The following is a 55488-nucleotide window of genomic DNA, read 5'->3' on the forward strand; positions in this document are numbered from 1 at the left end:
ATGGTTTGCGTCCTGCGCACTGAGCCCCGGCAGATAGGCGATCACGGCATTGCCTTCGCCGAGCTCGCCGAGGTGGTTCCAGCCGTGACACAGATGGTCAGCGGCGCGCAGGTTCTCTGCCCGCACGTCGCGATGGTTGTCGCTCAGGTTATGAACCTGGTTCTGCGACGAGTAGAAGCCGCAAAACATGCAACGGTGCCCGTCAGCGACGAGCGCTTTGCGGCGCAAATCCTGCCGCTCGAATTCGGGCTCCGTCGGCTCCATCGCGTGCGGGTGCTTGTCGCCCCACACGCGGCTCTTCGTCGAAAATACAAGCGCCGGATACGCGGCCTTCTCGAAGTTGCTGCCCAAGCTGGGCTTGGGCAGCACCTTGTCGAGCTCGACGGCGGCCGGGTCGTGAATGTCGGTTCGGTCTGTCGTCATCGCTATTGGGGCGGTCAGTTGACCGCCCTCCCCCGTGTGAGAGCGGTCACTGCGGAATCTGGCCTTGCGAGGAGCTTTGGATGCCCACGGTTTCGCCGGCCTTGATCATCACGAAGCCCGTCGCGCCGAGGGCAGCGCCGGCAAGGATCGGAACGAAGATCTGCCCGCCCTTGATCTGGCTATGCTCACCCTCCTTGCCCTTGCGCCACCAGTTGTAGCCGCCGTAACCAGCACCGCCGAAGCCGACGACCGCGAACAGCTTCCCGAGATTGGTCTTGATCGAGTCACCCTGCTGGGCCGCCGTATCGACCATTCCCGCGATACCTTGACCGTCGGCGTGGGCGGCCGTTGCAACGCACAGGCCGGTGAATGTCATCGCCGCGCTGGCCAGCATGATTCGCCGCTCGCGCGGCGTGCGCGATTCCACATAGTCCGCGCACTTCGCCGCCGCGGCGATGTGCGCTTTGCGCCCCAGGTCCCCGAGCCACTCGACGGGCTTGAGCATTGCCTTTTTCATTCACTTTCTCCTATCAAGATGGAACTACCAGTAGAGGCCGAAAGATTGCCGGAACGCCTCGATTACATCCGGGATCTGAACCAGCATCGCCCCACCCACCATGTGCGTGAGGGCGCGCCAGACAGAATCATCGGCACCATGCGACGACTGCCCATCCATCGATGCCTTCTTCAGAATGACGACGCCCCGGAAGAAGAAGACGCCGCCTGCCACGCTCGCGATCGTTAGCACTGCATTGATCGCGTCCGCGAAGCGTCCGAAATCGGACGCCCCACTGTACGAGATCGGCCCGTAGCTCACCGTGCCGGTACCAAACGAGTTCCACGTCGCGTTGATGAACTGCGACAGGTTCAACAGCAGCCCACCGATCAAAATGATCGGCAGGATGTCGCCGATCGTCACCGGAGACTGGCCCGGCAACCGCGACGCGCGCTGCATGCGCAACAGCGAGTTACCGACATACAGGATGCCGACGACTGCGCCGAGCACCCAAAGGAATCGCCACATCGCCACCGAAAACGTGCTGGCGAAATGGACGACCATCTGAGCCAGATCCATAGTGCGACGCTCCTATCGAATGGTGCCGAGCGACGTCACCACTTGGCGCGTCGAAGCATCGACGCGGATGATGCGCATGCCGTCGATCACGTCGCCGGCCTGGACGACATATGTGCGTTCGGCGTTCTGAATCCACGCCTGATCCCGATAGACCGTGTTGAGCGTGAAGTCGCCCAGCTTCGTGGCTCCAGTGCCGACGTGCGACGTCGTTGCGCTAGTCGCATAACGACGCGGCGAGGTCGAGGTGTGCCTCACGCGGTGCTTCGGCTTGCTGACGCTCGCGGTTGCCGCGGCGGCCGGTGCGGGACACTTCGCCGCCTGAGCTTCCGCTGCGGCCAACTTGCCCTGTAGGTCATCGACTTTCGCTTGCAGCTCTGCTTCCTTCGTCGACTGCGCCTGCGCTGCTGTCTCGCTCGCCGGCAACGGCGACGATGCGGCCGTAACAGCCGTCGCCGCTGAGGCCGCGCTGGCCGACGGCGCGTCGGTCGTGGCCACGCTCGACGCCGAAGTCGTCGGAGCTGACGCTGCCGGCTGGTTGGCGCTCGCCTGGTACTGCTGTTGTGTTCGGCTTGCGTCGCTCATTGCCTGATCGGGGTTGAGCATGCGAGTTGTCGTCGATGTATCCCGCGACGATCCACCGAACATGTGCGGCCACGCGATCCATGCCGCCGCGATAATCACCGCAGCAACCGCGAAATGCACGGGCCCCAGCTTCGACGCAAAGCCCTGCAATGCTGGGGCTTTCGACTTGGCAGTCTGAGCCGCACCGTCGTGCGTCTTACCGGCCTGATTCGAACTCTTCGTGTCCGGCTTCATGTTGAAAATGTCCACGCCGGAATCCGGCTGTTTGTCCTTGTCTGTCGGGTCGCTCATATCGGGCACCTTTTCGTATTGTAGCCATTATACGGAGTTAATACCGAGGATAGTAGCCGTACCCCGACGGCTGGTAATAGCCCGGAGGCGTATAGCCCGGCATGTTGTACGGCGTGCTGCCGTAACCGCCGTTCGGAGCCGCCGGCGGAAAGTTTTGGCGAGGCGGCTGCGATGCCGGTTGGCCAACCGCGCCCAGCGGGTCGGTACCGGGTTGCATCGGCTGCACCGGCTGGGTCGGACCTGCCGCGCCGGCGGCCACGTCGTCGCTTGCCAGCACCGGACCGATAAACTGAATCCAGATCGGCGTGTCCTTCGGAATGAGAACTTGCTTCACCGGCATGTTCGCCGCATCGTTGGCCAGCACCTGGCCCGCTTGGTTGCCCATGCCTCCCGCGATCGTCCCGCCCACCGCGCTCCATTTCGGCGTCGACGGATACGTCTGGATCACACCGCCTTGCGGCGTGATGATGTTCTGCGCCGCCGACTGTTCGAAGAGCTGACCGGTACGTCCGATACCCATCGCGATCGCCGGAATGATGATGCGCGAGAAGTAACGGTTGTTGACCTCGCCCGACAGCGCCGTGCGCATCGTGTCCTGATCCATCGCTTTCGCCGTGACCTTGTACGAACGCCCTTGCCACTTCATGTAGCTGAAGGTCATGTCCACCGTGTTGGTGATGCGCTTGTAGCCCATCGCGAACAACACCGCACCCGCATACTGGCCGTTCGGGATATACGCCCGCACCACGGAGTTCTCGTCCGTATCGATAGCCGTCTGCAGCACTGCCGGAATCAGCGCGAAGTCATCGACCACCTTGACCTTCGCGGCCGCCGCTGCCGCCTGCTGAGTAGCTTCGCTGGCCGATACGCGCGTCAGTGACTTCGCGTAATCAACACTGTCCGTTGAGACGCGCGCAGTACCGTGCGCCACCGGCGCCCAGTTCGCCATCAAGCCCTGCATCTGGTCAGCGACTTCCTTCTGTCGCTGCTGATCTTGCTGCGGATTCTGCTGCTGGGCCGGCTGCTGGTAATAGACGACCTGCGGTTGGGCTTGCGGCTGGGCCGGCGGCGCACTTGCAGGCTGCTCGGGGACGTTGCTCGTGCGGCTCGAAAGCACCGACAGATACGACTGTCCGCTTTGCTCTGCGTCGGTCGCTTTCGCACGGTTGTACTTGTCCAGAACCTGCGAGTATTGCTCGCTTTCTTTGGTCGGTGTCCCGCGCCCTTGCGTCTGCAAGTTGCTGATCTGCGATTGCTTGCGCGAACTATCTGCGAAGTACGTCGCAGCGATATAGCCGATAGCCGCAACCGCCACGATGACCCCGATCGCGATGACTTTGCTTTGGCGGCCGACGTCCGATTGTGTACTCATGCTCTGGCCTCTCAGTTGATGTCGAGTTGGAGCGTCACGGACCGGCCCATCTCGGACAACGTGACGTAAGGGGTCGGCGGAAGCCGATACACGCGCGTACCATCAGCGGCGGACATGCTCTGATCGAATGCCGTCTGAATGTCGTAGTTCGTGCGAACGAACATCGCGTCGCCGTACTGCCACACCTGCGTGCGCGCCGGCACATCGCCATGTGCCGTCACGCGCTTTGCGTCGCGAGGCGGGATGCCGTCAAGAAATGCCTGCATCGTGTCGTCGTACAGCGCGACGCGCCCCGCTCCGAGAAACGGCGCTTGCGCATTCGGGCCTCGGCCCGGCACGCGCAGATCGAGGCGATAGTCGACGACGCGGCTCTTTTCTTTCGAGTCCGGCTCACCCGTTGCCAGCTTCACGACCACGGGCGTCGCCATGCCCTGCAGGAAGACCGTGACGTTGCCGTCTTCATAGGCCGACAACGCCGAGATCACGACGGACGGCGTGCCTTGCAGCCACTCGACATCGAAGTAGCGCGGATCGGAGACGCGCGGCGCGACTGCGAGCGGCCACGGCGCGCCGGTCGAATCCACGAACACAAGCGTCGTCTGCTCGCCAGGCAACACACGTGCAATCGGAAGCGCGGCACCCGGCGAAAGGTCGACCGAAATACTGCTGATCCGCGGCACGGTTCGAACGGGGTGATACGCCTTTGCCTTGCGAGAGTCATCGAGCTGCTGACGCAGCCTGACGATCTCGTCGTTGCTAAACGGCGAGACGACTTGCTCCGCGCGCTCGAAATTGCTCGGAGGCGCAAGCGGCGGCATCGGCGCGACGCCGTTTTGAGGTGCGGCTCCCGCCGGATACTGCTGCGGATAGCCCTGCGGGGGTTGTCCGGCCACAGCATAATTCGCCGCTCCATAGTTGGTTTGCGGGAACGCAGCTTGGATTTGCTGCTGCGAACTCATCGGCGCTTGACCAGGCGGCGGCGGAAAGCCGCCGTTCGGCGCGGCTGCATTCACCCACTGCGGCGCCTGCTGCGCCTGCGGTGCCGGTGCTGCTGGCGCCGGCGAAGCGACACCTTGCGCGGCCGGTGCGGCGCTTTGCTGCGCCGGTTGAGACTGAGGCTGCTGCGCGTTCTGAGCCATCGCCGGTGCGAGCGAGCTGGCCGCCAACGGTGCAACGAGCAAAAGGGCGAGTCGTTTCATCGTTCGAGTCCTCAAAGCGGCTTCGTCACCAGTTGGCCGACGCCGATGCCTTCAATGGAGTCGAGCGTCGAAACCCGCTCGATCCGAACCGTTGCGAGGAAGCGCTGCGCGGGAAGCTCACTTGTCTGCCCGGAGAGCTTGACCTCGATCGGCATCTCGACGTACCACACGTAGACGCCGTTCTCGACGCCCTCCTTCGTGAGAACGCCAGTGCCGGCAGTGACCGACATGTTCATTCGGCGATCGCGAACGGTCGCGAGCACGCCAGAGGCTTGCAGAGACGCGATAAACGACTTGAAGCCGTCGCGCGTGTAGTTGCCGCGCACGTCCTCGAGCTGTTGACGCCAGTTCAGGAAGTCCATCGTGAAGGAGCGATTCATCGTGTCCTTCGCGTACTGGATTACATCGGCCGCTTTGCGGTACGGCTGCGACATCGGGATCAACGGGAAGATGCGGCCGTTGTCGGAGGCGAAATACTGACGATCCGGGTTGAACGCACGCCAGCCGAGCACACCATTCGCGACGACGCTGACGAGCAAGGCCGTTGCGAGAATGAAGTTCAGCTTGACCGCCGAGCCTGCGATGAACTGCAGGTGCTTGCGATCCTTTTCCATCCGTACCGCTGGCTCGATAGCATCGGCCGTTTGATGGAGTTCGGCGGCAAGCTCTGCGAGCTGCTCGTTCGCCGCATCCGGGGATGCTGCATTGGACTCGGTCTGGTCCCTCGGAGGAAGCGGGCCGGCAGCTACGGCCCGTTCCTGGTTTGCTTCGTTCAGTGCGGTCATCGAACCACCTCCTTTTTTCCGTATTATAACCATGATGCAAAAAACAACAAGAGCGCTCAAGCACGAGAATAGGCGCCTTTCATTTCATCAGGAGAGATAGCCGCAGCTTCCCATGCAGGATTGAATACGGAATGAAGGGAACGCTTCCAGAGGCCGGTCGGCCACTCGTATATCGCCGACGTTTTGACGCCGGTTTCGTATATCGCCGACATATCGGGAGGCTCCTCGATGCCCGCGAGACCGCATAAATCAAGGGAAATGCGCGAATCGCGCTACCTACGGCCCTAGTGGAGCATGTGGCCATCTGGCTCGTACATCGCCGACGCGGTTCGTACATCGCCGACAATGTGGATAAGCCTCTGGATAGGCTGTTGAGGCCCTCGTATATCGCCGATGGATAGCCTCGTAGATCGGCGACAAAATGGTCGTATATCGGCGACGGTCATTTCGTACATCGGCGACATACGCAATTCGCAAAGCCTTGCTGCGCAAGGCGTTTCAGAGTTTGCTCGGGACGCTAACACGCGCGCGGCTGTTAACCCCCCTTTTTTAACAAAAACTAGTAGTAACGCAATCTCAAGCCCCCGCCTCTTGGGGGGCGCAAGCGCCCCCCGCCGGCTCGCTCCGCGCTCCGCGCTCCGCCCCGGCCGCGCAAGCGCGGCCTCCCCACCCGGCATCCCCCAAAAAGTGGCGCGGCTCTGCCGCGCAGGCATACCAAGGCCGCGGCGAACCAGCCCACCGCGCGGCAGGCAAGCCTGCCGTGATGCCCTTCCGCGCCGCGGCCAAAAACATTCGATGAAAAGGGAAGGCGACCTTGCCTTAACGGGCTCACTTCGTCGAACCGTTCCCGCATAACAACGGCCGCACTTCGCACAGCAAAAAATCATCATCCAGGCGCTTCGCGCCCCGACCATCCACCAACTCCACAGGCCAACTACGGGGATATTTGCGGTATCCCCTTCGTGACCCGATGGATTTGTGGATGGCGAACGAGTGCGGGACACTTGACGACCAGGCCGCCGGTGGCGGCCACCCACCCATCCCCCCGCCCTTCCCGCCCTGCGGGAAGGGAGCGAGTCGCCCTCTGTCGTCAAGGGTGCGGGGGAGATGAAACCACCCCCACACCCTCGACTGGAGCGTCTACACCGGCACGTCAGCCCCTCAAGGGCCGCTGCGCTGCCGTCCTCACCCGTTCGGTGCTCGACCTGGCCTGCGGCCAGCTCTGCGCTCCGCGTGCGGCCTCCGGGCGGCCCCTTGACCGTCTGCCATGCCGAACACCTTCCCCCATCTTTTTACGCAATTACGTATTTACGTATGTACGTAAGCAAGCTATAATAGCTCCATGCAGTGAGGTTCCACCCTCGCCGCATCCCCGGCCGGAAACCACTGGCGGCTACCAGTCTCCCGGCCTTTCTTCCATACCGTCTAGGAGCTAAGCGATGAGTGAGCAATTCGGCTTCGACTTTGGCGACGCTGCAAAAGCGTTCGCGCTGCACGAGCCCGGAACGTGGCTTGATCCCGAGTACACGGTCGAGCAGTATCGCGCCATGTTTGCAAGCGGCGCTACGGCAGTGACGCGCATCGCTGGTCCAGCGCGCCCGCTGTTCGTGCGTGGGCTCGCTCTCGCCGGCGACGAGCTCGAGAAGATGGTGGAACGCTGCGGCGACGACAACGAGCCGCGCCATCTCTGGCGCGTGACGTGCAATCCGACGGACGACGAGTTCGACGGTTTCGTCGCGCACTGCCGCGCGATGGTCGGCGCTGCCTTCGACGGGATCGAGTACAAGGTTCGGGACGACGATGGATGCGTGACGACGGCTGCGATGTACGTGCGCGATGTCGGCACGCTGATCGCATGGCGATGGTCCGAGACGAATCGTGCCATCGATTTTCAGCCGTGGCGCGACACGTTTTTCTTGGAGAGCTACCGCGACGGGATTCAGGCGATCGAGGCTCCCTATGCAACGTGGGGGCGCGCCTACTGCGCCGACAAACTCGCGAACTCCAACGACGGCATCGCCAGCGTGCCTACCTTCGTAGTGAACGGACGCGAATATATCAACGACGGCGGTTTCAGCCGTGGCCCTTATCGAGAATGCGAAGGCTGGTCATTCACCGCATTCGCTGATTGGAAAGGTCCGACGTTCAGCTATCGCAGCCAGTGCCGGGCGTGGGATAACGGCAGTCTGGAGCGAGGCGACCGGCGCGGGCTGGTCGTGCGCGTGCGCGGACAGCTATGTGTGCTCGACGGTGCAGTGAAGGTCTACGATACGCAGGCTTCCGATGCCGCTTGGCAGGCTGATGAATCCGACGATGTGGGCGCCGAAGAAGACGTTGACCACGACGACGAAAACGAGCTGGAAGAAGAGGAAGTTGCCGTCTGAGCGCGGTAATTAGGATAATCCGCGAAAATATGGCAAATTAATTAAAGCGAAATGAGCGAAGCCCGGCTGGCGGCTACCAAACCGGGCTTCTACCAGAGCCAAGGCCCGTCTAGGAGCGAAGTCTGGATAGTCACATGATAGCTGTTCCGCCCATTGACCTCAAGCAAGGCCACGTGGCCCGCTGGGAGTCGACGACCCGGTTCTATGAACTGCGGCTGTTCCGCGATCTCTTTGGCTCTCCTGTCGCTCTTCGCTCGTGGGGCCAGAAAGACGGCACGCGCATTCGAACGCTTCAGACCATTCTGGAGGCCGATCATGAGTGCGCACCGCTCTTTCGCCTAGTGATTAAGCGCATGCGTGGACGACCGTACACGCTTTGTAAGATTTGTTGAGACAGAAGGACCGGAGGCCGGATCAATGGCAGCAACACCCGTACCCAAGGGGCAATACAAACCGTACACGCAGACGGAGCTGTTCGCGGCGAACATGCTTGAATGGCCGGTCAAGGACGACCTGGCCAGCATGGAGTTCCCGCTGTTTTCTCTCTCGAAGCGACCTGACACGAAGGTTCGGGAGTACGTCAGCCCGTCGACTCACAAGCGGGTGAAGGTCATTCCATCCGTGTTAGGTGCAGCCACTGTCTTCGACAAGGATCTTCTGCTCTACGTCGGATCGCAGATCATCGAAGCGCGGCAGGCGGGATTGCCTATTTCCCGAACCGTGAAGATCGATACCTACGCGTTTCTGACGGGCACCGAGCGAGATCCGGGCGGCAAGGCTTACGACAACATGCTCGACATGCTACGCCGGCTGAAAGGCACGACGATCGAGACGAACATTGCCACGGGTGGAGAGGAAGAAACGAGGGGCTTCGGGTGGATTGAAGACTACACCGTCACGCGGCGAACCAAGAACGGAAAAGGCGTCCTCGAGGTTGTCGTCATCGTCGCGGAATGGCTGTACAAGGCTTTCCTGCACTACGAGGTGTTGACGATCGATCGGCGCTATTTCTTGCTGACGCAATCGCTCGAGCGCCGCTTGTACGAGCTCGCCCGTAAGCACGCCGGCGACAAAGCGATCTGGAAATGTGACATCGAGATCATGCGCCAGAAGAGCGGCTCGATTCAAACGCTGCGGCACTTCCGATCGGACGTGCGGGACATTATCAGACGGGACGCATTGCCAGACTACCGCGTGGCGCTGGATAGCAGCAAAAAGCCCCATAAGATCGTGTTTTATACCCGCGACAGCAAGGCGTTGACCAAGGAATTGCAGCGCATCGACGGCTTCACCTGGTTCGAGCAGCTCGAACGACAGGGTACGCTGCAGCTCGACGACTAGCGCACTCGTACTTCGCCGACGCATGCCGCTGATGCGCGCCGGGATTGTTGCACCGACGCGCTGTAATCCTCCCTGAGCGGCCCGTTCGTGGCCGTTGATTGGTCGCCTCTCTCAACAATTCGGCGGCTTTTCCGGGCTTTATCGCAGCTCCCTGCCCCCTTTTCGTGTGTCGTATATCGCCGACGTTTCGGCCCAACTACTTACATACGTAAGTACATACGGTTTGTGTGCGTCAAGTTGTGCAAAAGGGTTGATCAGGTATTCGGTTGATTCCGGGTTGCCGTGGTCGGCGCGCGGGGCGTAGCCCGGAGCGCCGACCACGGCGGCAGCCATCAGGCGGCCAGTCTCAACTGCTCCTTCTTTTGCTCGGCCAGCAGGGCCATGTTCAGGTAACGGTTGTCTTCGAGCCACGTCTCGTGGGTTTCGACGCACAGCGCCCGAATCAGTCGCAGGCACGACTCAGTGTTCGGAAAGATCCTTACCACGCGCGTGCGCCGCTTGATCTCCTCGTTGAGGCGCTCGAGCATGTTGGTGCTCTTCAAGTGCTTGTGGTGCGCTCGGGGCAGCCGGTAGAAGCTCAAGGTCTCGCCGATGTTGCTCTCGACCCAGTCGACGAGTTTCGGGTACTTGCCCTGCCACTTGGTGATCCATGCCGCCAGGTCACGACTGGCTTCCTGCAAGTCGCGCCGGTCGTAGATCCAGCGCAACTCCTGTAGGCAATCGTCGTCGGCCTTCCTGGGCAGGTAGTCGAGCGCGTTGCGCAGGAAATGCACATAGCAGCGCTGCCAGGCCGCTTCGCACAACACCTCGCTGATCGCCTTCTTCAGGCCCGCGTGGTCGTCTGAAACCACGAACTCCACGCCAGTGAGCCCACGCGCCTTGAGCCGCAGCAGGAAGTCCTTCCAGCTGCTTTGACTCTCCCGGTTGGCCGTCTCGACCGCCAGCACTTGACGCTGACCCTCCCAGTTGATGCCGATGGCGATCTGCACCGCCATTGAGCGGATCACCCCATCCTCACGCACCTTCTCGTAGCGCGCATCGAGAATGACGTACGGATACGCCTCTTCCAGTTGCCGGCTGGCAAAGCGCTCGAGTGCCTCGTCCAGGCTCTTGTTGATTGCCGAGATGGCCGAGGCGGAGAAGCTGTGCCCGCACAGCTCTTCAGTAATCGCCTTGACCTTGCGGGTCGACACGCCCTGCACGTACATCTCGGCCAACGCCGCCACCAGCGCTTTCTCGCTGCGCGCGTAGCGCTCAAAGAGCGCCGTCGAGAATTCGCCGCTGCGCTCGCGCGGAACCCGCAACTCTAGCTTGCCGATCCGGGTCACCAGCCCCCGGTGGTAGTAGCCCGCCCGGTAACCGCTGCGCGTCTGGCTACGCTCGCTCGGCGCCGCGCCAAGAAACTCCGTCATCTCCGCTTCGAGCATTTCCTGCAGCGCTTCCTTCATCAGCGACTTCATCAAGTCACGGTCGCCCAACACCCACTCTTTCGCCGACAACGACACCGTATTACTCTTGCTCGTGGTCATGGTTTGTCCTCTTCAAAGGTCAAGGTCGATATTCACAATCAACCTCTTACCATGACCACCCCTCTCTACAAGCCGCTCCGGGCTTTTGCACACTAATCAGAACACTACCCCGGCACGTCAGCCCCTCAAGGGCCGCTGCGCTGCCGTCCTCACCCGTTCGGTGCTCGACCTGGCCTGCGGCCAGCTCTGCGCTCCGCGTGCGGCCTCCGGGCGGCCCCTTGACCGTCTGCCATGCCGAACACCTTCCCCCATCTTTTTACGCAATTACGTATTTACGTATGTACGTAAGTATGGCAATATGCCTATACCCTCTTCCTGCACCGGAGACGCAGATGGCACACATGAAATATTTCCACGGTGATCGTCAGCTCACGGCCATCACCGGCATGCCGAACGGCGAGTTTGCGAGGCGGTTTCCAAGGGCTGTCGGTCGCCGCTACGACGGCTATCAGATGCTGGTCGGGTCGCCGATCGATGCCCGTGACCAGGTGCTGCCCGTCGAACGCGTGATCGAGTACAAGGCAAATCCGAGCCGGCACGAATGCGACGCTCGCTGTCTCAATGCCACCGGGAAAATCATGCGCTGCGAGTGCTCCTGCGGAGGGAAAAACCACGGGCTAGGCTCCCGTTGACGGTGTTACGTATTTACGTATGTATGTATGTACGCTATAATGTGTCCGTGCCGTCGAAGTGCGGCACCGGCGAAGTTTCGGCGGCTACCGGAGCTTCGTCGTTCACCATCCGTCTAGGAGCATGACATGAAGCAACCGATTCGATCGTCCGACCCGGACGCAATCGAGAAGCTGGAGGCCGAGATCGAGCGGCTCAAGGCGTCTCAGAAGATGATGCGGGCCGCGAACACCGCCCTGCGCAAGAACGACGACAACGCCCTGAGAGCCTTGGGCTTCTCCGAGGAGCACATCGCGGAGCTGAAGACCCAAGACTTCGCTGGGCGCGTCGGCTTCCCGCAATCTGCGCTGCGCAACAACAACGCCGACATCCGTCGACTCAAGAAGCGGATCGCCGAGCTGCAAGCACGGGGAGAAAGCGATGCTGACCGTTGACCTGAAAATGTCGTGGGCCAGTCTGTTGCCCGTCCTGCTCGCGGGCTACGCCGACGGGACGGCCGAGGGGCGATCGATGGCCGTCGAGGAGCTCAAGAAGATGGCCGCGACTGCTGACTTCGCGCACCAGTTGGCCCAAGCGCTCAAGATGGTTCTAACCGTCTTCGAGCGCTCGATGCCGACAGCGGGGCACTGGATGGAGGTTCAGCACGCCAGAGAGCTGCTGAGTCGTCTTCCTGTTCGCGAGATCTCGCCAACGAACTAAGCGGTAATGCCGTACTTACGTATGTAAATACGGCATTACGTAGTGAGCAAGAGGGAATCATGGAACGCCAATACCGGGTCTTCTATCACACCCCCCAATCGTTCGACGAAAAGGCGCATACCGTCAAACTGGCAGTTGGAGACAGCACCGACGAAAACACCATCGAGCTGCTGTTGCTCGCGCAGGCTAAGCACGAGATTGCGGCCGAAGTCGGGCGTCCGCCGGATCAAGTTCGTATCAATGGCTTCAGCTTGCTTTCGGACTGTCATTGAGGCATAATTACGTAATTACATACGCAAGTATGTACAGAAAGGAGAAATCCATGACGAAATACGCGGTTGTTAATACCAAGGGCGGCGTTGGCAAGACGACGACTGGCGTTCATCTGGCGACGCATCTCGCCTACTCGGAGCCTACTCTTCTGATCGACGGCGACCCCCAGGAGACGGCCGCTACGTGGGCTGCCTGGCGCCGCGATAGCGATGCAGTGAAGGGTAAACCGTCGCCGACAACGACGTGCTTGCGTGGCAAGGCGATTTTCGACGAAGGCAAGCAACTGTCGAAGGGGTTCGTACACACGGTGGTGGATGCAGGTGGCCGTGACGCGCCGGGTCTGCGCAACGCGCTGCTGCTGGCCGACCTGGCAATCGTTCCGGTAGGCGCATCAGGTTTCGACGCTGCTGCGATGACGGATCTGCTGGAGGTCGTCGACCTGGCCAAGGATTACAACCCCGAGCTGCGTGTGAAGATCCTGCTGACGCGCATCGATCCCCGCACCAAGGACGGGAAGGAGATGCTGGAGTTCCTGCAGGAGAGCAAACTCGACGTACTCAATGCGCGTGTATGCGAACGCGTGGCATTCCGGCGGGCGACGAGCGAGGGCAGCACGGTTGAGGAGATTGGCAAGGACAGCCAAGCCGTGGCCGAAATGGCCGCGTTCTACGAAGAGGTGAAAGCATGAAGAGAAAGCCGTCTCTGGACGAATTCCGCAGCGGCGGTAGTGAAGGCGCAGTCGAAGCCACGGCGACGGCTGCTGTCGCGGTTTCGGTTCCGGTCGTGGCCGAGCGGACTAACAAGACCATCCGTATCCGCAAAACCTTCGAGGCCAAGCTGAAGGAAGACGCGTTTCATCGCTCGCAAGCGGAAGGCCGTCGGGTCACGGAATCCGACATTATCGACGAGGCGCTCGAGCTCTATTGGGCGAAAAATAAGTAATTACGTATGTACGTACTCATGTGCATACGTAATTCAAGGACGAACGGGATGAAAAAGAATATCGCTTTGGGCTTGCTGTCGCTCATCTCGATGAGCGGGGCTGTTTCGGCTGCCGAGCTGAATCGAGCGGATGCGTGGGACATCAAAACTGCGGCAAGATGGGCGGCGGAAGAGCAAACGGTAACGGTTGGTGAGCCGGCTGCGCAGGGCAGCAATTATCAGGTGGATGTCAAAGTGGGCAACCGCGTATGTCGCGTAACGGTTCGTCCGAACAATCCGTCAGAGAACGGCCCGCCGCTCCGCTGGAAGGCTGATAAGGCGAACTGTACGTAATTACGTATGTGCGTGAATTTTCAATGAGGCCGCCTGCGGGCGGCTTTTTCGCATCTGCGCGCAGAGCAGGGCAGGGCCGCCGCGCTGCGCGTGCGGCTTCTCGGCGGGCCCCTGACCGTCTGCCATGCCAAACACATTTACGCAATTACGTATTTACGTATGTACGTAAGCTGGCTATAATAGCCCCATGCAGTGAGGTTCCACCCTCGCCGCGTCCCCCGGCCGGGTTCCCACTGGCGGCTACCAGTCTCCCGGCCTTTCTTCCATACCGTCTAGGAGCAAGACATGCAAACCGAGAGCAGGAAGTTCACGCGTCACATTACCGGCGACGAACTCATTGCCGCTTGCGATCGTGAAGGCTTTCCGTGCCAGCCTCGCAAGTACCTCGAGGAGGGGAGCGACCACATCCGCTTTGGTTTTGAGCACGGTGGCGTCTACGTGACGGCGCTCTACAACACGGTAAGCGGCCGCGCATTCGGCGAATACGAGCTGCCGAGGCGCAAACGCAAGCTCGATGAGAAGGGCATCGAGTTCAGTACCGACGACAAACTCGATGGGACGCCTTGGTTCGACGCGCTGCTGTCTTTCCTCTATGTCGCCTGAACAGCCACAGCCTGCTCCAGGAGACGATGATGAAAACGGCTTATGACCTGCTGCTCGATGCGCCCGACACGCAAGTGAAGCGCTGTCAGCTCGCATGGAAGGCTATTGCGGCCGGAAATTGGCGAGATGCAGCGCATTTCCTGCTCAACGCGGCCGCGGAGGAGGGCGCAACGACGTGGGCGACTGAAGCGCGAGCCCTTGCCGAAGCATGCCAAGTTAAGGCGAACCAAGACGCCTGATAGGCCGCTGGCGGCGGCCGCACCCACCCATCCCCCGCCTTCCCGCCCTGCGGGAAGGAGCGAGTCGCCCTCTGTCGTCAAGGGTGCGGGGGAGATGAAACCACCCCCACACCCTCGACTGGAGCGTCTACACCGGCACGTCAGCCCCTCAAGGGCCGCTGCGCTGCCGTCCTCACCCGTTCGGTGCTCGACCTGGCCTGCGGCCAGCTCTGCGCTCCGCGTGCGGCCTCCGGGCGGCCCCTTGACCGTCTGCCATGCCGAACACCTTCCCCCATCTTTTTACGCAATTACGTATTTACGTATGTACGTAAGCAAGCTATACTGATTCCATGCTGTTGAGCCAACAGGGAAGGAGAAACCACGATGCAAGTACGAACCCTCGCCCAAGCCATCGCTTTCGGAGAAGTGGCCGCGCAATACCAGCAGCTGCGGCGCGAGCATCCGACGATTCGCGCGCTGACGATTAAGCGCTACATCTGCGACAACGAAGGGCTCACGCCAGAGCAGTTCGAGTGCGCGACCGAGCGCGGCCACGAATGGAGTTACAGCGGATCGGCCTATGGGGGCGATGACGAGAGCTATTTCGGCGAGGGCCGGTGCTATTGCTGCCACTGCGGCGCCGACGGCGACGCTTGACGCGCCTCGCTGGGGTTGGCGGCTACCGACTCCCAGCGAGATCTTTCACCCTGTCTAGGAGCGTTTCATGGTTACGATCTCGCGCGCCGAATACGAGCGCATTCACCCCGATTTCCGCGGCGTTTGGACCACCGAGCGCACCGACATCCCAGGCTGGGAGAACATCCGCCATCAATACCTCGGAAAGCGCACGCTCATGCGCGATAACGCCCTGCTGATCGAGGGGTTGTCACTGACGATCGTGGAAGAGGGCGGCGCCCAATGAAAGCGATCGACCTGTTTTCGGGCGCGGGCGGTTTCACGGAGGGGGCTGTCATGGCCGGTTTCAACGTCGTTTGGGCCGGCAACCATTGGCCGCTTGCGTGCGAATACCATGCGCGGAACCATCCGGAGACCGAACACGCCTGCCAGGATCTGCAGCAGGCCGACTGGCGCACGGTGCCGGCACACGACTTGATGCTTGCCGCACCGGCCTGCCAAGGCCATAGCCCAGCTCGAGGCAAGGAAAAGCCGCATCACGACGCGCTCAGGTCGACGGCATGGGCCGTCGTCGCCTGCGCGGAATATCATCGCTCGCCCTTTATCGTCGTCGAAAACGTACCCGCTTTCGAGCGCTGGGCACTGTATCCCGCGTGGCGTGATGCAATGCGCCTGCTCGGCTACGCGATCGCGCCGTACATCATCGATGCGGCGGATCATGGCGTCCCGCAGCATCGCAAGCGACTGTTCCTCGTTTGCACCCGGTCGGCCGCGCCGATCACTCTTGACCTTCCCAAGCACGCCCACAGGCCCATTCGGAACGTCATCGATTGGGACGCGCCAGGCTGGAGCAAGGTCGATAGAACCGGACGCAGCCCGAACACGTTGGCCAGGATCGCGGCGGGGCGTCGCGCGTTCGGCGATCGCTTCGTGGCGCCGTACTACGGCAACGGCTCCGGCTTAACCGGTCGCTCCATCGACCGGCCGATCGGCACGATCACGACGGTAGATCGCTGGGCAATCATCGACGGCGACCGTATGCGAATGCTTCACCCGAAGGAGGCGAAGCGCGCGTGCGGCTTCCGTTCGACGTTCGCACTCCCAGCGAACCGGCGCAGCGCCATGCATTTGCTCGGTAATGCCGTCATGCCGCCGGCGGCCGCCGACCTGCTGCGCGCGCTACGGCGCGCTGCCTGATCCCCTTTTTGCCCTCTTGAGTAGTAATAATAATTGCGCCAGTATTACTATTACTACCAAATCGCCGCCGACCATCCGAGGTACGTATGAACCAGGAACTGAAAGAGCGCATTTTCGCCGCCGCTGACGAGCTCTACGTCGAAAACGGCGAGTTTCCCAACGTGGAGGCCGTGCGGCAGCGTGCCCGCGCGGGCATGAACTACGTGGTCGAGGCATTGAGGGAATGGCGGCAGAAACAGCGCATGCTCGTTCAGAGCGTGCGCGAACCGCTCCCGGCCGAGCTGCACGACGCGATGACGGGGTTCGGCAACCACATTTGGGAGGTCGCGCAGCGGCTGGCCAACGATGCCTTAGAATCGGCGCGGGCCGCGTTCGAGGCGGAAAAAAACGACCTGGCGCGCCTGTCGACCGAGCAGTCGGAGGCATACGAGGTTCTTGCCGCCGAGCATGACCGCACGGTGGAGGATTTCACCCGCCTGCAGGGCAGGGCGGCGCAACTCGAGGAGGAACGAGCTGCACTGGCCGACCAGCTGCGCGCGGCCCAGCAAGAGGCGCACGTCGCGGCCACCGAGACTCGCGAGAAAGCGGCGCTCGTCGACCGCCTTGAGAAAGACCTCGAACGCGCGCGCGCGGAAGTCGACGGTCTTCGCGAGGAGCTGAACGCTGCACGGCGCGAGCTCGCGGACGAGCGCGGCAAAGCTGCGACGGCCGAGACGAGGCATGTCGCAGAGCGAGAGGCCATGCAGCGGGAAATCGACGTCCTGCGCGGCCACGAGAAGGAGCAGTCGAAGGAACTCGCAGAATCGCAACGAGCAGTGACCCGAGCAGAAGCCGAGCGAGACAAGCTCACTGAGCAGTTGAGCGACGTCCGCAAAAGGACCGCCGACGAGATCCACCGTGCGCTGGAGAAGGTGCAGCAGCGCGAGGCGGAAGCCGTGCAGGCGCGTAAAGAGGCGAGAGCCGCCGGCGAGCAGCTCGCGCGCACGTCGGGCGAGCTCGATGCCGCTAAGGCCCAACTGACGGACCTGCGCGCGATCATCAAGGATCTGTCGTCGACGAAGCGGACACCGAAGGCATGACCACAAACAACGGAGTGAAAAGGATGGAAAACACGCTGAAACGGCCGATGTTTCAGTTGAGCATCGGCGGCTTGCTGGGTCTCGGCACCATATCCGCCATCGAGGCCCGATCGTGGGGCTCGTTCCTGTCCACGGCTCTCATGGCTTTGTATCTTTTCGCTTTCGCCGCCAGTCGGCAGGCAGCGCGGGCCAGCAAGCCACCGATCCGTCTCGCGGGCAACATCGTCACCGCGTTGTGCGCCGTGCTTCTGCTCGGTACGTTTCTACTCGTCGCGGAACGCATCTACCTGGTCAACGGCAGCGGCTATCCGCAATGGCTCGCGCGCGACATAGGCGCGGCCAACTACGCCGAGCTGGATCGACTTCACAGCACCGAATGCAAGGGCGAGAGCATGGAAATTTATGGCAAGCGCAGCGGCCAATGGGTCATCCGCTGCGGGTTCACGTGGATCGGCGGCCGCACGTATATCTCGAGCACGAACCCCTACGGGCACATGCTTGATGACATCAAGCCGGAGAGCAAGCAATGAGCACGTTTCGCCGCTTCTTCATCGACTACTTGATGGTCCCGCTCGGCATTCCGCTCGTCTGCGCGGCCGCCTCGGTTTATCACGTGTCGAAGGAAACCACTGCGACCGGATACGCGACATTGGCAATGGCGTGGCCCCACCTCCATCAATCGACCCGCGATGCAATCGTGAGCGCGATGCGCGGCGACGGCGGCCGCATCAGCCAATGGGAGTTTGTCAGGCTGTCCGACCTCGCGTTGCGTGACGCCGGCGCTCTTGAGTTGCCGATCGCCGGCGACGACGTGTCTTTGCAGCGCGAGCGCCTGGTGCGGACCATGACAGATACCGCACCGGCCGGCGCCATCCTGCGAGCTACGTCTTTCAAATGCATGCCGCTGCAGACAGTAAGCGCTCTGCTCGACATGCGGGACAACACCGCCGTGCGATGCTCCACAATGAGCGACGTCGCCGACAGCACTGGCCGAGTCCTCATCGCCCGGAAGGCCCAGCTTTTCGGATGGAAGAAGGGCACAAGCGTCGAATGGACATCGTGGACCACGAACGACGGCATCGTCGTCGGAGAAAAGGTGCTGCACGGTGTTGCGTTCACCAGCGCGTTGCAACCCACTCCCGACGAATCTCTGACGGTGATGGCGCTGCGCGATATTTCCGTTCCCCCTCTCGCGGCCCCAGCCGACTGAAACGATGCCGAGCTCGCGTCTTACCACTTACCAGCGGCTTCTAGCCGAGCTTGCCGAGCTTGACGTTCGAATCGAGCAGGCGCGGGCACGCGAGCGCGTCCGCGCCATAGAGACCATCCACGAGCTGATGGACACCTATGGAATCAAGCACAAGGATCTCGTCGGCCGCAACGGTAGGCGAGGTTCCTACCAGGTGAGCGCACTGCCGGCAAAATACCGCGATCCGGCCACAGGCAGAGAGTGGTGCGGACGCGGAAACGTGCCTCTTTGGATTCGCGGCAAAGACCGCACACGATTCCTCATCGATTGACCTTTACCGTCATGTCCGAAGAAGTTCAGCGTCTCAACTACAGCACGCACGCGCTCGAGCAATTCGAGCAGCTCATTCCCACGATCCGCCGAGACATGCCGGGCATGCGCGCAGGCTTTGAGGCCGTCACGCATCTGCTTCGCCTCAGCGTGAAGTATCTCCTGCCGAACTGCGCCGAACTCATCGACGTCAGCGAGCTCCGGCAAGTCCACATCGACAGCATGCGGCTTCCGCATCCCGTCGCTGCGCTCGAGGCGCCGTGGGTGTTGCCTGATGGTGAAGGCGGCGACAAGGGCAATCTGCGCTGTCCGAAGCGCATCGCCTTGTGCGTTGAGCTCGACGAAGACGTTGCCCGGCTCTTGCCCGGTACCGAGCATTTACTCGACGAGCCGGACGGCGGGGTATGCGTCATTCCGATCTACTGGACCGAGGCCGGCCAGTGGCAACTCGCGCCAGGCGGTGCCTTCGTGCCGCATTCCAACGAACTGAGCGCCTACGTGCCGGAGCAGGCGGACGAACGTACACGCCTGCTGAACGAACCGCTTCGGGAGGCGGGGCTATCGGCCCGCAAGATGCGCCAGTTTCAGGTCTCGGCCTTCGTCATCCTGCCTGAGCAATACGAATTCCTTGTGACCCAGCTCGGTTCGCTGAGGGTCGCTCATTCGGAGACACTGGCCAACGCTCGCGATGACATCCTGGCACTGATCCAGACCGGATGCGTCGTCAACTGCTCGAACATCGAGACGCCGACGCTCGAGGCTCCGGCAAAGCTCAACAAGAAGCGCCAACAGAACGGCAAGGTGCCGTTTTTTGACTATCGGGTGCTGGCCGTCCGGCCGACGAAGGCCGGCGACGGGCAAGGGAGGGGAGGGCAGCACGCGAGCCCGCGAGCGCACATCAGGCGCGGGCACATCCGCAGGCTGGAACACAAGACCGTATGGGTGTCCGACACACTGGTGAACGCAGGCTCGGCTCGCGGTGTCGTGGTCAAGGATTACGCCGTCCGACCGCTCAAGCCCTGACCCGCCCTTAAAATAGCTTCACGGCCGCTACGAGAGGCCACAGGAAGGCCGCTGATGCGGCGAGCAGGCCGATGCAGCCAGCAAGAAGCCCCAACCGCCTGCCGGCCCTCAAATCGTCCCGCGCGCGCCACGCCGCGCCAACGGCTGCCGCGGCGCCGCCGGCAGCAGCCAGCCACCCGGCCGGCGTGCGTGCCAACGCACCAAGGATCATCGTCAGCGGGCCGTCTCCTGCGGTCGGCACCGTCCAATACGGCAGACGGCCGCTGCCCAACACAAAGCCGACAAAAACACACAGCGTTCCGAACGCCGCGAACGCGAACCACGCCCATCCCCACGAAAGCCATCGCGACGCATCGACAAGCCGCACTGCGACCCGCTCGCTAGTCTTGCTCACAGCGTCGGCGAGCGTCCCGAGAGCCTTCTTCGTCTCTGCGTCGGCGATCGCCGCCATTGCAACCCGTTGCTCGTCGAGAATCTTGCCGACGTGATCGGAGATCATCGCCGGATACTTCCGGTACAACGCGTCGTAAGACTCCAGTGCCATGAGCACGAGCCAAAGCGCATCGTTGTCGCGGATATTGAGCGCATTCTTGACGCGATAAAGGCTCTGGACTTCCCGCTCCGTGGGCTGCCTGCCGAGCAGCTTCTCGAAGCTCGCTTCAACGTCAAGCATCGAGCACTTCCCCTAGCGCCTTACGCACTTCATTGCGCCACCGGGTCAGTTCCGCACGATTGCCGATCGGAAGCTCTTTCATCGCTGCCGAGATCGACAGACGCTTGCTATACAAATCGTCGCTAACGCGGTCCGCGAGATCCGGCAGATTGACTGACTTTCCGCCGTTATCTTCGACTGCCTTGCGCGTCTTCGACGTGTTGTACAGCTCGAACTTCTGCTCGTCGCCGAAGTAGGTATTGCGCACGACATGAATCGCCGAGCCAGGCAGCGATTCCATGTACTCCTTGAGCAACTCCAAACTGTCTCGCTGGCGATTGATGACCCACAGTGTCACCAGTTTACGACCCAGCTCGGCAAGTGTGCTGTTGAGCGTCTCGCCATAGGCCGCTACGCCCTTATTGTTCCTCGCTGCCGTGTTCACCACCACGACCGCATCCGAATTCTCATGGCAAACGTTCACCAGATCGATCCAGCCATTCGCCTCATCGAGGTTAATCAGCTCCGCTTTCACCTCGCCCTTGTACATCTTCCAGACGTCGGGATTCGATGTATCGGACTCGATCAGCAGGATCTTCTCAGAACGTGCCTGCAAGGTGTCGATAACACCGATCGACACAGCCGACTTTCCCACGCCTCCCTTGCTGCCACCCACCATATAAATCGGTTTCATTCCGTCTTACCTCTCAGATGTCGTCAGAATCCGCGCGCGGCGTAAAGCCACCGCTTCGCTGAGAAGGCTCCGATGCCTCCACTTTCACCTGCGCCTTCGGAGTTTGGGGCTTCGCCGCCTTGACTGCCGATTCGCTGCCTTCATCGATGCTGGTTTTCGCCCTCGCTTCTCCCTTCTCAGAAGGCTTCGGCATTACAGCTTTTCGCCGTCGCTTCGGCTGCGTAGCAGCCTGCCTAAGGGCCTTCTCCGAAATCCGTATAAAGCCCTTCATACGGAGTTTCTCAGCGATCTGCGCATAGCTGTAGCCACGAGCAAGCCATTCGTTCACAACCCCCGCCATCAGCTTGATCGTCTGGGCTCTGTCTGCCGCCCTTTCGTTCTCGTCGATCTCGGGGAACTCTTTGTCCAACTCATCAAGCATCAGCTTGATCTGGCCAACAGTGTATTTCATATCGTGCCTACATTACAAAAAAAGAGGTCCGCAGGACCAGATTCTAGCCTTTCGGCTTGATGAGTCAAATTCTTGCCGGTAGACTTCGTGAATCGATGACGGTAGTTCGGGGACAGGGTAGGGTTTGCTATACCGCCATAAATGGCGGCCTAGCAACCGGCAGCGCACCAGTCGTTTCACTCCCTCTGCGCAGCCTACCGTCCCTGCTCAGGGCGAAGCCCCGAGACCCCAACGGCATGAGAGTTCAGCGTGAGTAGCAGTGAGGAACGACAGAAAACAAAGCACGTAATGGTGAGGGTGACACCCGAGCAGTTGGCCACGCTTCGCGAGAAGGCCAATGACTCGGGCGTCACCGTGCCGGAATACCTGCGCGCGTGTGGCCTCGGACGGCCCACACGCAGCAAGATGGAAGCGCACATCGTCAATGAACTGCGTCGCCTCGGTGGTCTACAGAAGCATCTGTTCACCGAGGGCGGCGGCGTACTGTCCAAAGAGTTTGCGGCGGTCCTTGTTGAAATCCGCGCAGCCATCGCTCGGATTGGTGAATGACCGATGCTGGCGAAAATCCCCGAGCGGCGCGAAGACGGCAGGTCCGACTTCGGCGACCTGGTGGAGTACATCACCAACCGCGACGACGACCAGGAGAAACTAAATGACGAGCTCGATCCAAGCGACCGAAGAAGACACCACCAAATTCTTGAGCGTGCTCGAGAACATCTCGCAGGAGCAGAAGACCATCTGCGCGCTGCTCGACGAGCTGATTCTATTGATGCAGATGCCATCCGAGTCCGTCTTGGAAGTGCTCGAAGGGCTGTTGCTGCCTATGGGGCAGAACATGGTCGAGCTGACGAGCGAGCTGAAGACTCAGTTGACGGACGAGGAGGCGTAGATGGCGATCAACATCAACGAAGCCTTGCCCGTGCTCGAAACCATCTACGAGCAGCAGCGAGCTATCTCCGACAGGCTCCGCAAGCTGATCGAAACTTTCAAGAGCGAACCCGAGCCCGTCGAGCCTACCTTGCGTTTAATGCTCAAGCCGCTCAACGAAGGCATGGACGAAATGCATCAGATGCTCTCGCCGACCTCGGCCGACTCCTCGGAGAGCCCGAGCGAGTCATAACGCCAAACGGCGTTGCCTGCGAGCACAACTGCTTGTCGCTGGCGACCGCAGCCGCTGAAATGAAAGCCGTGGCGGCGCAAAATCCGAGGGTCAAGGACCCGGTGTATCACATCGTTTTGTCGTGGCCATCGTCTGAGTCGCCGACCGATGCGCAGGCTTTCGAATGCGGCAAACACGCGTTATCGGCTGTCGGCATGGCCGATCACCAGTATGTGTTCGCTGTACATCGAGACACGAACAACGCGCATCTGCACATCGCCGTTAACCGCGTCAATCCCGACACCTTTGCGGCCGTCTATCCCGACCGAGACTATTTCAAGCTCGATCGTGCAATGCGTGAGCTTGAACTCCGGTACGGATGGCAACACGACAAAGGCCCATATGCCGTGTTCGAGCGCAACAGTCAGACGGTAATCGATTGGGCGAGCAAAGACCCCAATACGAAGGGCAAGCGGCCGACGCCAGCGGCCGACATGGAGCGGCACGCTGATCAGGAAAGCCTGTTCAGCTACGCACGTGGCGAGCCACGCAAGGCGCTCCTGGCCGCGCTCAAGAACGACAAGCTCACTTGGCGGCAGCTCCACAACCTACTCGCGAAATTCGGGCTCGAGCTGCGGGAAAAAGGGCAGGGCTTCGCCATCTACGACCTCAATTCGAGCGACACGACGCCGATCAAGGCAAGCGACATGCACGAAGCGCTGGGCAAGTCGCGGCTGGAGAAACGGCTCGGCCCATTCGAGGCTTCGACGTCAACGACAGATGCAATTCTTACCTACGACAAGCAGCGCCCGTTGAAGCGCGATCCGAGAGTCCGCGAGGAGCGCCGACAGGCCCGTGCAGATGCCCGACGGGATCTGCGCGCCCGGTACGAGGAATACAAAAAGGGCTTCGTCTATCGACGCCTCGATCCAGCCGACGTGCGAGCCCGCTTTGCTGCGATCCGCGCCGACGCGCGTCAGCGACGCCTCGAGGTACGGCAAACCGTCAGCGATCCAGCGGCTCGCCAGGCGCTTTACAGCGTCATTGCATTCGAGACGCTACGCGCGCGAGACAGGTTGCAGCGGGAGATTCGCAAAGAGCGTCAGGCATTGCGGGACGACCAGTCGAACCGGCGACAGTCCTATCGCGAATGGGTCGAACGCCAGGCGGCCGCCGGCGACACGGCGGCCATCAGCCAGCTCCGCGGCTTCGCCTACAGCGAGAAGCGGCTCGCGAAGGAGCTGGAGAGGGCACTCGCGAACGACGGGGCCGACGGCATCATTCACCCTGACGATGCAGATCCGGCTGCCCGCGACATCGCCGAAGGCGTTTATTACCGCGTGCGACGCGACGGAACCGTCGTGTACCGGCTCGACGATGGACGCGACGCTTTCGTCGACCTGGGCCGGCGCATCGACGTGCTGGCGAAGGGGGAGGCCGACACGGCGGCGATCGCCGCTGCCCTGCAACTGGCCGGCGAAAAGTATGGCGGCACGTTCGAGCTGACCGGCAGCGAGGAATTCAAGCGTCGGGCGATCGACGTCATGCTCGAATACAAAATCGACGTGCGGCTCAAAGACGCCGCTCAGGAGGCGCTGCGCCGCACCAGAGCGGCCGAGATTGCGCGCGCCGGCCGGGATGCGAAGACCCGGCAGCAACGCCGGAAATAGCCCCTTTCGTTGCCCTCTTCCTTTTTGTATAGTAACCTTAATACGAAATTTCTAAAGGAGGGCCACCTATGGCTATGCCGCGTTACACCGTTGCCGGTTTGCTGATCGGCCTCGCGCTCACTGGCTGCGCGACCCAACCGAAGACCGACAACGCTCAGATCGAAATCGACCGCCAGATTCTCGACGCCTCGCAGAAGATCCAGTCCGCACAGGCGGATCTGTACCAGGCCGGCGCGCTGAACCAGGCGACCACGAAGGTGCCGGTGTCGATCGTGGACGACCAACACCGCGTCACCCTGTCGTGGCAGGGTGACGCCCTGCAGCTCCTGAACAAGCTCGCGCACGACCGCGGGCTCGCCTTTTCGTTCATGGGCGTTCGCATGCCCCTGCCGGTCAACATCGACGTGAAGGATGCGTCCTACGATGCGGTCATGCAGATGGTTCGCGCTCAGATCGGCTATCGGGCCGACGTCACGCAGTACCCGGACAAGCTGGTCCTGCAATACAACCGGCCGCAGTCCTGATACGGGAGACAATCATGAAGCGCTTTGTCGTCGCAGCGATCCCGCTACTCGTGGCCGGCATGGCACATGCCGCCGAGACCCCGGCGCCGGCCGCCGCATCGGCTCCGCAGGCACAGTCGCCGGCTGCGGCGTCGTCTGCATCGGCCCCGACCCCGACCGCTCAAGCCCCTGCTGCGCCTTCGCCCGAAGCCAAGGCGACTACGCCGGCGCCCGAAGAGCAGCCGGTCACGCTCGATTCGCTGCTCAATCCGCCTTCGCAGGCGAGCACGGGCCTTTCTGATCTGCGCGTGCAGATGCTGACCGACGCCGGCAAGACGGTCGGTTTCCGGGGCGGCATGGCCGCACGAGCCCGTGTGCTGCGCGATGCGCTCAACGCGCGCGCGGAGCGTCTTGACACCATTTTCCAATTCTCGCCGCTCATCAACCGCAACGGCACTATCCCGCCGGTTATTGTCGAAGCGCGCGATCTCTCGTCGTTCTCCCCCGACCAGATTCGCACCGCGAATCGCGTCTACAAGATCGAGAGGGAGGAACGGTTCGTGAGCGTCCCGCCGACTTGGCGCGACTATCTGTTTGTCGGCCTCCCGATCAAGGGCGGCGTCGACCTGCCGACTTTCGAAACTCGGCCGAAAGACAGCAAGGAAGAGGCCGTCTGGCGCGATGCGGTCAAGAAGGGATGGGATGCCGGCGAGCAGCAGGCCGATGCCATCCTTGCCGCCAATTTCAACCGACTCACGCGCGACTACACCGGCATGCTGCGATATTCGACGCTCGTGCAGGAAGGCATGATCTCGACCACGCGCGTTGCAGAATCGCGGCAAACGGTGACGGGCGACGGTCGGCAGCTCATGCTCGGCGACACCTTGCGCCGCGTGACGAGCAGGGCGACGTTCGAAACGAACCCGAACAACTGGCGTCCGACGGTCAACCAGGGCGAGCAGCCCGCACCGAAGGTCGCTCCCGTTCCGCAATCTGCAGCCGTACCGGCTACCGAGCCGCCCGCGACGCAGATCGAAGGCCGGCCGCAGGGTGACGACGGTAAATGAGCGACCTCGTTCAGTTCGAACCCTACGATTTTCGGGGCGATGTAACCGCGCACACATTCAAGCAGTTCTTGAAATACTGCGCGGATTACGGCGCTTCGGACATCCTCGTGCAGGGCGGCGATTATGCGTGGGTCGAGATCCACGGCCGTCAGCGTCAGGCGAGCACGCACACCATCAAGCAAGGCCACCTGTCGAACCTGATCAGTACCGTATGGCAGGCCGAGGTCGAGAACAATGTTCGCGCGGGTCACGGCGCCGACCGCTCGCTCGAGCTCGCCGGCGAAGAGCTCGGCATCGACCGAGGCAAGTTCCTTCGCTTCCGCTGCAACTTCATTCAGGGGCGTGTCGCGCGGTACGACATGGCCTACGCGGTCACGATGCGTCTGATTCCGTTCGATTTGCCCGACATCACCAAGATGGGCATCGAACAGGAGCTATTTGAGGCGTTCTATCCCGGCATGGGCCTTGTGCTCGTCTGCGGGCCGACTGGCTCGGGCAAAACCACGCTCCAGTCTGCCGTCTACGGTTATGCCGGCATCCACATGCCGGACCGCAAGGTCATCACCTACGAAGACCCGATCGAGTTCGTGCTCGGCGGACCACACTGGAAGGGCCCGCAGCCGCACCAAGCACAGATCGGCCGCGATATCGAGAGTTTCGCAACCGGCCTGCGCAACGCCATGCGCCGTAAGCCAAGCATCATCGGCATCGGCGAAATGCGCGACCTTGAAACGATCGACGCCGCGATCGAGGCCGGCCTCACTGGCCACCTGACCTACGGCACGATGCACACTGAATCGTGCGCCGAGACAATCAACCGTGCCATCCAGGTCTATCCACCGCAGCAGCAGTCGGCCGTAGCGTCGCGGCTGCTCGGTTGCCTTCGCGTTATCGTCGTGCAGCGTTTGCTCAAGACCACTGACGGTAAGCGGGTCGCCGTTCGCGAATTCGTGATCTTCGATCGCGACTTCAAGAACGAGTTGCAATCGCAGCCCTACGATCAGTGGGCACCGATGATCCGCGCACGTCTGGAATCCGAAAAGGCGACCCTCGACGACAAGGCATGGGCGCTCTACGAGGCTGGCCGCATCGATAAAAGCGAGTTCATCGAGCTGGCAGGTCACAAGGCATTCCGCATCCGTTCTCAGGAGGCAGCATGAGCATCTCCATCTGGCGTCACGCATCGCAGACACCGACCTTGCTGGGCATTCCCTGCATCGCATATATGCCTATCTTCGTGTGGCTGTTCCACATGCGCTGGTGGTCATTCTGGACTGCGATAGGCGTGATCGTCTTCTTCGCAGTGCTTGCGAAGTTCGGCCTCTCGTTCAAGGTGCTATGGCAGAAATTCCTGCACCTGTTGCGAGGGTCACGCATCTACGCACGTCCGTGGTGGTACCGCAACCGCTTCCAAGATCACGAGTAAGGACGTCGCCATGCCAACTCCGTTCACGCCAATGGATGTCATCGGCGAGCTCGACCAGGTTCACGAGCGTCTGGTCTCGAATGGACACGCGCGCGACGCATCGATCGTCTTGCAGGCCGCTATCCGCACGCTCGAGTTGATCGCGCGCGTCGACACGCTGACCAGGTTCCAGCTTCGCGGCATGGACGGCCTGTCGATCAAAGAGCGCGCCGAACTGCTTGCCAAGGTCGACGCGGCGTCGCGCGTACAACGCGCGATCGTCGGCCACGGCGATATGCTCGCCCGCGAAACGCGAGAGATCCTCGAGGCGGTCGCTCCCAGCCGGAGGGGGGACTGATGCTCGAGCGCATTCGCCTTTCGATCGCACGCGCGAGCGAGCTCCGTAACCTCGAGCGGCAAGTCGCGACGTCGCCCCGCGCGAGGGCATGCAGCATCCACGAAATCACGCGCGATCGCGCAGTGTGGCGCGTTCCCGTGCCCGGCCAACCCGACCGCTACATGTCTGCGTCCGCTGGCCACGTGGGCGACGAGATGTTCGCGGTCCACGTCGACGCTGATGCTTTCTACCTGGCGTGGCTGCGCAGCGACGAGCAGTGCGTTGTGCGCGCGCAAATGCCCCGCGACTACAAGTATGCCTACGCGGTCGACGGATTCGCGCAGGGCAGCGCGAATCCGGTTCCGCTCGCCGACGTTGGCGCATGGAACGATGAACGCGGCCGCACTCACATCGGCTTCACGAACGGAATTACCCGCAGCTTCTGGCTCATCGCGAACCGCGCTCCTTCGTTCCCTGTTCAGGTGTACGGGCGTGAGTCGGCCGAACTCCTGCACCGCACGGCCGGCGCGACGCAAGGCCCGATCTGCTACGCGGATCTCTTCACGTCGGCCGCACCACGAAGCGCGCCAGTGCGATCGCCGAGCCGCGCGCCGCAGCCCTGATGTCTCTTAGGCTCTAGCACGGCCCTCGGATAACGCTAGAGCCTTTCTCGCCGGCCCTTGTGGCCGGTTTTTTTTTCGTCCGCGCACGTACAGCTCGCGCGCCGGCGCGACCAAAAGAAAAGGCCACCGAAGTGGCCTTTTGGCAAGATCTCGATCGGACCGTCATTTCCAGATGTTGCTCCAGAAGGTCGACGACTGCGACGACCCTGCACTGGTCTGCTGCAACGACGGGCCGCTGAGCTGCGGCACGCTGCCGATGACCTGGCCGGCGCCCGTACCGTTCACGGCATTGTTGATCTGCCCGTTGATGCCGTTCATAACGCCGCTGATCTGGCCATTGACGTCGTTCACCACGCCGTTGACCTGATCGCTGGCGATCTGGCAGACCTTGTTCTTGATCTGGTCGAAAATGTCAGAGAGGGACGGGAATTGCGGGGCGGTCAGCACCGAAGTGATGCCGCCCACGCATTTTCCGAGAATGTCCGAGGAGGACCGTTCGCTTTGGGCAGTCTGCTGCGCAGCCTGTTTATCCCGCTCGTAACCGCTCTGACTGCCCGCGGCGGCAGCGCTGCCGCTTCGGCAGGTCGCTGCCTGTACGCTGGCAGCAGAGCACAGCAACAGCACGAATAACGCGCGTACAAAGATTTTCATGGCGATTCCCTCGTTGGATGAACAGGCGCCACGGCGTCAAGCCTTAGCGCGCGAACTACGGCGTGCTTTTGGAGCGCCGGCCGCGTCCTCCTTTGGCTTGGCCGCCGGCGCCGTCGGTTTTGGGCTCGCGTCTCCCGGTGCAGCGTCGCTCTTCGCGTCGTCCTTCGGACGCGCCTGGCGAGGCTCCACGAAGCCCAGCTTCCGATGCAGCTCGTCGTCGACGTTCTTCGTGATACGAGCCTTCACGACCTCGCTTCCGACGCTGAACAACACTTCGTCGAAGTATACGGGTTTCCCATCCGAGCGGCGGTTCACAGCGTTGCCGAAGCCGATCTCCTTCCAGCTCGTGTCGTCGCCTTTGCCCTGCGCTTCCGACAACTTCAGGAAGTTCGGCTTGATCTCGCCCGTCTCCTGGTCGGCCTTTCGCTCGTTGATGTGCGCGATCACGTGGCGCTTTTCGTCGCCGACCTTGATGTACCCTTGCAGGTAGTCGCCCTTGCCTTTGAACAGCAGCGCGGTCGTGTCGAACTCGCCATTGTCCAGCTTGCGCACGCCGCGCAAGATCAGTTTCGGCTCTTGGCCCTGATCGCCGCTTTCGTGATTAGCCATAGTTAGCTCCTTCAGGTTGATGTCAGACACCACTTCCGCGCGAGATACAGCACTGCTCATTGCGACGCGCGCACGCAATTCGGATTCGTCGCCGGCCGTGAAGCCGGGCACTTCGGTATCGATGCTCGCCAGATAAGCGGCGGCATCCGCTGGCGCCTCACAGGGCTTCCCGGCCTTGTCAAACCAGTACATGAGATCCGGGGACGGTTGCGGACCGAGAGCATCGAGATCCGTCTTCAGTTCCTCATCCGTTTTCGCCCACACATGGATTGCTTGGCGTTGGACCGTCCACCAGTCGAGTGCCCGGACTGGCACGAGATCGGCCGCGAGGCGACCTTGCGGGGCTTCCACTGGCGTGTCGCTGGGCGTATTCGCCGCCGCGGTTGTGTCGGCGCACGGCTCTTCGGCAGCGGGCTTGCCAATACGCGCCTCAGGTGCCGCGGTTTTCGCGGCTTCCTGTTTTTCTGACGCCTCCGGCTTGGCCTTCGCCAGTTCTCGGCGAAGCGCGTCCTGCTGCGGGTTTTTGAGCGTCACATCGACCTTGTGCTTCAACATGATCTTGATCGCGCGGCGCTGGAATGCCTCGCTGCCGGTAAGTTCAAACGCACCGCCGTACTTCTCCTTCGCAAGCAGCACGGCCGCGAGGATGGCTTCCTCGTCCTCGTTCGCCTTGTCGGCCATCACGATTTGCTGACCGTGATCGATGAACGCCGGCCGCTCGCTCACCATGTAGAGAACGCTGCCGTCCTTTTGCGCCTTGTACGTGACGCTCTCCAGCAGCTTGCTGATGGCCAGCTCGGGATCGAACGGCTTGTCGTCGGCATCGGCATCAGTGCCGCCGGCAAAGCCGTCGGCTTCTTCCACTGTGGGTGACTTCGTCGCCTCGCTCTGCACTGGCGCCGACGGCTCGGTCGGTGACACGGACTTCGCCGCTTCGCTATCGCCTTCTGTTTTCGCAGGCGCTTCCTGTTCGACGCGCTCGGTGTCCGTCGGCGTAGATGCAGGAGCGTCATCGGCGAGCTCCTTGGCCCGAGCATGCGCGACCGCGAGCCGTTCCTGCGTTTCGCGCAGCGCCACGGCATCAGCTCCGGCTGCACGAAGCGCCTCGATGCGCAGTTCCAGACCGAACGCATAGTGCTCGACAGCTTGGCGACGCTCGAGTACATAGCGCGGTGCAGGGTCGCCTTCATTGCCTGCTCGGAGCGCCAAGTCGTCAATTACCTGCTCGTGGTTTGCCGCTCCCTTCGATGCCTGATAAACCCGTTCGCTTTCGAACGCACGCTGGACAGGGCCTTCGGGAAAAGGGCAGGGCCGCGACGTATCGACGCGGGCCATCGCGCTCGCGAGCTCGAGCGCTGCGCCAAGGTCGGCGCGATCGCCGCCGAGATAGACGTGATCCACGGCGCGGCCCAGCCGCACCCACTCTTCATCGGGAATACGCCCACTGCCATTGAACGATTCGGCGATGCGCAGGGCTGCCTGCTGCTCCGCAAGAAGCGCCGCACGGCTGTCCTCGAACTCGCGGGCCTTGCGGGCTTCCTTCTCAGCCGATCTGCGCTCGTTCTCCGCCGCGAGGGACTTGACACGATCGACCATCCCTGCATCGATCGTCTGAAGAATTTCCGCATATGAAACGTTTGCGGAAAGATTTTGGAAGATGTCGTCCGCTGCAATGTCGTGCCTATCACCTGGCATTTCGCGCCAAGACGTCAGGTCAGCAACGGCCCAATGCCGAATGAAGTCAGGGGCAAGTTCTACTGACTCATTCGCGTTTTGGGTAGCGATACGCCAGTCTCGAAACGCGATCGAACGCTGTTCGATGGCACCTTCGGGCGACAGTTGCGAACCCGTGCCTGGATTGACCAAGCGCTCATAGACCGCGTGGCGGAACTGCTGCATCAGTGCTTCTGACTCTGCGCTCATAGGGCATTCCCTAGTCGGTGAAGGGCAGGGCCATCCTCAAGTCTCGTCGCTCACGGGCCGTTAAACGCCTAATTGTTGCCGTGAGCCGATCGCGGGGCTGGACCCTAGCCGGATCAATTTTGTATCGTGTATATTATTCAAAATAGAGCGCGTTGGGAAGTGCCGAAAAAACACTGCCCAGAAAGGGGCTTCCTTGCTATCATTGAGCGAATGAATGTGGACATGCGAAACGAACAGCTTCAGCCAATCTGCGGAACTGACCTGGAGCGTTGGAGGATCGAGAACGGTCTGACGAAAGTTTCGGCAGCGGATGCCTTCGGCTTGCAAAAAGCGAAGTGGGAGGAGCTGACCAGTGCTGAGAACTCGGCAAAGCAGATCGCCGATCCGGTGGTGGCCATGCTCCTTCATTTGTATCGGCAACACCCTGAATCAGCGCCCGTACAACTGCCGCCCGACGTCAAGGAGTTCTACGACTACCTCGGACTGCAGGACACGCCGCAGGATCGCGACAAGTTCGCAACGCTGATCGGACGTTCGCCGCCGTCGGTATATCGCTTGCTGTTGCATGACGGTAAGCCTGGCCGACCGGTGATGCGTTGGATCGAAGCGGTGCGTCGGCTCAAGCTAACGCCGAAGAAAACTCTTCGGCTGATGGCAGATGTAGTGAGCAGCGTTGGCGACCGGCAGCACGTCGAAAAAGTGCTGATTCAGGGCTGGACTAAACAAGGTGATACTGGTGAGCACGAATGAGAAGCCCGACTCACAGCATATTATTGAGCTATCGACGGTGTACTTTTACGAGGGTGCGGCGCCGCGCGTGATCGCACTGAAGGATTGCGGTTTGCCTATGAAAAGCCCCGTTCCTGGGGCTTTTTCCGCATTATATGGATACCAAAGCAAGCAGGAAGGATTCATGGCGGCTCGTGCCTACGCCGACAAGAATCGTCTGCAGTTCACCGTCATAGATTTGCTGGTCAAGCTGGACCAGAAACAGAACCCGCTCATGATGAAGCCGGAGGATCTGCCACAGCACGACTTCATCACGTTCCAACGTCTTTCGCGGAGCATGACGGACGAGCTGGGAGGCATTCTCAAACAACAGCTCGAGCGCGAGGGAGGAGACACCAGTGCTCTCGATCCGTCGAAACCGCACCTGCTCCTGATGCAACGACCGGACTTGATCGCGGCTGTCATCAACGAACCTGGCTGGGAGCACATGAAGGTCGTGACCTACCCTGCGAAGATCGCGCTCAGCGAAAAACCGCTGAACGTCGGCACCGTGCCTTTCAGGCATTGGGATTCGATTCAGAAGGCCACGTGCCGCTTGAATCCGAACATCCAGATCACGCTCGACCCACCGGGCCAGCGTGCAAAAGATGCTCCTGCCAGTGCGCCGCCCTCCGATCGGCCACGCGGTCCGCGCATGAAGTAACAAAGCCGCCCACGGGCGGCTTTTTCGCATCTGCGCGCAGCAGAGCAGGGCAGGGCCGCCGACGGCGGCCGCACCCACCCATCCCCCCGCCCTTCCCGCCCTGCGGGAAGGGAGCGAGTCGCCCTCTGTCGTCAAGGGTGCGGGGGAGATGAAACCACCCCCACACCCTCGACTGGAGCGTCTACACCGGCACGTCAGCCCCTCAAGGGCCGCTACGCTGCCGTCCTCACCCGTTCGGTGCTCGACCTGGCCTGCGGCCAGCTCTGCGCTCCGCGTGCGGCCTCCGGGCGGCCCCTTGACCGTCTGCCATGCCGAACAACTTCCCCATCTTTTTACGCAAGTACGTATTTACGTATGTACGTAAGCAGGCTATAATAGTCCCCATGCAGTGAGGATCTCCACCCTCGCCGCATCCCCGGCCGGAAACCACTGGCGGCTACCAGTCTCCCGGCCTTTCTTCCATACCGTCTAGGAGCAACACGATGAACGATCGCGCACCGATCTTCTTCTTCGACAAGCTGGCCGCGCTGGCCGACTTCACCACCTTCGACGTTCGGGCCACCGAGGAGGGCGGGATGCCCGTCTCGTGGTCCGTCGTCGGCATCTTGGCCAACGGCGAAATCTGGCCGGTACTGACGGATCTGCTGACGGAACAGCACGCGCGGATGATCGTGTCGTTGTGCGAGCTGGCTGCGATCGCGCCGGACGTCGTTCGCGCACTCAACACGTTGCCGCGCCAGAAACTCGGCGGCCACTACGCCGACACCTACGAGCTCGTGGCAGCGCTGGAGCGCATCACGCGGTGACGCGTGCTATCGGCCGGCCCTTGCGCCGGCCACACGCGTTCTTTCCTTGTTGAGGAGAAAATCATGCTTCGTCGTATCACGACGGCGGCCGTTGTGCGTCACGTCGCTGCGGCCACTGCGGTTCTCGCGCTCTCGTGCGCGCTGACGGCATGTGATGCCGACCAGCGGCCGCCAACACTGCCCAAGTCCGTGTTCAACCAGAAGCTAACCGACGAGGTACGGTCAAAGTGGACGCTTCCGGCTGATGTCGACTGGATGCTCTGCTGGCCAGAGCATCGAGTGTTAGGCGGTGATCGGGTTGCTTGCACCGTGACTCTGCGAGGTCGGGCGGTGAGCGACATGTCGACCCCGGTCATCCGCTGGGAAATACCATTGCGCGCTCCTTCGCCGTGGGACGACCCGTACAGAAACGACTACCTCGACCCGTCATTCGACGTGAAGCTGCTTGACTGGACGAGCTTCAAGATGGTGCTCACGAATAGTCCGCAAGGTGTTGTGTCTGTCGGGTTGATCGTGGATGAATCCCGCGTGCCATTCAAAGACGCTCGCATGTTCGTGCTCGACGTGACGGACGCGGTTTCGAGGGCCATGTTCGCGGAACTCAACCGCGCTCGAGCTGCTGCTCCCGACGCGATTCGCGACACCTGGCGCTGACCCTGCAAACGCTGCGGCTCGCACGACATACAAAAAAGGCCGGTTCTGCCCGGCCTTTTTCAATACGCTGGCTTCAACTCGACGCCTTCCTGCCAAAGCCGCGCCCACTCGGCGCCGTATCGATCGGCGAGCGGTTTCACGTTCCACAGGACAAGCGCATTCTCCGCGTTTCGATTCGCCGCGGCCGACGAATAGTTGAAGGAGCCGGTCTCAACGTGCATCCCGTCGACCACCATGAACTTGTCGTGCGTCGCTTCGTACCGATCGTTCAACCGGACCGGCACGCCTTGGTTCGCGAGGAACCAGACGGCCGAATAGCTCTTCGCATTCTGGCCGCGATCGGCGACGACTGCGACCTTCACGCCGCGTCGGTGCGCGGCCAGCAGCGCCGTCGCTATCGGCTTGCTCGTGAAGCTGTAGGCCACGACGACGATCGACGAGCGCGCGCTGTCGATCGCCCGCAGAACGACGTCCAGCGCGCTTGCAGAGCCGGACGCAGGCGAGAACCCAAGGTCGTAGCCCGCGCCGGCCGGCAGCGGCTGCGCGCCAAACGAGCCGGTCGACGCCACGGCTAGCGCGGCCGCGGCGATCAAGGACCGGAAGAAGCGCCGTTGCATCATGTCGTCGCTCCTGCCCGTGTTAGAACCGTACCTGGCGGAACGACGCCGATTGACCCTTCTCGAGCATTCGCACGGCGCCCGTCTCCTGCGGCTTCAGGTATTTCAGATCCTTGACCTCGATCTTGAGCTTCCGCGCCGCTTCGTCCCAATCCGCCGTCGCGAGGTTCAGCAACAGCAGCGTGCCGGCGTTCTTGATGAAATCGGACGAGAAGTGCGCGGGCGATTGACCTGCGAGCAGGATCGCGAGGCCGAACTTGCGCATCTCGTTCACGACCACGTTGATCGGGTTGCTCGCATCCTCGTCGTTGAACTTCTTTGATTCGTCGAGCACGATGAGCCGGCGCAGCTTCCCGCCCGACTCGCCGCGCTGCATCATCTCGCGGATGATCGCGCGCATGCGGAATCGCACGAACATCTTCAGTTCGTCCTCGGACTGCGCGAGCGGCTTCAAAACGTAGCGCCGCACGCGGGCGTTGCCGAAGGGCGGGGGATTCGGATTGAAGATCCCCGTGGCGTTCAGGTTTTCCAGCCGCGTGATGACGCTCAACAGCACGTCTTTGCTGTTGTACTTCATCGCTTCTTCGAACTCGCGACCGTTCTCGAGGCTGTTCAGGAATGTTGCATGCGTGTCGAACGCCTTCGCCTTCGCCGCCTCCATCCGTTTCTGCAGGCGGTCCATATCCTCGTCGTCCTTCGCGCCGCTCTTGGCCAGCTTCGTGCGGAGCTGGTTCACCGCAGCCATCGACCGGCAGTACTCATCGAACGCCGTGAGCGCTGCTCGCCCGTTGTCCTTGTCCTCGATGCCCATCCACAGCGCCTTGAGCTTACGCTTCCCGAAGCCGATCACGTCACCGAGCGTCGGGTACACCTCGCGCAGACCCGACCAGTTGCGCGCCTCCATCATTTCGCGGATCTCGGCCTCGGACGCTTCGCGTCGCGCCCACGAGCGAGGATTGTCCGCGAAGATGCCCCTCATCATGTACGAGTCGGTCAGAAGGTGTCGAAGCACACCCTCCTGATTGCTGCCGAGCTGACGTGCCGTGCTGTTGATCGCCTCGATCACGTCGTTGACAGCACGACGCACACCCCCATAGTGCGGATCGGTATTGAGCACCAGCGGGTTGTACCCGTACCGGGTAGCTTCGCTGAACAGCACCGTTTTCGCACCCTCGATTTCGATATCTCCGTGGTAATCGAAGATGTCGATCTCCACGTCGTCGGGCATGCCGGTCACGAACTGGCGAATCCAGTGCGTCTTGCCTGCACCTGACGTGCCGGCGACGCCGACATGATGGTTCGACACCTGCGCCTCGCGCCAGTAGATCGGGAGCTTCACGTTGTCACGGAGCTTCCAGAAATCGTGGCCGATCAAAATTTGCGTCATCGTTTCATTCCTCATTCATCGAAGGCGGACTCGGGTATGTCATCGTCGTCGTCCATCGGTATCAGCTCGTCAGGATCGTCGTGACGCGGCTCGTGCATGTACCCGGTACGGCCGGCTGCCTCGGCCTGCCTCATCGCCTTGCGTGCAGCTTCGAAAAGAACGATCCCGCGCTCCGTCGGCGTGACCTCGAAGCGCTGAATATCGTTCATGTGAGCGGCGGCACCTACTACCGCCGACAGGATTGGATCGTCGAGAGAGGGGTAGTACGGCTTCTCACTTCGACGCAGCTGGGCAAAGATGTAATCCGCCGAATGCACGTCGGCGCTGCTGATCTTCTCCGCGCTGCGCGGCAGGCGTTTGAACTGCGGCCGCTCGATCTGCAGGAAGCGATTGATGCGGGCACGCAGCTTCGACGTCTTTTTGTGCTCGTCCGGGATGTAATACGACGCGGACGGCACCACCGCGTCCTTGAAGATCACGAAACCCTCGCCCGAATTGAGCTTCTTCAATTCGTTCAGCGTGATCTTTTCGCGCCGTTCGACGCTCGACTGCGCCTGCGCCTGGTTCGACGTCGTGAACGTGCCCACCGTCGCATCGTGGCCAGACAGCACGCTGTAATACGCATCGCCGCCGGCCTTCTTGATGAGCTCGAACGTGTCTTCGGGATCTTCCAGCGCAAGCGTCCATTTCACCTTCGTATTCGCGATCATGGACGCCGATTCCTCGCTGGCCTCGCCCCGCTTGAGACCCTGCACGTCCTGCACCGCCGCGATCATCATGAAGCCCAGCGATCGGGCCTGCGCGAACATGACGGCGATGCCCTCGGCAAAGTAATACGCGAGTTCGTCGCTGATGATGACCGACGGGTTCGGCGCATTAGTCGCCTTCGAATCCAGCACTTCCGCCTTTGTCCCCTCGAGGCGGTAGCCGAGGTTCTGCGCCATCATCAATCGGATCGACGAGATGTACAGCTTGCCGAGCGATGCCGCCTCCGAGGCCGACTTTTCGAGCGACGGGATCATCACGACGAGCAGCCGGTTGTTCAGCAGCACGTCGAGCATGTCGATCTCGGGATACTTGTCGGCGAAGATGAACCCATACGTGTCCATCATCATCGAGAGCGTGCGCGCGAACTGGCCGGTCAGATAGCCGTGCTGGTTGAATACCTCCGGGTCCCACTGCGACGGATCATGCGCTTGCGCCGGATTGAAGCCCGGCAGGCCGGTTTCGAAGTAAGCCTTGATCGGCAGGAACGCCAGCTCGGGAATCTTGCCCTCGCGGCCTTCAATGTAGAACTGGACGAGATTCTGCAGCGCGAGGTAATGCCGGATCACGCCGATCGAGATATCGAGCTCTCCCTTCGCCCGTTTGTAGCACAGCGTGCGGAGCAGGGCGTCGATCATGTTCAGCGCTTTCTGTTGCCACTGCGCGCCGTCACCGCTTGCGCGCGGCAGCAGCGATGCCATCAGCTGCAGCAGGAAGTCGGCAGAGCCATCGCCGAACGGGTTCATCGAATTCGACTGCGCGAGCACCGCGCGACCTGCAAACCGGCCCAGCTCCTCGTCGACCATGCGCTGGAACGGGTCCATGCCGCCGGTGAGGTAATTCAGGATGAGGAAGTCGTCTTCCCGGCCGTGGCGGCGGGACAGCGACCACAGACAGAAGGCAAGATTCGAATCGGCCTTGCCGTCCCCGTAGCATGCCCCGGAACCCCAGCAGATCGCGTTGTGGAACGTGCCCATCAACGTCTCACTCTTGCCGCTACCGGTCGTGCCGTCCACGAACATATGCGTGCGCGCGTCCGAATTCGTCAGCCAGAGTTCGCGTCCCTGATCGTGCAGGGCGCGAGAACGCATGAAGCCAAGATACAAAATGCCGCCGGCGACCAGATACTTGCGCAGGGTCTTCGAGCGACGCACGAAGCCCCAAAGCATGTTCTCTTCGACCAGCTCCTCGTAATAGTCCGTGCGATCGAGTCCGCCGACGTCCTTCGGCATGCGCAGCGGCATCTGGAATTTCTGGTCCTGAAACGACATGACCATCATCCAGAGCAGAATCACCCACACCGGCCACAGCGCCGGCAGGTAGATCTGCAGGCCGATGAACAAGACGAGGACGTTGCGGAACGTTGACGGCCTGTATAGAGCGGCGAAGAACCGCTGTTCCGCGCTTCGCGTGTCGACTGTCAGCCTGGACGAGTCAATTTCGTGATTCGGGTCCAATGCCATTAGACGCTCTCCGTAAACAATCCAACGCGATCACTCGCCAGCGGGACCGTCTCCACGAAACGTCCTTCTCCGCGCATGGCCTCAATGATCGAGCGGACGAATTTTTCGCTATACCCGTCCTCTTGATACGCTTCGATTTTTTCGTCCAGGTCGGCGTTGCTGATAAGCGGGTACAGGTATTTGATCTGAGTCCTTGCGAAGACCTTGGCCGCCTCATCCACCACGTCGAGCGGCAACGTCACTTCTCGGGACGCATCGTGTCCGAACCTGTATCCGTGGCCAGCAAGAGCCCGTTCGACGGCTGCAATCAGTTGCTCGTAATACGCTCGGTTCACTTGCGTGGCCACTACCGCTGCGACGTCGGCCGATTCGGACGTAGACGCCTGATCGGCCTTTGCAATGGCGAGGGCCGCAAGCGCGTTAGCGTTGTCACGTAGCACCGCGCAAATGCGCCGACTCGTGCGATTTACAGTGACGGCGAGGATGCACAACAGCAGCGCTACGATCACGACAGCACCGAGGACGACGGGCGTCGTCACCTTCGCGTCCTGCCACCACCGTGTATCGACGGGTTGTGTGGCAAACGCGGGAAGGGCTGGCCCGTCTTCATCAGACCGAGCCGGTGCCAGCGGCACAACGCGTTCGACAGGCATCTCGACCGCATGGTCATTTCCTAAGTATTGATTTGCCATTGCTATTCCCTCAATCCAGCGAAACGCCGACCACTTCCTCGAACTTCGCCTTCATCGCTCGCCCGAACAACTCGGCGTGTTGGATACGAGCGAGGATCGCCTTCGCTTTTTCGGCGGCCTTGACCTGGCTTTCCGGCACGTCCCGATCCAGCCCGTGCGCCACGTAATCGGCCAGAAATGCGCTCAATGGCGCTGCCTGTTCGGTCGCCGCATGCCACGCTTCCAACCCGTGAGCACGCACGAAGCTGTCGGGATCTTCGCCTTCGGGCAGAAACAGGAAGCGCGCCGTTTTTCCGTCCTTCATCTCGTCCAGCAGTACAGCAGCGGCGCCAAGCGCCGCTTTCCGGCCGGCCGCGTCGCCATCGAACGCAAACACGATCGTGTCCGCATGCACCAGTAGCCGCCGCACCTGCAGATTCGTCAGCGCCGTGCCCATCGGCGCCACGACGCGCTCATCGCCCGCCTGGTGCAGACTGATGACGTCGAAATACCCTTCGACAATCACCGCGACGCGACTGCTGCGAATCGCTGGCTTGGCCAGATGCAGCGCGTACAACTCCCGGCCCTTGTGAAAGATCTCTGTCTCCGGGCAATTCACGTACTTCGGTGTCTTGTCCGGCTTCTCGATCATCGAACGGCCGGCGAAACCGACCAGGTTGCCGCTCTCGTTGTGGATCGGGAACATGATGCGATGACGGAATCGATCGTAGATCTCGCCATCGTCGCGTTGCGCGGCAAGCCCCGAGCCCAGCAGGGCTTCGCGGCTCGTCGAGCCGGCGAGCAGCTCGACAACGCCTTTCGCGACGACGCCGAGCCCGAATCGCTCGATCGTGTCAGCGCTCAGGCCGCGCTTTTGCTCGAGGTACGCGCGAGCGGCGGGGCTCTTAGCCAAGCCCCGCGAGAACACGCGCGCGGCCTCTTTCAGCGCCTGGTAGAGCCCGGCCAGTCGCTTGCGCTGCGCTTTGTCTTCGTCGCTATCGCGCTCCTCGACGGGCAGCGGAATGCCGCTCACGCCCGCGAGATGAACCACCGCGTCGTGGAACGACAGGTGATGCTTGCTGCGCATCCACTCGATCGCGTCGCCCCGCGCGCCGCATCCCCAACACCGATACGTGTTCTTATCGGCCGAGACACGGAACGAAGGCGTCTTCTCTTCGTGGAATGGGCAGCATGCGACAAAGTCCTGGCCGGCGCGCTTGAGTTTCACGTCGCGCTCGATCAGCGCCGGAAGATCGGTTTCGCTTCGGACGCGCTCCAGAAATTCGTCGCTGAACCGGATGTACTTGGCCATGCTGTCCCTTACTTGCGCGCCGTTGCCGCGGCCGACATCCATTGATTGATCGCGTCCGCTGTATTCGGAATCGAATCAGGCGTCTGCTCGCCTGCTGCATTGATGATGGTCGGCGTGCCAAGGAATCGCATCACGCGGAACATCTGGTCGTTTCTTGCCACTGCATCGGCACCGTCGGCGCACTCCCCATTGGGCAGATCGTCGCCTTGAACAATCTTCTTCCACAGCGCAGCTCGCGCCTCGGGCTTCGCGCACATGAGCTTAGCCGTGCGGTGCGATGACGCTTCGCCACCGATCACCGTGACGGGGAAAATGTAGATGGTGTAGTCCTTCGCCAGCTTGTCGAGCTCGGGCTCCAGATCCTGGCAGTGCGGGCAGGACGGGTCAGAGAACACGTACAGCGTGCCCTTGCCGCCCTTCGACAACTGGACCGCGTACTTGCCCGACTTCGCGCCGTCGGCCATTGCCTGCGCCAGTTGGGCAGGCGAGGCAACGGCCGGGCGTGCGAGCTGTTGTTGCAGCGCGCCCAAGTTGCTCGGCAGCGGCACCATCGACGCCGCGCTAGCGGCGCCGACGCCGCCGACAGGCGAACTACCCACCGCCCGTGTTGCCGCCATGTTCACGGCCAGCCCCAGGACCGCAACCATCAGCGGCGCAAAGCCCCATTTGATAGCGGCCTTCCAGAAGCCCGCGAAACGCCGCACTCGCGTATAGCGTTTGAGCGCGGCCTGCAGGTTCTGAAACGCCGTCGTCGCGAGAGGCTCGCTCGAAAAACGCTCTACGACGAGCGCCTCGCCGGCGCCATCGTGATACCGCGCCTCAATCGTAGTGCCCGAGCGAATAAACGTAACGCCCTGATCGAGCCGCAGCGTGCTGACATGCTGCAACTCTCCCGTGCTGCCGAACTGCACGAACAGTGACTTCTCAAACGGCCGAATGATGTCGTTGGTCTTCACGGATTACTCCTGGTTCTTGCGCGGGGCCATAAGGCCGACTTTGATGAGGTAGGCTTCCACGCCGTCGATCGCGTCGTCGACGTAGGGCTCGGTGAGCCGGTAGCCGCTGTCAAACGCGAAGTCTTCCCATAGGGTCTGCGTGAAGACCGCGGCGGATTCGAGAAAGGGAACCTTGCGGCCCGTCGTATTCAAGGCGTACCAGAGCACCCGGTCCATTCCCTTGAGCCAGCGAAAATGCGACGACGGGAGCTTGCCGGACCCCTGCGCCGCCTTGTGCATCGCGTGCAGCAACGTGCGCGGGTAAGGGTGTTTTTCGAGCCAGCGCTGCGCTTCCGGATGCTGAGAATACTTGGCGAACGCCTTGCTCGCGATCGACAAGTCCGGGTAGCCCTTCTTCCCGTTCCACGTGTGCTTATGGCACGAACGGTTCAGCGCATCGAGAAGTTCCTGCGCCTTGGCACCGTCCTTGCCGTCCGACAGCAAGCGTGTGCCGAAGATCGCGAACATCGCTTTCTCCTGCGGCTGCAACTCGTCCAAGGACTTCACAGGCTTGCCAAGATCGGCGATCAACAGATCGCGACAACGCACCCGGTCGAGCACGCCGTTCACGAGCAACCCATGCTGCTCGACCCACTCTTCGGGGTTGATCGAGCTGCGATGTTCTTCCGGGTCGACGTTGAGCAGCAGCGTGTCTTTGTCCCCGTAGTAGAGCGACGGGATAATCGCCGGCGAGTGATTCGACATGATCCACGGAAGCGTCTGTACCGTGACCTTGCGCCGGGTGAGGTTCGCCTTGTGCTTCACCGCGAGCTTAATGCCGCGGATTGACAGCAGGACCGGAATCCACACGAACAGATAGCCGGCCTTGTTCATCATCGCCAAAAACTGATGGAACGAAACAGCCGCCGGATTCATCGCCAGATAGGCGGCTTCCTGCTTCCAGCGCCGAATCGCGTTCGGCATGAACGGCCAGTCCAGTGCCGACAGCTGATACCACGCGAGCTTGAGGCCGTAATACACGATGTCCGCGTGCGACAAGTACCACATGAACCAGCATGAGCCGGCCGCGAGACCGAGCATCCCGAGATACACGAGGCCCATGTCATCGCGCTTACCTTGCGTTGCACTCATGCGTCGTCCTCAAAATTTCAGCGAGTTGCGATAAACGCGCTCGATGTATTGATACTTGAACTGCGGCGTGCGCGAGTGATAGTGGCCAACACCATCCCAAAAGCTGCCGCCCGCCTGATTGATCTCGTAGCGCAGGATGTACGCGCCGGCGCGCACCGACCAGCAGAAGTCGTCGGTAATCATCTGGCGCGTTACCCCGAACTGCGACTCCAGACGCTGCGCCCAGACGGTGTTGATCTGCATCGGGCCGTAGTCCGCCGTTCCGTTCTTGTTCCTGCTGACCGTGCCAATGCGTCCGCCCTCGGTCAGCCACACGGCCAGCAGCCCCCGCACCGGCAGGGTGTAGTCGTTCGCGGCCTGGACAACGCACGCCGGCACGGCCACAACACCGGCTGCTACAGACGCATGCGCCATATGCGCGGCGGCCAGTAGGCCGACGGCGACGCCGACTCGCTTCAAAAGCATTGGATCGTCCTTTCTAGGTGGCTCATAATGCTATATACTTTTTTCGTATAGTAGCCATTTTACGAAAGAAGAGCAAGCGGCCGATCTACACGTAATCGTCGTCCAAAGCCGCTTGCAGCCGAGCAACCGAACCGAGGAAGGATCATGGGTAAAGCATTGATAGTCGCCGAAAAACCATCCGTCGCCGCCGACATTGCGAAAGCGCTCGGCGGTTTCACCAAGGCCGACGGGTATTTCGAGCGCGACGACGCGATCGTCGCTCCGGCGCGAGGTCATTTGGTGGAACAGACCGTGCCAGCAGCCGACGCGAAAGGTATGTGGAAGATCGGCGTCTTGCCGATCATTCCCGACAGCTTCGAGCTCGAGGTCATCGACGGCTGCACCGCCGAGTTCAGCCGGCTGAAAAAGCTGATGGCCCGTGACGACGTGGCCAGCGTCGTCAACGCATGCGACGCAGGGCGAGAGGGCGAACTGATCTTCCGCCTCATTTACAACAAAGCGGGTTGCCGGAAGCCGACGAAACGCATGTGGATTCAGTCGATGGTCGCCTCAGCCATCCGCAAGGCGCACGACGATCTGCGCCCCGGTGCAGAGTTCGACCATCTTTCGGACGCTGCCTTTTGCCGCTCCGAGGCTGACTGGATTGTGGGCGTCAATGGCACGCGAGCGACGACCGCGCTGCGCGAGCGGAAGACGCAGCGCCGGGAGGTGTCGCCTGTCGGACGCGTCCAAACGCCGACACTCGCCATGCCGGTCATTCGCGAGCGGGAAATTGCGGCCTTCGTCGCGCGGGACTACTGGGAGATCCACGGAACGTTTCGCGCACAGGCCGGCACCTACGTCGCGAAATGGATCGGCGATGCCGACGGCGACACGTCGCCGGCTGAAACCGAAGGCGACGCGGAAGCCGAAGCCGAGCAAACCGGCGCACGCTGTTTCGATAAAGCGAAGGCGCAGGCTATCGTCGACAAGTGCAAAGGCGTCGATCCGTCGTCCGTTGTGGACGAGTCGAAACCCGAAGAGCGGCCGGCCCCCGCGCTCTTCGACCTGACCGCGCTCCAGCGCGAAGCCAACAAGCGCTTCAAATTCTCTGCGAAGAAGACGCTCGACATCGCGCAGGCACTTTACGAAAAGCACAAGGCCACAACCTATCCGCGCACCGACTCGCGAGCGCTGCCCGAGGACTATCTCGAAACGGCCGCGGCCACGCTTGCCACCTTCGCCTCAACACCGCTTGAGGCACACGCGCAGCGTGTCATCGAAAACGGCTGGGTGAAGCCTGACAAACGCATCTTTAACAATGCCGACATCAGCGATCACTTCGCAATCGTGCCGACCGGCCAGCAGCCGGACGGTCTGTCGTCCGACGAGCAAAAAATCTACGACCTCGTATCGCGTCGCTTCATCGCGGTGTTCCACCCGTCGGCGAAATACGAAAAGACAGTGCGCACAACTATCGTCGCGGGTGAAACGTTCCGCACGTCCGGCAAGGTGCTGGTCGAGCCCGGTTGGCTCGCAGTCTATGGCGAAAAAGCGCACGACGACACCGCGGCCGCGCTTTGCAAGGTCGCCGACGGCGAAGCGGTCACGGCCGACGCCATCGAGCTGAAGGCGTTGCAGACCAAGCCGCCGAAGCGATACACGGAAGCGACACTGCTGGCCGCCATGGAAAACGCCGGCCGCCAGGTCGAGGACAAGGACATTCGCGCTGCGATGAAGGCCAACGGCATCGGTCGTCCCGCGACGCGCGCGGCCATCATCGAAGGGTTGCTGGAGGACAAGGACAAAAACGACAACCCGAAGGAGCCCTATCTGCGACGCGACGACAACGAGCTCGTTCCAACGCCCAAGGCGATGGAGCTGATCGCGTTCCTCGAGGAAGCCGGCATCGACTTCCTCGTGTCGCCGCAGATGACCGGCGAGTGGGAGCAAAAGCTGTTGCGCATGGAGAAGGGCGACTACCGGCGCAGCACGTTCATGAGCGAGATCGCGGACCTGTCGACTGGCATGGTCGAAACCATCCGCGCGAAATATAACGAGCTGCCCGATCCTGTCGCCAAGGCGCTCGACGCACCTTGTCCGCGCTGCAGCGCCGCCGTACATGTCGACGGCCGCGCGTACCAGTGCAGCGGTTGCGATTTCAAGGTATGGGGCGAAATCCTTGGCCGTCGGCTGACCGAAGCCGAGGCGAGCACCCTGATCACCAATCGCAAGACCAGCGTGCTGTCCGGTTTCACCAGCCGCACGTCCGGCAAGAAGTTCTCGGCCGCCCTCAAACTGGACGTCGAAACAGGAAAGGTCGACTTCGAGTTCGAAGACCGCGCGGCGCCGACTTCCAATGGCGAGGCCAAGCAGCTCAAGGCCAAGTGTCCGAAATGTTCGTCTGGCATTGAGATTCAGGCGTGGAACTACGCGTGTACCGGCTGCGACTTCAAAGTGCGCACTGAAATCGCGAGCCGCAAGCTGTCTCCGGGCGAGGCCGAAACTCTTATTGGCAAGGGAAAGACCGGCGTACTCGCCGGGTTCGTCAGCAAATCGAAGCGCAAATTTTCGGCCGCGCTCAAGCTTGATGCCACTACCGGCGGCGTTACGTTCGAATTCGAAGATCGCAAGTGAGGACGGACCATGCAGCTCCCCTTTGAACTTGATCCGCAGATCATCCACCACATCATCTACAGCCAAGCCGGCTCGATCGGCAAGGCGATCATCGAGCTGCTGATGAATTCGGTCGACGCACGCGCCACGGCCGTGCAGCTCTCGATGACCAAGGAAGGCTTCGAGTGTTCCGACGACGGAAACGGGTTCGCGAATCGCGAAGACGTCGTTCGCTATTTCGGGCGCTTCGGCACGCCGCACGACGAGGGCGATGCCACCTACGGCCGCTTCCGGCTCGGCCGCGGCCAGATCATGGCGCACGCGAGCACCATCTGGCGTTCGAACGAATGGCAGATGACAGTCGACACGCGCGCGATGGGCTACAACTACGATCTGGAGCAACTGGAGCAAGCCCGGCCGGGCTGCTCCATCTCAGGCCGATGGTACGAGCCGCTCACGGATTCCGAACTCATGTCGGCCGTGCGGGAAATCCGCGATCTCGTGCGCTACACGCCCGTCAGTGTCGAGCTCAATGGCCGCGTCATCACGCGCGATCCACGAACTGAACGCTGGGATGCCGAGGACGAATTCGCGTGGTATCGCGCGAAGGAAGATGGTGCCGTGTCGATCTACAACCAGGGCGTGCTCGTTCGGCACGACCCCGGACACATGTGGGGCGCAGGCGGGCTCATCGTCTCGAAGAAGGCAATCGCACTCAACGTCTCGCGCACCGAGATCCTGCGCAAGACGTGCCCGGTCTGGAAAGCAATCGCGAAGCAGTTTTCCACGTTGGCCGACGACGTTCGATCGCGGCTCGGCGAACACCGCAAGACCGAAGCGAGCCGCGAGAAGTCGGCCCGCGCGCTGCTCGCCGGTGACCCGAACATCGTGCAGATCTACGAGAAGGAAGAGGTCATCACGGTGCTGCCGGGAAAGCGAAACCTGACGATGCAGGCGTTCCTGCGCAAGTGCCGCTACAGCCACAACAAGCGCCAGGGCAACCGCTTCACAGTCGTCGAGAACGGCTTCGACGTGCCCAAGGGCGAAGCGATTGCCCGCGAGGGCATCGCTGTCGTCGTTCACCCCAAGACGCTCGAGCGCTTCGGTTGTTACAACGCACACGACCTGGTTGACTGCGTGGACCGCATCCACGCCAACATCCGCGAGGATATTGAGAAAAACGGTACCCGTTTTTGGGGCCTGGATACGCTCGAGTTGCCCGAGCTCGTGGACTTCGCGACGTTACGTGACGCCTTCGTTGAGCGCACAGCGCTTGTCACTGAACGCGATGCGTTGGACAAAGAGACTCGCCGTGCGTGGACCGCGCTTCGCACGATCCTTCACCACTATGCCGCCGTTCTGACCGGCGGCGAACGTCGCTACCACGGCAGTCCCATCGTGAGGGGCGGCAAATCTTTCCAGATCCTGCTGGGCGAGTCGAACACCGCAGAGGCTTGGACCGATGGGGAAACCTACATCGCGCTGACCGTCGACGTCGTGAAGCGCCTCAAGACGGTGCCGCTCAAAGCTGCCGCGTACATTTTCAGCTTGGTGGAGCATGAGGTCGCACACGAAGGGGATAGTCTCGACTGCGGCCACGACGAAGCGTTCTACCAACGCTTCCACGACCTGACCATCAAGTACGCGCAGGAACGCCAGTGGTACATGCACGCATGGCTCATGCGGTACACGACCAGCCTGGAAGCCGAGGGCAAGCGCGCACGAGGCGAAGCATGGCGCGAGCGCTATCTTGTCGATCGCGCGGGCACAGGCCGCACGAAGCGCGGCTTGCCACGCGCAATCGACGACGTGGCGACCGATCCGCCCGTCGTGACTCCCGAAGAGAACATGGCCTTCATCGACTATCAGAACGCGCGCCTCGTGCAGGCTGGCGTCTGCCCGCCACCGCCGAACTGGACAGAGGTGCTTGACCGTGCGCGCAGTACCCAGCAACAAGTTGAGATCGATCTTCGTGCGGAGCGCGCGCGCCGGGAAGCCGAGGATGCCGCCGAGATGGCTGAGTTCGACGCGTTTTACGAAGAGATGCAACGCGAAGAGCAAGCGGCGCGGCAGCGCCTCGCGTTGCTGCTCGGTATCAACGCCGACGAGATCACCGATTACGCATTCGACTACCTGGCTGCGTCGGGCCTTTCTGACGACGACGTAAAGGCGATTTGGCAGCAGAAGCCGTGGGCCGAACGGGAACGGGAAATCTACGGCGATCCTATCGACTATCAGGACTGCGCCACGCAGCCCGACGATGGCGAGACAGACGCCACGGCCGACGACGAATCTCCCGACAACGACCCTGCCGCAGTCGAGGCAGGAGCCTTCTATCCCCCTGAGCTGCGCGCGCTGATCCAGCCAGGCGAAACGACGTGGGCGCTCGAGCGTAACGCGGCGGCCGCCGGCTTCTATCGCGTCGAGGACTATCTGAAATGGCGAGCAGAGGTGAATTCATGAAACGATGCGTCATCGCGCTCGCGCTTATAGCGTCGCTCGCCGCTTGCGACCGCAAGCCGCCCGCCGAGGCCGACGCTCAGGGCACTCACCGCGAAGTGCTGCAGGGCTTCCAGACCACGTTCTATCGCGTCAGCGACGGCAAACAGCGATGGGTCGAGATCGCTATCGCCGTCGACGGCAGCAAGACGTTCCGCATGCCGGTCTTTTTCTCCGACAATGGGCGACTTGTCCAGGTCAGCGACGACGAAGCCCGCACGCTGATCGATAAGTGGCTCAAGCAGCGGGCGGCGAACGTCGCCGCCTTCGGCTCGGTCGACCCGCAGGTCGGCGGCAACACTCCATTTCTGGCAATCGACCGCAACACCCCGTAACGGAGCGACCATGCAAGAACGCGCCTACCTTGAGGCAGTACCGGCCTACCACGCGACATCGCCCGACGGCCGCACCGTGCCTTTCATCGTCTCGTTGCTGCTGCACGACGCCGAGAACAAGCCTCGCATCACACCTGCCGTCGAGCGGTCAATCGACCGCACCATCGACATCACCGGCCGCGAAGGCCTCGCCCTGGCGATCATCGCGGACGACGACGAAATGCCGGCCACGGCACGCCGTTACGTCGAGCGAGCTATGGGCATCCCTGGCGCGATCATCCTGTTCCGATGCCAGAGTCCCGAGACGGCGGAACGCCTGATGCAGCACCTGCATGCCGAGTACCAGCTCACGCTTGTTCGTGAGCCGGCCGAGCCCGCACCCGGTCCCTGAAATCACACCTGCCGTCGAGCGGTCAATCGACCGCACCATCGACATCACCGGCCGCGAAGGCCTCGCCCTGGCGATCATCGCGGACGACGACGAAATGCCGGCCACGGCACGCCGTTACGTCGAGCGAGCTATGGGCATCCCTGGCGCGATCATCCTGTTCCGATGCCAGAGTCCCGAGACGGCGGAACGCCTGATGCAGCACCTGCATGCCGAGTACCAGCTCACGCTTGTTCGTGAGCCGGCCGAGCCCGCACCCGGTCCCTGAATTTGCATGTTAATTGTTATTCGTGTACTCTAATAACAATTAAATTGCACCGGAGAGACCGAGATGCACACCTTGACCCTTGAACAGTTGCGGGCCACTACGGACGCCGGCGGCGTCGCGGGCGTCACGCTCAAAGCGCAGGGCGGCGCTTTCTACGTAAAAGTCGACACGCGCAACGGCGACGAGGCCGTGCTCGCGAAGGCCCGCAGCAGCGAACCTCGCAGCTTCGGCAACCCCGCGCAGGCATTGACGCTGCTGCGCGGCCTCGGGCTGGCTGTCGGCTCATTCGACGTGCAGGACTGGAACCCGGAGGACAGGGCCACGGTGCGCACTCGTCCCGACCGCGCCGAGGCCCTGAAGCGGACGCACGAAGCGGCCGAACACGACAAATGGTTCCGCGCGCAGGTCGAACAGGGTCTCGCCGAGGCCGACGATCCGAATACGAAGTGGGTGCCGCACGACGTCGTGAAAGACGACATGCAGCGTCAACGCGAAGCACTGAAGGCCCGTATCGCAGGCGGCAATAAGTGATGGAATTGGTATGGACGCCACGCGCACGTCGCGCTCGCGAAGAGGCAATCGACTACATCGCGCAGGACAACCCGGTTGCCGCACTCGGCCAGCTCGACGAGATCGAGCGGCAGACCGACATGCTGATTCAGCATCCCGAAATGGGGCGCCCCGGCCGAGTGGAGGGCACGCGCGAGCTCGTCATCAGCCGCACGCCGTTCATCGTCGTCTATCGGCTTAGGCCGCGCGCCCGACGCATCGAACTGATCCGCTTTCTTCACGGCGCGCAGCAATGGCCGAAGACGTGACGAAGGACCGAACCACCGAGAGGACCGAACATGAAACTGAAAGTCAGAAACGCAGCCGGCGAACAGCACACGATCGACATTGATGCGTGCGACACAGCCATTATCAACGGCGCGCAAGGCCCGACCACCTCGTTGCTCGATTGGCTTACCGCTGACGAGCGTCGAGAACTGGACGAGTGGTGCAACAACCAGACGCCAAGCCCGAATGGCTCGATCGCAATGAATGCGTGGCCCGGTTGGCATGATGTCGCGCTCCGACGCTTCGCTGACACCGCCCGCAACTACAGGCCAAATATCCAAACCGTAACGCAGTCGTTCGCTCAACTCGTCGTCGGGGCACCGGCCAGCGGCAAGTCGCAGATGATGAACTCCTTCCCCATCACGGACCCGGACGCGCCGAACACGACGGAGGGCAACTGACGTGAAGACGACCGTACAAACTGGCGTTGCGATCCTTGCCCTTCTCATAGGATTGCTTTTCTGTTTTGCCGCCGCGCGCGGCTACATGCAGCACGACACCATCGCTCTGCGGCCATTGCTGTTCGGGGTGGTCGACGTGGCTGTCGCATGCGTGTTGCTACGCAAAGCCTATACGGCCCGCAAGGCCCGGAGCATGCCGCTATGACAACCTGGACTGACGAACAGCTTGCCGATTATGAGTGCGCGCTCGAAACGATCGGCAACGTGATTGCCCTGAAGGCGCGCGACATCGAAGCCGAGAAAACGAAGCCGTCGCCGAACTCAGATCGCATTGACGAACTGCGACGGCAACAAGCCGAACTTGCCGACGAGCGTAGTCGCTTGCGCATCGGCGATCACGACGCCGTTGCGCGCGCCATCGAGCAATACGGCAGGCTTGTGCGCGCAAGCGCGTGAACTGAGGGCGCGATGACGGTTATCCACGACAATCGCCCGCGCGGACTCTCGGTCGAAGAGGCGCAGAAAGCCGTCGACGAGTTCCTCGCCGAGTACAACGGGAATATTCCCGTAACCGCCGTCGTGCGCGCAACACAGGAGGAAATCTATGGACCCCAAGCATCCCGCGAAAAGCTCGGCTACCGTATCGACGGCGCATACCACCCGGCCCGACGCATCTTTACCCTTGCAGCTTCCAATATGGGTGACGAAGGGGCCGTCCGACGAGCCCTTCGCCACGAGCTGCTCGGCCACTACGGGCTCAACACTTTCAGCCCGACTGAGAAGCGCGCTCTGCTCGATCGCGTTCTGGAAACGCGGCACGAGCCGTCGTTGAGCCACATCTGGAAGCGGGTGGAGCGTGACTACGCCTCGCTTCCAGATCTGCACAAGGCCGAGGAAGTGTTCGCCTTCGTCGCCGAAGAAGAGCGCAGCTTTCTTGGTCGCGCATGGGATGGAGTGCGAGCAGCGCTTCAACGCGCCCTTCGTGCGACGGGACTTTCCAGCCGACCATTGACCCTCACGGAGCTGCGCGACGTAGCCCGCGACATCGCGCGCGGCATCCGCTCAGGCGATCGCGAGCAGCAGACGTTTCCCCAAAGCGACACCGCGCAATTCCGGCTCGATCCTGAAACGCATGCCGAGATCCTGCGCGACATCCAGACCCAAGCACTCGGGGCTACGCGACCGGCCCAGCGGCCCGTAGCGATCATTCTCGGCGGGCAGCCTGGCGCCGGCAAAGCCGGGCTGGCCAGTGCAGCGCTGGAGGAGCTCGCCGGCAACGCCGTAAAGATCGACGCGGACGAGCTCCGCAAGAACCATCCGGCCTACATCGCGCTGATGCGTGAGGACGATCGCACGGCCGCGGACCGCACACACGGCGACGCGGGCCCGTGGGCCGTCAAACTGACGAGTGCGGCGATGGCCGCGCGGCGCAATCTCATCGTGGACGGAACGATGCGCGACCCGGACAACCTGGCCAAGCTCTGCAGGAAGCTGCGTGAGGCCGGATACCGGATCGAGGCCCGCGTGATGGCCGTCAACCCGCTCGTCAGCCGTCTCAGCATTCACGAGCGATATGAGCGTCAGGTACGGGCCAACGGCTTCGGCCGCTGGTCGAACCGCGACAAGCACGACGCAGCGTTCAGCGGCGTGCCGCTGACCGTCGAGAAGCTCGAGGCGCAGCAGCTCGTCGACCGAATGACCGTGTTCGCACGGAACAGTGACGAGCCGATCTACGACAACCGGCTCGTCGCAGGACATTGGGAGCAGCCGCCGGCGGGCCGCGAGCGGGTCGACGCAGAGCGTGCGCGCGATTGGTCGCCGGCCGAACGTCACCAGTTCGCCGACAAGCTCGACGCGATCGCACGCCGAATGCAACAGCGAGGAGCCGGCGAAAGCGACCTCGCGTCGCTGGCCGAGCTTCGTGCCGATTTTGAACGGCAGCATCCGACTGACCGGCACGCGCCGCGCGTGACCCGCCGCGATGCCCCAAAACCCGGAGGGTGACGCTGATATACGACACTGGCCGACATATGTCGCATACGCCACGAAAGCAGCGCGCACGGCGCTGATTAAACATCTCTAGCCGTTTCGGACGCATTTTGTATAATGCCTATGATACAAACGGCTAGAGGGCGTACATCATGGCAAAAAAGCGGCAGCCGGCCGACGATCTCAACCAACTCTCATTCGACTTCGAATTCAACGCCACCGCCGACATCATCGACAGCCTTCAGGCACAGATCGATGTCGACGAAGATGAAGGAGCACAGCATGCTTACCGGTCAAACTCAGCCGCTGTCGATCGCGGCGAAAATCCTCAAGCCGACGACGATTCAGGCCGTCCGGCGTTCACCCTCGTATCACCTGCAGGGCTGGAAGATCCTCGACCGCTGGGCGTTCAACAGCCCGGAGAAACTGCGCTCGCTGGAAGCGCAGGGCGAGGTGATCCTGCTGGGCAGGCTTCTGGAGCAGCAGACGATCGAGCACCAGGTCTTGAGCCGCTCGATCGACCAGAAGCAGAACGGCCTGACGGAGCACGAGATCCTGGTCAGCAACGAGATCAATACCGAGCTGTAACGCCCGCCGACTACAACATCACCGCCGCGGACCGGCTCGGGGAGGGCGGCGCCAAGGCGAAATATCGGGACAACATCGCTGCATTGAAGCTGCTCCTGCAGCTTCGTGAAGAGCAGCGCAGCGCGACGCCTGACGAACAGGCAATCCTCGTGCGCTATGTGGGCTGGGGCGGCATTCCGCAAGCGTTCGACCACCGCAATCAGGATTGGCAAGACGAATACCTCGAGCTCGCCGGCCTTCTCTCCAAAGATGAATACGAACGTGCGCGCCGTTCCACACAGGACGCGCACTACACGTCGCAAACCGTCATCGAGGGTATCTACAAGGGCCTCCAGCGTATCGGGTTCGACGGCGGCCGCGTCTTCGAGCCGTCTGCTGGCATCGGCAATTTCATCGGCCTCATGCCGGCGCCGATGCGTGCCGCGACCCACTTCACGGCGATTGAGCTCGATCCACTGACGGCCGAGATCGCGCGGCATCTGTACCCCAGCGCGACGCATATCAACCGTGGCCTGCAGGACGTCGTGATTCCCGCCGGTCATTTCGATGCGTGCGTCGGCAATCCGCCGTTCGGCACGCAATCACTCTACGATCCCCATCATCGCGAGCTGGGCGGCTTCTCGATCCACAACTACTTCCTCGCGAAGTCGATCGACAAGCTCCGCGAAGGCGGGGTAATGGCCGTCGTTGTGAGCCGCTACTTCCTCGACGCGGCCAACACCGCGGCGCGCGAGCACATCGCGGACCGCGCGCACTTCCTCGGCGCGATCCGCCTGCCCAACACGGCCTTCAAGCGCAACGCGCTCACCGAAGTCACGACGGACATCATCTTTTTCCAGAAGGCGGCCGCCGGCGAGACGCCCGATCGGCGCTGGGTCGATGTCGGCGAAATACGAGATCACGAGACTGGCGAGCCGATCACCATAAGCCGCTACTTTATCGACCATCCTGAACAGATGGCCGGTCGCATGGCGATCACCAGCAAGATGCACCGCGACGCGGCGGACCTGGTGCCCGAGGCGGGCGTCGACCTTGCCGACGCGATCGAGCGGCGCCTGCAGGCGCTGCCTGCCGACGTTTATCGGCCCGCCGATGACGCGGCCACCGCAACCGATCGGGGCGAGGACAAACCGGCGCTCACGCTGCCGGACACGCTCAAGGTCGGCTCGTTCTTCGTCGCGCCAAACGGAAGGCTCGCGCGACGCCTGCCGGATATCCTCGATGAGCACGACTATAGCTACGTCGAGCCAAAGAACGAGCGCGCCGGCGCGCGCATCAAGGGCATGGTCCAGGTGCGCGAGGCGCTGCGCGATCTCATGCAGGCCGAGCAGTCCGAGCATGTGACCGACTTCGAACTCACTTCGAAGCGCTCGAAGCTGAACCGCGTCTACGACGACTTCGTGCGCAAGTTCGGGCACGTCAGCTCGCAGGCGAACCGCCTCGCCATGTCGGAAGATCCCGAGTATCCGCTGTTGCACGCGCTCGAAAGCGACTACGACAAGGGCATCTCGCCCGAGACCGCGAAGAAGCACGGCGTGGAGCCGCGCCGGCCGAGCGCGAACAAGGCGGCGATCTTCTCGAAACGCGTCATGAGCCCGCGCAAGGAAGTGACGCACGTCGAGACGGCGAAGGACGCGCTTGTCGTGTCGATGAACGAGAGTGGCCGCATCGACCTCGCACGCATGATGCGCCTCACAGGCAAGCCCGAGGACGAGTTGATTCGCGACCTCAAGGGCCTCATCTACCTGAATCCTGAGCGCGATCGCTGGGAGACGGCGGACCAGTATCTGACCGGCAACGTGAAGGCCAAGCTGCGCGCGGCCGAAACGGCCGCCGGCCAGAATCCCCGCTACATCGAGAACGTCGACGCATTGCGCGCCGTTCAGCCCGCCGACATCGAGCCGGTCGACATCTCCATCCAGCTCGGCTCGACGTGGGTGCCTGACCAGGTGATCGACCAGTTCGTCGGCCACTTGCTCGGCGACGTGCGCCGGCGCATCACGTATCAGGAGACGCTGGGCAAGTGGCTCGTCGACATCGAGCACGGCGATCGCACTACGGCACGCGTCACGTGGGGCACCGAGGCATATCCCGCGAACGAGCTCATCGAAT

At 61.9% G+C, this 55488-nt stretch carries 67 protein-coding genes (2 of these 67 running past the window's edge); 46 read left to right on the plus strand and 21 right to left on the minus strand.

The window, feature by feature from the left end; genetic code table 11:
• The 7 genes in view from BCR55_RS29520 to BCR55_RS29550 are tightly spaced (at most 46 nt apart) and all read right to left on the minus strand, a layout consistent with a single transcriptional unit that may run on beyond the window.
• Positions 1-423: the 5' portion of a hypothetical protein gene (locus tag BCR55_RS29520; protein ID WP_065497289.1), read on the minus strand. Its footprint begins 330 nt before the window's first position; 423 of the gene's 753 nt are visible here — the first part of the coding sequence; it begins with the start codon at positions 421-423; its stop codon lies beyond the left edge, outside the window.
• A 46-nt stretch (positions 424-469) separates the two neighbouring features.
• Positions 470-940, minus strand: coding sequence for a DUF6750 family protein (locus tag BCR55_RS29525; RefSeq protein ID WP_065497291.1), 471 nt, complete (start codon positions 938-940; stop codon positions 470-472).
• Positions 941-964: 24 nt separating this feature from the next.
• Entirely contained in the window at positions 965-1498 is a 534-nt protein-coding gene (gene traQ, locus BCR55_RS29530) for a conjugal transfer protein TraQ (RefSeq protein ID WP_011875707.1), read from the minus strand.
• 12 nt (positions 1499-1510) lie between these two features.
• On the minus strand, positions 1511-2371 hold the full coding sequence (locus BCR55_RS29535; RefSeq protein ID WP_065497295.1) for a hypothetical protein: 861 nt from the start codon (positions 2369-2371) through the stop codon (positions 1511-1513).
• Positions 2372-2408: 37 nt separating this feature from the next.
• Positions 2409-3743, minus strand: coding sequence for a conjugal transfer protein TraO (gene traO / locus BCR55_RS29540; protein ID WP_065497296.1), 1335 nt, complete (start codon positions 3741-3743; stop codon positions 2409-2411).
• Between the two features lie 11 nt (positions 3744-3754).
• Entirely contained in the window at positions 3755-4942 is a 1188-nt protein-coding gene (locus tag BCR55_RS29545; protein WP_065497299.1) for a DotH/IcmK family type IV secretion protein, read from the minus strand.
• Between the two features lie 11 nt (positions 4943-4953).
• On the minus strand, positions 4954-5727 hold the full coding sequence (locus BCR55_RS29550; protein WP_065497300.1) for a DotI/IcmL/TraM family protein: 774 nt from the start codon (positions 5725-5727) through the stop codon (positions 4954-4956).
• 1439 nt (positions 5728-7166) lie between these two features.
• On the opposite strand from BCR55_RS29550, the gene BCR55_RS29555 reads away from it, so the two are divergent.
• Together BCR55_RS29555 and BCR55_RS29560 are read left to right on the plus strand one after the other, a co-directional pair.
• Positions 7167-8111 (plus strand): hypothetical protein, encoded by a 945-nt coding sequence (locus tag BCR55_RS29555; RefSeq protein ID WP_065497301.1) that lies wholly within the window; start codon positions 7167-7169, stop codon positions 8109-8111.
• Between the two features lie 417 nt (positions 8112-8528).
• Positions 8529-9452 (plus strand): replication initiator protein A, encoded by a 924-nt coding sequence (locus BCR55_RS29560; RefSeq protein ID WP_011875715.1) that lies wholly within the window; start codon positions 8529-8531, stop codon positions 9450-9452.
• A 332-nt stretch (positions 9453-9784) separates the two neighbouring features.
• Here the strand turns inward: BCR55_RS29560 and BCR55_RS29565 are convergent, their stop codons facing one another.
• Positions 9785-10981, minus strand: coding sequence for an IS256 family transposase (locus BCR55_RS29565; RefSeq protein WP_065494173.1), 1197 nt, complete (start codon positions 10979-10981; stop codon positions 9785-9787).
• Positions 10982-11313: 332 nt separating this feature from the next.
• Here BCR55_RS29565 and BCR55_RS29570 point away from each other — a divergent pair, with 332 nt between their 5' ends.
• The 17 genes from BCR55_RS29570 (at position 11314) to BCR55_RS29635 (ending at position 20133) form a co-directional block, all read left to right on the plus strand.
• On the plus strand, positions 11314-11613 hold the full coding sequence (locus BCR55_RS29570) for a hypothetical protein (protein ID WP_065497303.1): 300 nt from the start codon (positions 11314-11316) through the stop codon (positions 11611-11613).
• A 126-nt stretch (positions 11614-11739) separates the two neighbouring features.
• Positions 11740-12045: a hypothetical protein gene (locus BCR55_RS29575; protein ID WP_065497307.1), complete on the plus strand. Its 306-nt coding sequence runs from the start codon at positions 11740-11742 to the stop codon at positions 12043-12045.
• Positions 12032-12310, plus strand: a complete 279-nt coding sequence (locus tag BCR55_RS29580; protein WP_065497310.1) for a hypothetical protein — start codon at positions 12032-12034, stop codon at positions 12308-12310. Before BCR55_RS29575 ends, BCR55_RS29580 begins: the two co-directional genes overlap by 14 nt.
• Before the next feature lie 59 nt (positions 12311-12369).
• On the plus strand, positions 12370-12582 hold the full coding sequence (locus BCR55_RS32050; RefSeq protein ID WP_083211922.1) for a hypothetical protein: 213 nt from the start codon (positions 12370-12372) through the stop codon (positions 12580-12582).
• A 50-nt stretch (positions 12583-12632) separates the two neighbouring features.
• Positions 12633-13271 carry a ParA family protein gene (locus BCR55_RS29590; RefSeq protein ID WP_011875718.1) on the plus strand — a complete coding sequence of 213 codons (639 nt, stop codon included), beginning with the start codon at positions 12633-12635 and terminating at the stop codon, positions 13269-13271.
• Positions 13268-13525 (plus strand): hypothetical protein, encoded by a 258-nt coding sequence (locus BCR55_RS29595; protein WP_065497319.1) that lies wholly within the window; start codon positions 13268-13270, stop codon positions 13523-13525. Before BCR55_RS29590 ends, BCR55_RS29595 begins: the two co-directional genes overlap by 4 nt.
• Positions 13526-13573: 48 nt before the next feature.
• Positions 13574-13858, plus strand: coding sequence for a hypothetical protein (locus BCR55_RS32905; protein ID WP_139094104.1), 285 nt, complete (start codon positions 13574-13576; stop codon positions 13856-13858).
• A 285-nt stretch (positions 13859-14143) separates the two neighbouring features.
• Complete coding sequence (locus tag BCR55_RS29600; protein ID WP_065497321.1) at positions 14144-14461, plus strand: hypothetical protein; 318 nt, start codon at positions 14144-14146, stop codon at positions 14459-14461.
• A 29-nt stretch (positions 14462-14490) separates the two neighbouring features.
• Positions 14491-14700, plus strand: coding sequence for a hypothetical protein (locus tag BCR55_RS32055; RefSeq protein WP_083211926.1), 210 nt, complete (start codon positions 14491-14493; stop codon positions 14698-14700).
• Positions 14701-15063: 363 nt separating this feature from the next.
• Positions 15064-15336 (plus strand): hypothetical protein, encoded by a 273-nt coding sequence (locus BCR55_RS29605; protein WP_217491750.1) that lies wholly within the window; start codon positions 15064-15066, stop codon positions 15334-15336.
• A gap of 67 nt (positions 15337-15403) precedes the next feature.
• Complete coding sequence (locus BCR55_RS29610) at positions 15404-15601, plus strand: hypothetical protein (RefSeq protein ID WP_065497323.1); 198 nt, start codon at positions 15404-15406, stop codon at positions 15599-15601.
• Complete coding sequence (locus BCR55_RS29615) at positions 15598-16512, plus strand: DNA cytosine methyltransferase (RefSeq protein ID WP_065497325.1); 915 nt, start codon at positions 15598-15600, stop codon at positions 16510-16512. The genes BCR55_RS29610 and BCR55_RS29615 overlap by 4 nt, the downstream gene beginning before the upstream one ends.
• Before the next feature lie 86 nt (positions 16513-16598).
• On the plus strand, positions 16599-17591 hold the full coding sequence (locus BCR55_RS29620; protein ID WP_065497327.1) for a DNA-binding protein: 993 nt from the start codon (positions 16599-16601) through the stop codon (positions 17589-17591).
• A 23-nt stretch (positions 17592-17614) separates the two neighbouring features.
• Entirely contained in the window at positions 17615-18121 is a 507-nt protein-coding gene (locus BCR55_RS29625; protein WP_065497394.1) for a hypothetical protein, read from the plus strand.
• Positions 18118-18801 carry a hypothetical protein gene (locus BCR55_RS29630; RefSeq protein ID WP_065497329.1) on the plus strand — a complete coding sequence of 228 codons (684 nt, stop codon included), beginning with the start codon at positions 18118-18120 and terminating at the stop codon, positions 18799-18801. The genes BCR55_RS29625 and BCR55_RS29630 overlap by 4 nt, the downstream gene beginning before the upstream one ends.
• Before the next feature lie 4 nt (positions 18802-18805).
• Positions 18806-19111, plus strand: coding sequence for an H-NS family nucleoid-associated regulatory protein (locus BCR55_RS32060; RefSeq protein ID WP_083211923.1), 306 nt, complete (start codon positions 18806-18808; stop codon positions 19109-19111).
• Positions 19112-19122: 11 nt separating this feature from the next.
• Positions 19123-20133 (plus strand): hypothetical protein, encoded by a 1011-nt coding sequence (locus tag BCR55_RS29635; RefSeq protein WP_065497396.1) that lies wholly within the window; start codon positions 19123-19125, stop codon positions 20131-20133.
• A gap of 7 nt (positions 20134-20140) precedes the next feature.
• Here the strand turns inward: BCR55_RS29635 and BCR55_RS29640 are convergent, their stop codons facing one another.
• From BCR55_RS29640 to BCR55_RS29650, 3 genes are read right to left on the minus strand one after another with little or no spacing between them, the layout of a single operon-like run.
• Positions 20141-20806 (minus strand): hypothetical protein, encoded by a 666-nt coding sequence (locus tag BCR55_RS29640; protein WP_065497331.1) that lies wholly within the window; start codon positions 20804-20806, stop codon positions 20141-20143.
• Positions 20799-21479, minus strand: a complete 681-nt coding sequence (locus BCR55_RS29645; RefSeq protein WP_065497333.1) for a protein mobD — start codon at positions 21477-21479, stop codon at positions 20799-20801. Before BCR55_RS29645 ends, BCR55_RS29640 begins: the two co-directional genes overlap by 8 nt.
• Before the next feature lie 13 nt (positions 21480-21492).
• Positions 21493-21930 (minus strand): hypothetical protein, encoded by a 438-nt coding sequence (locus BCR55_RS29650; protein WP_065497335.1) that lies wholly within the window; start codon positions 21928-21930, stop codon positions 21493-21495.
• Positions 21931-22179: 249 nt separating this feature from the next.
• Between BCR55_RS29650 and mobA the strand changes: the two genes are divergently transcribed.
• The 10 genes from mobA (at position 22180) to BCR55_RS29700 (ending at position 28634) form a co-directional block, all read left to right on the plus strand.
• Positions 22180-22479: a plasmid mobilization protein MobA gene (mobA, locus tag BCR55_RS29655; RefSeq protein ID WP_175403864.1), complete on the plus strand. Its 300-nt coding sequence runs from the start codon at positions 22180-22182 to the stop codon at positions 22477-22479.
• A 103-nt stretch (positions 22480-22582) separates the two neighbouring features.
• Positions 22583-22819, plus strand: coding sequence for a hypothetical protein (locus tag BCR55_RS33725; protein WP_043293131.1), 237 nt, complete (start codon positions 22583-22585; stop codon positions 22817-22819).
• Positions 22820-23050: a hypothetical protein gene (locus tag BCR55_RS33730; protein WP_065497340.1), complete on the plus strand. Its 231-nt coding sequence runs from the start codon at positions 22820-22822 to the stop codon at positions 23048-23050.
• Positions 23047-24699 carry a TraI/MobA(P) family conjugative relaxase gene (gene traI / locus BCR55_RS29670; protein WP_302622106.1) on the plus strand — a complete coding sequence of 551 codons (1653 nt, stop codon included), beginning with the start codon at positions 23047-23049 and terminating at the stop codon, positions 24697-24699. The genes BCR55_RS33730 and traI overlap by 4 nt, the downstream gene beginning before the upstream one ends.
• Positions 24700-24767: 68 nt before the next feature.
• On the plus strand, positions 24768-25223 hold the full coding sequence (locus BCR55_RS29675; protein ID WP_065497343.1) for a DotD/TraH family lipoprotein: 456 nt from the start codon (positions 24768-24770) through the stop codon (positions 25221-25223).
• A 14-nt stretch (positions 25224-25237) separates the two neighbouring features.
• The gene (locus BCR55_RS29680) at positions 25238-26269 is read left to right on the plus strand and encodes a type IV secretory system conjugative DNA transfer family protein (protein WP_065497345.1); all 1032 of its coding nucleotides are present in this window, start codon (positions 25238-25240) and stop codon (positions 26267-26269) included.
• On the plus strand, positions 26266-27429 hold the full coding sequence (gene traJ, locus BCR55_RS29685) for a plasmid transfer ATPase TraJ (RefSeq protein WP_011875757.1): 1164 nt from the start codon (positions 26266-26268) through the stop codon (positions 27427-27429). Before BCR55_RS29680 ends, traJ begins: the two co-directional genes overlap by 4 nt.
• Positions 27426-27695: an IcmT/TraK family protein gene (gene icmT / locus BCR55_RS29690; RefSeq protein WP_065497347.1), complete on the plus strand. Its 270-nt coding sequence runs from the start codon at positions 27426-27428 to the stop codon at positions 27693-27695. Before traJ ends, icmT begins: the two co-directional genes overlap by 4 nt.
• 10 nt (positions 27696-27705) lie before the next feature.
• Positions 27706-28032 (plus strand): hypothetical protein, encoded by a 327-nt coding sequence (locus tag BCR55_RS29695; RefSeq protein WP_083211924.1) that lies wholly within the window; start codon positions 27706-27708, stop codon positions 28030-28032.
• The gene (locus BCR55_RS29700) at positions 28032-28634 is read left to right on the plus strand and encodes a hypothetical protein (protein WP_065497351.1); all 603 of its coding nucleotides are present in this window, start codon (positions 28032-28034) and stop codon (positions 28632-28634) included. The genes BCR55_RS29695 and BCR55_RS29700 overlap by 1 nt, the downstream gene beginning before the upstream one ends.
• 162 nt (positions 28635-28796) lie before the next feature.
• Here the strand turns inward: BCR55_RS29700 and BCR55_RS29705 are convergent, their stop codons facing one another.
• Together BCR55_RS29705 and BCR55_RS29710 are read right to left on the minus strand one after the other, a co-directional pair.
• Positions 28797-29285 (minus strand): hypothetical protein, encoded by a 489-nt coding sequence (locus BCR55_RS29705; RefSeq protein ID WP_065497354.1) that lies wholly within the window; start codon positions 29283-29285, stop codon positions 28797-28799.
• 36 nt (positions 29286-29321) lie between these two features.
• Positions 29322-31793, minus strand: coding sequence for an LPD7 domain-containing protein (locus BCR55_RS29710; RefSeq protein ID WP_254661883.1), 2472 nt, complete (start codon positions 31791-31793; stop codon positions 29322-29324).
• A gap of 246 nt (positions 31794-32039) precedes the next feature.
• Between BCR55_RS29710 and BCR55_RS29715 the strand changes: the two genes are divergently transcribed.
• The 4 genes from BCR55_RS29715 (at position 32040) to BCR55_RS29730 (ending at position 34709) form a co-directional block, all read left to right on the plus strand.
• On the plus strand, positions 32040-32567 hold the full coding sequence (locus BCR55_RS29715) for a hypothetical protein (RefSeq protein WP_065497398.1): 528 nt from the start codon (positions 32040-32042) through the stop codon (positions 32565-32567).
• Entirely contained in the window at positions 32554-33249 is a 696-nt protein-coding gene (locus BCR55_RS29720) for a hypothetical protein (protein ID WP_254661884.1), read from the plus strand. The genes BCR55_RS29715 and BCR55_RS29720 overlap by 14 nt, the downstream gene beginning before the upstream one ends.
• A gap of 482 nt (positions 33250-33731) precedes the next feature.
• Entirely contained in the window at positions 33732-34055 is a 324-nt protein-coding gene (locus BCR55_RS29725; protein WP_065497359.1) for a hypothetical protein, read from the plus strand.
• A 63-nt stretch (positions 34056-34118) separates the two neighbouring features.
• The gene (locus tag BCR55_RS29730; RefSeq protein ID WP_065497361.1) at positions 34119-34709 is read left to right on the plus strand and encodes a hypothetical protein; all 591 of its coding nucleotides are present in this window, start codon (positions 34119-34121) and stop codon (positions 34707-34709) included.
• Between the two features lie 59 nt (positions 34710-34768).
• Here the strand turns inward: BCR55_RS29730 and BCR55_RS29735 are convergent, their stop codons facing one another.
• The 8 genes from BCR55_RS29735 to BCR55_RS29770 are packed head-to-tail and all read right to left on the minus strand — an operon-like array spanning position 34769 to position 43476.
• Positions 34769-35329, minus strand: a complete 561-nt coding sequence (locus tag BCR55_RS29735; RefSeq protein ID WP_011875769.1) for a phospholipase D family protein — start codon at positions 35327-35329, stop codon at positions 34769-34771.
• 19 nt (positions 35330-35348) lie between these two features.
• Positions 35349-36701 (minus strand): ATP-binding protein, encoded by a 1353-nt coding sequence (locus BCR55_RS29740; RefSeq protein WP_254661885.1) that lies wholly within the window; start codon positions 36699-36701, stop codon positions 35349-35351.
• A gap of 23 nt (positions 36702-36724) precedes the next feature.
• Positions 36725-38941, minus strand: coding sequence for a TraM recognition domain-containing protein (locus BCR55_RS29745; protein WP_065497366.1), 2217 nt, complete (start codon positions 38939-38941; stop codon positions 36725-36727).
• A complete protein-coding gene (locus BCR55_RS29750) occupies positions 38941-39633 on the minus strand; it encodes a hypothetical protein (RefSeq protein WP_139094105.1) in 693 nt (230 codons plus the stop codon). The genes BCR55_RS29745 and BCR55_RS29750 overlap by 1 nt, the downstream gene beginning before the upstream one ends.
• Before the next feature lie 10 nt (positions 39634-39643).
• Complete coding sequence (gene dnaG, locus BCR55_RS29755; protein WP_065497400.1) at positions 39644-40924, minus strand: DNA primase; 1281 nt, start codon at positions 40922-40924, stop codon at positions 39644-39646.
• An 8-nt stretch (positions 40925-40932) separates the two neighbouring features.
• Entirely contained in the window at positions 40933-41880 is a 948-nt protein-coding gene (locus tag BCR55_RS29760; protein WP_065497370.1) for a DsbC family protein, read from the minus strand.
• A 3-nt stretch (positions 41881-41883) separates the two neighbouring features.
• Positions 41884-43011 carry a conjugal transfer protein TrbA gene (locus BCR55_RS29765; RefSeq protein WP_065497372.1) on the minus strand — a complete coding sequence of 376 codons (1128 nt, stop codon included), beginning with the start codon at positions 43009-43011 and terminating at the stop codon, positions 41884-41886.
• 9 nt (positions 43012-43020) lie between these two features.
• Complete coding sequence (locus BCR55_RS29770) at positions 43021-43476, minus strand: lytic transglycosylase domain-containing protein (RefSeq protein ID WP_011875775.1); 456 nt, start codon at positions 43474-43476, stop codon at positions 43021-43023.
• A gap of 144 nt (positions 43477-43620) precedes the next feature.
• On the opposite strand from BCR55_RS29770, the gene BCR55_RS29775 reads away from it, so the two are divergent.
• From BCR55_RS29775 to BCR55_RS29825, 13 genes are all read left to right on the plus strand, one after another.
• Positions 43621-46092, plus strand: coding sequence for a DNA topoisomerase 3 (locus BCR55_RS29775; RefSeq protein WP_065497373.1), 2472 nt, complete (start codon positions 43621-43623; stop codon positions 46090-46092).
• A gap of 9 nt (positions 46093-46101) precedes the next feature.
• The gene (locus BCR55_RS29780; RefSeq protein ID WP_065497375.1) at positions 46102-48534 is read left to right on the plus strand and encodes an ATP-binding protein; all 2433 of its coding nucleotides are present in this window, start codon (positions 46102-46104) and stop codon (positions 48532-48534) included.
• Positions 48531-48905: a hypothetical protein gene (locus BCR55_RS29785; RefSeq protein WP_065497240.1), complete on the plus strand. Its 375-nt coding sequence runs from the start codon at positions 48531-48533 to the stop codon at positions 48903-48905. The genes BCR55_RS29780 and BCR55_RS29785 overlap by 4 nt, the downstream gene beginning before the upstream one ends.
• 10 nt (positions 48906-48915) lie before the next feature.
• A complete protein-coding gene (locus BCR55_RS29790) occupies positions 48916-49296 on the plus strand; it encodes a hypothetical protein (protein WP_065497377.1) in 381 nt (126 codons plus the stop codon).
• Entirely contained in the window at positions 49265-49561 is a 297-nt protein-coding gene (locus tag BCR55_RS29795) for a hypothetical protein (RefSeq protein ID WP_065497242.1), read from the plus strand. The genes BCR55_RS29790 and BCR55_RS29795 overlap by 32 nt, the downstream gene beginning before the upstream one ends.
• A gap of 63 nt (positions 49562-49624) precedes the next feature.
• Positions 49625-50092 (plus strand): hypothetical protein, encoded by a 468-nt coding sequence (locus BCR55_RS29800; RefSeq protein ID WP_011875780.1) that lies wholly within the window; start codon positions 49625-49627, stop codon positions 50090-50092.
• Entirely contained in the window at positions 50092-50379 is a 288-nt protein-coding gene (locus BCR55_RS29805; protein WP_011875781.1) for a type II toxin-antitoxin system RelE/ParE family toxin, read from the plus strand. The genes BCR55_RS29800 and BCR55_RS29805 overlap by 1 nt, the downstream gene beginning before the upstream one ends.
• Before the next feature lie 30 nt (positions 50380-50409).
• A complete protein-coding gene (locus BCR55_RS29810; RefSeq protein WP_065497379.1) occupies positions 50410-50799 on the plus strand; it encodes a hypothetical protein in 390 nt (129 codons plus the stop codon).
• 1 nt (position 50800) lies between these two features.
• Positions 50801-51004, plus strand: a complete 204-nt coding sequence (locus tag BCR55_RS29815) for a hypothetical protein (RefSeq protein ID WP_043293136.1) — start codon at positions 50801-50803, stop codon at positions 51002-51004.
• Positions 51001-51255: a hypothetical protein gene (locus tag BCR55_RS32065; RefSeq protein WP_074038322.1), complete on the plus strand. Its 255-nt coding sequence runs from the start codon at positions 51001-51003 to the stop codon at positions 51253-51255. The genes BCR55_RS29815 and BCR55_RS32065 overlap by 4 nt, the downstream gene beginning before the upstream one ends.
• Before the next feature lie 12 nt (positions 51256-51267).
• Entirely contained in the window at positions 51268-52803 is a 1536-nt protein-coding gene (locus BCR55_RS29820; RefSeq protein WP_065497382.1) for a zeta toxin family protein, read from the plus strand.
• A gap of 267 nt (positions 52804-53070) precedes the next feature.
• On the plus strand, positions 53071-53376 hold the full coding sequence (locus BCR55_RS33735; protein WP_254661886.1) for a hypothetical protein: 306 nt from the start codon (positions 53071-53073) through the stop codon (positions 53374-53376).
• A gap of 83 nt (positions 53377-53459) precedes the next feature.
• Positions 53460-55488, plus strand: the 5' end (the start) of a protein-coding gene (locus tag BCR55_RS29825) for a DEAD/DEAH box helicase family protein (RefSeq protein WP_254661887.1). Its footprint extends 3014 nt past the window's final position; only the first 2029 of its 5043 coding nucleotides appear in the window; it begins with the start codon at positions 53460-53462; its stop codon lies beyond the right edge, outside the window.

Origin of the sequence: Burkholderia sp. CCA53 (assembly GCF_001685525.1) — a bacterium.
Taxonomy (GTDB): domain Bacteria; phylum Pseudomonadota; class Gammaproteobacteria; order Burkholderiales; family Burkholderiaceae; genus Burkholderia; species Burkholderia multivorans.

Coding starts and splice junctions, on each gene's coding strand:
- BCR55_RS29525 (WP_065497291.1), bottom strand. CDS start 940: ATGAAAAAGGCAATGCTCAAGCCCGTCGAGTGGCTCGGGGACCTGGGG.
- traQ (WP_011875707.1), bottom strand. CDS start 1,498: ATGGATCTGGCTCAGATGGTCGTCCATTTCGCCAGCACGTTTTCGGTG.
- BCR55_RS29535 (WP_065497295.1), bottom strand. CDS start 2,371: ATGAGCGACCCGACAGACAAGGACAAACAGCCGGATTCCGGCGTGGAC.
- traO (WP_065497296.1), bottom strand. CDS start 3,743: ATGAGTACACAATCGGACGTCGGCCGCCAAAGCAAAGTCATCGCGATC.
- BCR55_RS29545 (WP_065497299.1), bottom strand. CDS start 4,942: ATGAAACGACTCGCCCTTTTGCTCGTTGCACCGTTGGCGGCCAGCTCG.
- BCR55_RS29550 (WP_065497300.1), bottom strand. CDS start 5,727: ATGACCGCACTGAACGAAGCAAACCAGGAACGGGCCGTAGCTGCCGGC.
- BCR55_RS29555 (WP_065497301.1), top strand. CDS start 7,167: ATGAGTGAGCAATTCGGCTTCGACTTTGGCGACGCTGCAAAAGCGTTC.
- BCR55_RS29560 (WP_011875715.1), top strand. CDS start 8,529: ATGGCAGCAACACCCGTACCCAAGGGGCAATACAAACCGTACACGCAG.
- BCR55_RS29565 (WP_065494173.1), bottom strand. CDS start 10,981: ATGACCACGAGCAAGAGTAATACGGTGTCGTTGTCGGCGAAAGAGTGG.
- BCR55_RS29570 (WP_065497303.1), top strand. CDS start 11,314: ATGGCACACATGAAATATTTCCACGGTGATCGTCAGCTCACGGCCATC.
- BCR55_RS29575 (WP_065497307.1), top strand. CDS start 11,740: ATGAAGCAACCGATTCGATCGTCCGACCCGGACGCAATCGAGAAGCTG.
- BCR55_RS29580 (WP_065497310.1), top strand. CDS start 12,032: ATGCTGACCGTTGACCTGAAAATGTCGTGGGCCAGTCTGTTGCCCGTC.
- BCR55_RS32050 (WP_083211922.1), top strand. CDS start 12,370: ATGGAACGCCAATACCGGGTCTTCTATCACACCCCCCAATCGTTCGAC.
- BCR55_RS29590 (WP_011875718.1), top strand. CDS start 12,633: ATGACGAAATACGCGGTTGTTAATACCAAGGGCGGCGTTGGCAAGACG.
- BCR55_RS29595 (WP_065497319.1), top strand. CDS start 13,268: ATGAAGAGAAAGCCGTCTCTGGACGAATTCCGCAGCGGCGGTAGTGAA.
- BCR55_RS32905 (WP_139094104.1), top strand. CDS start 13,574: ATGAAAAAGAATATCGCTTTGGGCTTGCTGTCGCTCATCTCGATGAGC.
- BCR55_RS29600 (WP_065497321.1), top strand. CDS start 14,144: ATGCAAACCGAGAGCAGGAAGTTCACGCGTCACATTACCGGCGACGAA.
- BCR55_RS32055 (WP_083211926.1), top strand. CDS start 14,491: ATGAAAACGGCTTATGACCTGCTGCTCGATGCGCCCGACACGCAAGTG.
- BCR55_RS29605 (WP_217491750.1), top strand. CDS start 15,064: ATGCAAGTACGAACCCTCGCCCAAGCCATCGCTTTCGGAGAAGTGGCC.
- BCR55_RS29610 (WP_065497323.1), top strand. CDS start 15,404: ATGGTTACGATCTCGCGCGCCGAATACGAGCGCATTCACCCCGATTTC.
- BCR55_RS29615 (WP_065497325.1), top strand. CDS start 15,598: ATGAAAGCGATCGACCTGTTTTCGGGCGCGGGCGGTTTCACGGAGGGG.
- BCR55_RS29620 (WP_065497327.1), top strand. CDS start 16,599: ATGAACCAGGAACTGAAAGAGCGCATTTTCGCCGCCGCTGACGAGCTC.
- BCR55_RS29625 (WP_065497394.1), top strand. CDS start 17,615: ATGGAAAACACGCTGAAACGGCCGATGTTTCAGTTGAGCATCGGCGGC.
- BCR55_RS29630 (WP_065497329.1), top strand. CDS start 18,118: ATGAGCACGTTTCGCCGCTTCTTCATCGACTACTTGATGGTCCCGCTC.
- BCR55_RS32060 (WP_083211923.1), top strand. CDS start 18,806: ATGCCGAGCTCGCGTCTTACCACTTACCAGCGGCTTCTAGCCGAGCTT.
- BCR55_RS29635 (WP_065497396.1), top strand. CDS start 19,123: ATGTCCGAAGAAGTTCAGCGTCTCAACTACAGCACGCACGCGCTCGAG.
- BCR55_RS29640 (WP_065497331.1), bottom strand. CDS start 20,806: ATGCTTGACGTTGAAGCGAGCTTCGAGAAGCTGCTCGGCAGGCAGCCC.
- BCR55_RS29645 (WP_065497333.1), bottom strand. CDS start 21,479: ATGAAACCGATTTATATGGTGGGTGGCAGCAAGGGAGGCGTGGGAAAG.
- BCR55_RS29650 (WP_065497335.1), bottom strand. CDS start 21,930: ATGAAATACACTGTTGGCCAGATCAAGCTGATGCTTGATGAGTTGGAC.
- BCR55_RS33725 (WP_043293131.1), top strand. CDS start 22,583: ATGACGAGCTCGATCCAAGCGACCGAAGAAGACACCACCAAATTCTTG.
- BCR55_RS33730 (WP_065497340.1), top strand. CDS start 22,820: ATGGCGATCAACATCAACGAAGCCTTGCCCGTGCTCGAAACCATCTAC.
- BCR55_RS29675 (WP_065497343.1), top strand. CDS start 24,768: ATGGCTATGCCGCGTTACACCGTTGCCGGTTTGCTGATCGGCCTCGCG.
- BCR55_RS29680 (WP_065497345.1), top strand. CDS start 25,238: ATGAAGCGCTTTGTCGTCGCAGCGATCCCGCTACTCGTGGCCGGCATG.
- traJ (WP_011875757.1), top strand. CDS start 26,266: ATGAGCGACCTCGTTCAGTTCGAACCCTACGATTTTCGGGGCGATGTA.
- icmT (WP_065497347.1), top strand. CDS start 27,426: ATGAGCATCTCCATCTGGCGTCACGCATCGCAGACACCGACCTTGCTG.
- BCR55_RS29695 (WP_083211924.1), top strand. CDS start 27,706: ATGCCAACTCCGTTCACGCCAATGGATGTCATCGGCGAGCTCGACCAG.
- BCR55_RS29700 (WP_065497351.1), top strand. CDS start 28,032: ATGCTCGAGCGCATTCGCCTTTCGATCGCACGCGCGAGCGAGCTCCGT.
- BCR55_RS29705 (WP_065497354.1), bottom strand. CDS start 29,285: ATGAAAATCTTTGTACGCGCGTTATTCGTGCTGTTGCTGTGCTCTGCT.
- BCR55_RS29710 (WP_254661883.1), bottom strand. CDS start 31,793: ATGCAGCAGTTCCGCCACGCGGTCTATGAGCGCTTGGTCAATCCAGGC.
- BCR55_RS29715 (WP_065497398.1), top strand. CDS start 32,040: ATGCGAAACGAACAGCTTCAGCCAATCTGCGGAACTGACCTGGAGCGT.
- BCR55_RS29725 (WP_065497359.1), top strand. CDS start 33,732: ATGAACGATCGCGCACCGATCTTCTTCTTCGACAAGCTGGCCGCGCTG.
- BCR55_RS29730 (WP_065497361.1), top strand. CDS start 34,119: ATGCTTCGTCGTATCACGACGGCGGCCGTTGTGCGTCACGTCGCTGCG.
- BCR55_RS29735 (WP_011875769.1), bottom strand. CDS start 35,329: ATGATGCAACGGCGCTTCTTCCGGTCCTTGATCGCCGCGGCCGCGCTA.
- BCR55_RS29745 (WP_065497366.1), bottom strand. CDS start 38,941: ATGGCATTGGACCCGAATCACGAAATTGACTCGTCCAGGCTGACAGTC.
- BCR55_RS29750 (WP_139094105.1), bottom strand. CDS start 39,633: ATGGCAAATCAATACTTAGGAAATGACCATGCGGTCGAGATGCCTGTC.
- dnaG (WP_065497400.1), bottom strand. CDS start 40,924: ATGGCCAAGTACATCCGGTTCAGCGACGAATTTCTGGAGCGCGTCCGA.
- BCR55_RS29765 (WP_065497372.1), bottom strand. CDS start 43,011: ATGAGTGCAACGCAAGGTAAGCGCGATGACATGGGCCTCGTGTATCTC.
- BCR55_RS29770 (WP_011875775.1), bottom strand. CDS start 43,476: ATGCTTTTGAAGCGAGTCGGCGTCGCCGTCGGCCTACTGGCCGCCGCG.
- BCR55_RS29775 (WP_065497373.1), top strand. CDS start 43,621: ATGGGTAAAGCATTGATAGTCGCCGAAAAACCATCCGTCGCCGCCGAC.
- BCR55_RS29780 (WP_065497375.1), top strand. CDS start 46,102: ATGCAGCTCCCCTTTGAACTTGATCCGCAGATCATCCACCACATCATC.
- BCR55_RS29785 (WP_065497240.1), top strand. CDS start 48,531: ATGAAACGATGCGTCATCGCGCTCGCGCTTATAGCGTCGCTCGCCGCT.
- BCR55_RS29790 (WP_065497377.1), top strand. CDS start 48,916: ATGCAAGAACGCGCCTACCTTGAGGCAGTACCGGCCTACCACGCGACA.
- BCR55_RS29800 (WP_011875780.1), top strand. CDS start 49,625: ATGCACACCTTGACCCTTGAACAGTTGCGGGCCACTACGGACGCCGGC.
- BCR55_RS29805 (WP_011875781.1), top strand. CDS start 50,092: ATGGAATTGGTATGGACGCCACGCGCACGTCGCGCTCGCGAAGAGGCA.
- BCR55_RS29810 (WP_065497379.1), top strand. CDS start 50,410: ATGAAACTGAAAGTCAGAAACGCAGCCGGCGAACAGCACACGATCGAC.
- BCR55_RS32065 (WP_074038322.1), top strand. CDS start 51,001: ATGACAACCTGGACTGACGAACAGCTTGCCGATTATGAGTGCGCGCTC.
- BCR55_RS29820 (WP_065497382.1), top strand. CDS start 51,268: ATGACGGTTATCCACGACAATCGCCCGCGCGGACTCTCGGTCGAAGAG.
- BCR55_RS33735 (WP_254661886.1), top strand. CDS start 53,071: ATGCTTACCGGTCAAACTCAGCCGCTGTCGATCGCGGCGAAAATCCTC.